This is a genomic window from Acinetobacter haemolyticus, assembly GCF_003323815.1.
Lineage (GTDB): Bacteria > Pseudomonadota > Gammaproteobacteria > Pseudomonadales > Moraxellaceae > Acinetobacter > Acinetobacter haemolyticus.
In genome coordinates this window covers 2,883,567-2,941,237 of sequence record NZ_CP030880.1, presented here as the reverse complement: position 1 = coordinate 2,941,237, position 57,671 = coordinate 2,883,567, and the positions used below count along the sequence as shown (strand labels likewise).

At 39.9% G+C, this 57,671-nt stretch carries 59 protein-coding genes (1 of these 59 only partly in view); 30 read left to right on the top strand and 29 right to left on the bottom strand.

Annotated elements, in window-relative coordinates:
* Together DS737_RS13565 and DS737_RS13560 are read right to left on the bottom strand one after the other, a co-directional pair.
* Nucleotides 1-1,185: a hypothetical protein gene (locus DS737_RS13565; RefSeq protein ID WP_017395803.1), complete on the bottom strand. Its 1,185-nt coding sequence runs from the start codon at nt 1,183-1,185 to the stop codon at nt 1-3.
* Nucleotides 1,186-1,565: 380 nt separating this feature from the next.
* The gene (locus DS737_RS13560) at nt 1,566-1,901 is read right to left on the bottom strand and encodes a TIGR01244 family sulfur transferase (protein ID WP_004637851.1); all 336 of its coding nucleotides are present in this window, start codon (nt 1,899-1,901) and stop codon (nt 1,566-1,568) included.
* 123 nt (nt 1,902-2,024) lie between these two features.
* Here DS737_RS13560 and DS737_RS13555 point away from each other — a divergent pair, with 123 nt between their 5' ends.
* The 4 genes from DS737_RS13555 to DS737_RS13540 are packed head-to-tail and all read left to right on the top strand — an operon-like array spanning nt 2,025 to nt 4,314.
* A complete protein-coding gene (locus tag DS737_RS13555) occupies nt 2,025-2,921 on the top strand; it encodes an alpha/beta hydrolase (protein ID WP_113997757.1) in 897 nt (298 codons plus the stop codon).
* Nucleotides 2,921-3,358 carry a thioredoxin TrxC gene (gene trxC, locus DS737_RS13550; RefSeq protein WP_004637854.1) on the top strand — a complete coding sequence of 146 codons (438 nt, stop codon included), beginning with the start codon at nt 2,921-2,923 and terminating at the stop codon, nt 3,356-3,358. The genes DS737_RS13555 and trxC overlap by 1 nt, the downstream gene beginning before the upstream one ends.
* Nucleotide 3,359: 1 nt before the next feature.
* A complete protein-coding gene (locus DS737_RS13545; RefSeq protein ID WP_113997756.1) occupies nt 3,360-3,791 on the top strand; it encodes an acyl-CoA thioesterase in 432 nt (143 codons plus the stop codon).
* Between the two features lie 43 nt (nt 3,792-3,834).
* The gene (locus DS737_RS13540) at nt 3,835-4,314 is read left to right on the top strand and encodes a GAF domain-containing protein (RefSeq protein ID WP_113997755.1); all 480 of its coding nucleotides are present in this window, start codon (nt 3,835-3,837) and stop codon (nt 4,312-4,314) included.
* 54 nt (nt 4,315-4,368) lie between these two features.
* On the opposite strand, the gene DS737_RS13535 is transcribed toward DS737_RS13540, so the two are convergent.
* The 3 genes from DS737_RS13535 to DS737_RS13525 all read right to left on the bottom strand — a co-directional run bounded on the left by DS737_RS13535 (nt 4,369) and on the right by DS737_RS13525 (nt 5,935).
* On the bottom strand, nt 4,369-4,863 hold the full coding sequence (locus DS737_RS13535) for a nuclear transport factor 2 family protein (RefSeq protein ID WP_005085489.1): 495 nt from the start codon (nt 4,861-4,863) through the stop codon (nt 4,369-4,371).
* A gap of 74 nt (nt 4,864-4,937) precedes the next feature.
* Entirely contained in the window at nt 4,938-5,432 is a 495-nt protein-coding gene (locus tag DS737_RS13530; RefSeq protein WP_005085486.1) for a DUF4442 domain-containing protein, read from the bottom strand.
* Between the two features lie 14 nt (nt 5,433-5,446).
* Nucleotides 5,447-5,935 carry a YajQ family cyclic di-GMP-binding protein gene (locus DS737_RS13525; RefSeq protein ID WP_004637859.1) on the bottom strand — a complete coding sequence of 163 codons (489 nt, stop codon included), beginning with the start codon at nt 5,933-5,935 and terminating at the stop codon, nt 5,447-5,449.
* A gap of 90 nt (nt 5,936-6,025) precedes the next feature.
* Here DS737_RS13525 and DS737_RS13520 point away from each other — a divergent pair, with 90 nt between their 5' ends.
* Nucleotides 6,026-6,340 (top strand): rhodanese-like domain-containing protein, encoded by a 315-nt coding sequence (locus tag DS737_RS13520; RefSeq protein ID WP_004637860.1) that lies wholly within the window; start codon nt 6,026-6,028, stop codon nt 6,338-6,340.
* Between the two features lie 87 nt (nt 6,341-6,427).
* Here DS737_RS13520 and mnmC read toward each other — a convergent pair whose 3' ends face one another.
* From mnmC to DS737_RS13500, 4 genes are read right to left on the bottom strand one after another with little or no spacing between them, the layout of a single operon-like run.
* Complete coding sequence (gene mnmC / locus DS737_RS13515) at nt 6,428-8,335, bottom strand: FAD-dependent 5-carboxymethylaminomethyl-2-thiouridine(34) oxidoreductase MnmC (protein WP_113997754.1); 1,908 nt, start codon at nt 8,333-8,335, stop codon at nt 6,428-6,430.
* A 17-nt stretch (nt 8,336-8,352) separates the two neighbouring features.
* The gene (locus DS737_RS13510; protein WP_113997753.1) at nt 8,353-8,766 is read right to left on the bottom strand and encodes a hypothetical protein; all 414 of its coding nucleotides are present in this window, start codon (nt 8,764-8,766) and stop codon (nt 8,353-8,355) included.
* Nucleotides 8,767-8,769: 3 nt separating this feature from the next.
* Nucleotides 8,770-9,072 carry a YciI family protein gene (locus tag DS737_RS13505; RefSeq protein ID WP_004637863.1) on the bottom strand — a complete coding sequence of 101 codons (303 nt, stop codon included), beginning with the start codon at nt 9,070-9,072 and terminating at the stop codon, nt 8,770-8,772.
* Nucleotides 9,073-9,094: 22 nt separating this feature from the next.
* Nucleotides 9,095-9,706 carry an inner membrane-spanning protein YciB gene (locus DS737_RS13500; protein ID WP_004637864.1) on the bottom strand — a complete coding sequence of 204 codons (612 nt, stop codon included), beginning with the start codon at nt 9,704-9,706 and terminating at the stop codon, nt 9,095-9,097.
* Nucleotides 9,707-9,751: 45 nt separating this feature from the next.
* Between DS737_RS13500 and DS737_RS13495 the strand changes: the two genes are divergently transcribed.
* The gene (locus DS737_RS13495; RefSeq protein ID WP_113997752.1) at nt 9,752-10,615 is read left to right on the top strand and encodes a PHP domain-containing protein; all 864 of its coding nucleotides are present in this window, start codon (nt 9,752-9,754) and stop codon (nt 10,613-10,615) included.
* 8 nt (nt 10,616-10,623) lie between these two features.
* Nucleotides 10,624-11,466, top strand: coding sequence for a hypothetical protein (locus DS737_RS13490; protein ID WP_228206830.1), 843 nt, complete (start codon nt 10,624-10,626; stop codon nt 11,464-11,466).
* 15 nt (nt 11,467-11,481) lie between these two features.
* Here the strand turns inward: DS737_RS13490 and DS737_RS13485 are convergent, their stop codons facing one another.
* Together DS737_RS13485 and radC are read right to left on the bottom strand one after the other, a co-directional pair.
* Entirely contained in the window at nt 11,482-12,393 is a 912-nt protein-coding gene (locus tag DS737_RS13485; RefSeq protein ID WP_004637866.1) for a bestrophin family protein, read from the bottom strand.
* Nucleotides 12,394-12,437: 44 nt separating this feature from the next.
* Entirely contained in the window at nt 12,438-13,172 is a 735-nt protein-coding gene (radC, locus tag DS737_RS13480; RefSeq protein WP_005092208.1) for a RadC family protein, read from the bottom strand.
* 114 nt (nt 13,173-13,286) lie between these two features.
* On the opposite strand from radC, the gene coaBC reads away from it, so the two are divergent.
* The 6 genes from coaBC to DS737_RS13450 all read left to right on the top strand — a co-directional run bounded on the left by coaBC (nt 13,287) and on the right by DS737_RS13450 (nt 17,655).
* The gene (gene coaBC / locus DS737_RS13475; protein ID WP_113997750.1) at nt 13,287-14,540 is read left to right on the top strand and encodes a bifunctional phosphopantothenoylcysteine decarboxylase/phosphopantothenate--cysteine ligase CoaBC; all 1,254 of its coding nucleotides are present in this window, start codon (nt 13,287-13,289) and stop codon (nt 14,538-14,540) included.
* A 156-nt stretch (nt 14,541-14,696) separates the two neighbouring features.
* A complete protein-coding gene (locus tag DS737_RS13470; protein WP_113997749.1) occupies nt 14,697-15,074 on the top strand; it encodes a cytochrome b562 in 378 nt (125 codons plus the stop codon).
* 166 nt (nt 15,075-15,240) lie between these two features.
* A complete protein-coding gene (locus DS737_RS13465; RefSeq protein ID WP_113998002.1) occupies nt 15,241-16,086 on the top strand; it encodes a bifunctional transcriptional activator/DNA repair enzyme AdaA in 846 nt (281 codons plus the stop codon).
* Entirely contained in the window at nt 16,073-16,810 is a 738-nt protein-coding gene (locus tag DS737_RS13460) for a 2OG-Fe(II) oxygenase (protein ID WP_113997748.1), read from the top strand. The genes DS737_RS13465 and DS737_RS13460 overlap by 14 nt, the downstream gene beginning before the upstream one ends.
* Before the next feature lie 4 nt (nt 16,811-16,814).
* Nucleotides 16,815-17,060 carry an Ada metal-binding domain-containing protein gene (locus DS737_RS13455; RefSeq protein ID WP_113997747.1) on the top strand — a complete coding sequence of 82 codons (246 nt, stop codon included), beginning with the start codon at nt 16,815-16,817 and terminating at the stop codon, nt 17,058-17,060.
* Nucleotides 17,047-17,655 (top strand): alpha-ketoglutarate-dependent dioxygenase AlkB family protein, encoded by a 609-nt coding sequence (locus tag DS737_RS13450; protein WP_113997746.1) that lies wholly within the window; start codon nt 17,047-17,049, stop codon nt 17,653-17,655. Before DS737_RS13455 ends, DS737_RS13450 begins: the two co-directional genes overlap by 14 nt.
* Before the next feature lie 55 nt (nt 17,656-17,710).
* Here DS737_RS13450 and secB read toward each other — a convergent pair whose 3' ends face one another.
* The 4 genes from secB to rsgA all read right to left on the bottom strand — a co-directional run bounded on the left by secB (nt 17,711) and on the right by rsgA (nt 20,039).
* Nucleotides 17,711-18,169 carry a protein-export chaperone SecB gene (gene secB / locus DS737_RS13445; protein ID WP_004637874.1) on the bottom strand — a complete coding sequence of 153 codons (459 nt, stop codon included), beginning with the start codon at nt 18,167-18,169 and terminating at the stop codon, nt 17,711-17,713.
* Nucleotides 18,170-18,196: 27 nt separating this feature from the next.
* A complete protein-coding gene (gene grxC, locus DS737_RS13440) occupies nt 18,197-18,457 on the bottom strand; it encodes a glutaredoxin 3 (RefSeq protein ID WP_004637875.1) in 261 nt (86 codons plus the stop codon).
* 10 nt (nt 18,458-18,467) lie between these two features.
* Nucleotides 18,468-18,884 carry a rhodanese-like domain-containing protein gene (locus tag DS737_RS13435; RefSeq protein ID WP_004637876.1) on the bottom strand — a complete coding sequence of 139 codons (417 nt, stop codon included), beginning with the start codon at nt 18,882-18,884 and terminating at the stop codon, nt 18,468-18,470.
* 96 nt (nt 18,885-18,980) lie between these two features.
* On the bottom strand, nt 18,981-20,039 hold the full coding sequence (gene rsgA / locus DS737_RS13430) for a ribosome small subunit-dependent GTPase A (protein WP_004637877.1): 1,059 nt from the start codon (nt 20,037-20,039) through the stop codon (nt 18,981-18,983).
* A 124-nt stretch (nt 20,040-20,163) separates the two neighbouring features.
* Between rsgA and orn the strand changes: the two genes are divergently transcribed.
* The 3 genes from orn (at nt 20,164) to DS737_RS13415 (ending at nt 22,615) form a co-directional block, all read left to right on the top strand.
* A complete protein-coding gene (orn, locus tag DS737_RS13425; protein WP_162784529.1) occupies nt 20,164-20,724 on the top strand; it encodes an oligoribonuclease in 561 nt (186 codons plus the stop codon).
* A gap of 159 nt (nt 20,725-20,883) precedes the next feature.
* Complete coding sequence (locus DS737_RS13420) at nt 20,884-21,612, top strand: Bax inhibitor-1/YccA family protein (RefSeq protein ID WP_004637879.1); 729 nt, start codon at nt 20,884-20,886, stop codon at nt 21,610-21,612.
* Between the two features lie 199 nt (nt 21,613-21,811).
* Nucleotides 21,812-22,615: an enoyl-ACP reductase FabI gene (locus DS737_RS13415; protein ID WP_035367398.1), complete on the top strand. Its 804-nt coding sequence runs from the start codon at nt 21,812-21,814 to the stop codon at nt 22,613-22,615.
* Between the two features lie 112 nt (nt 22,616-22,727).
* Here DS737_RS13415 and DS737_RS13410 read toward each other — a convergent pair whose 3' ends face one another.
* Nucleotides 22,728-23,369, bottom strand: coding sequence for a hypothetical protein (locus tag DS737_RS13410; RefSeq protein ID WP_197684826.1), 642 nt, complete (start codon nt 23,367-23,369; stop codon nt 22,728-22,730).
* Nucleotides 23,370-23,694: 325 nt separating this feature from the next.
* Between DS737_RS13410 and DS737_RS13405 the strand changes: the two genes are divergently transcribed.
* Nucleotides 23,695-24,120: a hypothetical protein gene (locus DS737_RS13405; RefSeq protein WP_075316214.1), complete on the top strand. Its 426-nt coding sequence runs from the start codon at nt 23,695-23,697 to the stop codon at nt 24,118-24,120.
* Nucleotides 24,121-24,130: 10 nt separating this feature from the next.
* Here the strand turns inward: DS737_RS13405 and DS737_RS13400 are convergent, their stop codons facing one another.
* The 7 genes from DS737_RS13400 to DS737_RS13370 all read right to left on the bottom strand — a co-directional run bounded on the left by DS737_RS13400 (nt 24,131) and on the right by DS737_RS13370 (nt 33,791).
* Entirely contained in the window at nt 24,131-25,519 is a 1,389-nt protein-coding gene (locus DS737_RS13400; RefSeq protein WP_113997744.1) for an efflux transporter outer membrane subunit, read from the bottom strand.
* An 11-nt stretch (nt 25,520-25,530) separates the two neighbouring features.
* Nucleotides 25,531-27,522, bottom strand: a complete 1,992-nt coding sequence (locus tag DS737_RS13395) for a MacB family efflux pump subunit (RefSeq protein WP_113997743.1) — start codon at nt 27,520-27,522, stop codon at nt 25,531-25,533.
* A gap of 1 nt (nt 27,523) precedes the next feature.
* On the bottom strand, nt 27,524-28,843 hold the full coding sequence (locus DS737_RS13390) for a MacA family efflux pump subunit (RefSeq protein ID WP_113997742.1): 1,320 nt from the start codon (nt 28,841-28,843) through the stop codon (nt 27,524-27,526).
* A gap of 107 nt (nt 28,844-28,950) precedes the next feature.
* The gene (gene holA, locus DS737_RS13385; protein WP_004637887.1) at nt 28,951-29,946 is read right to left on the bottom strand and encodes a DNA polymerase III subunit delta; all 996 of its coding nucleotides are present in this window, start codon (nt 29,944-29,946) and stop codon (nt 28,951-28,953) included.
* A gap of 9 nt (nt 29,947-29,955) precedes the next feature.
* Nucleotides 29,956-30,465: an LPS-assembly lipoprotein LptE gene (locus DS737_RS13380; RefSeq protein ID WP_005085445.1), complete on the bottom strand. Its 510-nt coding sequence runs from the start codon at nt 30,463-30,465 to the stop codon at nt 29,956-29,958.
* Between the two features lie 207 nt (nt 30,466-30,672).
* Entirely contained in the window at nt 30,673-33,297 is a 2,625-nt protein-coding gene (gene leuS / locus DS737_RS13375) for a leucine--tRNA ligase (protein WP_008942201.1), read from the bottom strand.
* Between the two features lie 143 nt (nt 33,298-33,440).
* Nucleotides 33,441-33,791, bottom strand: a complete 351-nt coding sequence (locus DS737_RS13370; protein ID WP_113997741.1) for a DUF4124 domain-containing protein — start codon at nt 33,789-33,791, stop codon at nt 33,441-33,443.
* Between the two features lie 507 nt (nt 33,792-34,298).
* Here DS737_RS13370 and DS737_RS13365 point away from each other — a divergent pair.
* From DS737_RS13365 to DS737_RS13350, 4 genes are all read left to right on the top strand, one after another.
* Nucleotides 34,299-36,023, top strand: a complete 1,725-nt coding sequence (locus DS737_RS13365; RefSeq protein ID WP_005085438.1) for an acetolactate synthase 3 large subunit — start codon at nt 34,299-34,301, stop codon at nt 36,021-36,023.
* Entirely contained in the window at nt 36,023-36,514 is a 492-nt protein-coding gene (gene ilvN / locus DS737_RS13360; protein WP_004637892.1) for an acetolactate synthase small subunit, read from the top strand. The genes DS737_RS13365 and ilvN overlap by 1 nt, the downstream gene beginning before the upstream one ends.
* A 105-nt stretch (nt 36,515-36,619) precedes the next feature.
* Nucleotides 36,620-37,636: a ketol-acid reductoisomerase gene (ilvC, locus tag DS737_RS13355; RefSeq protein ID WP_004637893.1), complete on the top strand. Its 1,017-nt coding sequence runs from the start codon at nt 36,620-36,622 to the stop codon at nt 37,634-37,636.
* A gap of 640 nt (nt 37,637-38,276) precedes the next feature.
* Complete coding sequence (locus DS737_RS13350) at nt 38,277-40,340, top strand: putative bifunctional diguanylate cyclase/phosphodiesterase (protein WP_005092238.1); 2,064 nt, start codon at nt 38,277-38,279, stop codon at nt 40,338-40,340.
* Between the two features lie 67 nt (nt 40,341-40,407).
* Here DS737_RS13350 and DS737_RS13345 read toward each other — a convergent pair whose 3' ends face one another.
* The 4 genes from DS737_RS13345 to DS737_RS13330 all read right to left on the bottom strand — a co-directional run bounded on the left by DS737_RS13345 (nt 40,408) and on the right by DS737_RS13330 (nt 44,851).
* Nucleotides 40,408-41,553, bottom strand: coding sequence for an alpha/beta fold hydrolase (locus DS737_RS13345; protein ID WP_113997740.1), 1,146 nt, complete (start codon nt 41,551-41,553; stop codon nt 40,408-40,410).
* 229 nt (nt 41,554-41,782) lie between these two features.
* Nucleotides 41,783-42,490: a hypothetical protein gene (locus DS737_RS13340; protein WP_113997739.1), complete on the bottom strand. Its 708-nt coding sequence runs from the start codon at nt 42,488-42,490 to the stop codon at nt 41,783-41,785.
* A gap of 294 nt (nt 42,491-42,784) precedes the next feature.
* A complete protein-coding gene (locus DS737_RS13335) occupies nt 42,785-44,296 on the bottom strand; it encodes a hypothetical protein (protein ID WP_004637897.1) in 1,512 nt (503 codons plus the stop codon).
* A 159-nt stretch (nt 44,297-44,455) separates the two neighbouring features.
* On the bottom strand, nt 44,456-44,851 hold the full coding sequence (locus DS737_RS13330; RefSeq protein WP_008942207.1) for a carboxymuconolactone decarboxylase family protein: 396 nt from the start codon (nt 44,849-44,851) through the stop codon (nt 44,456-44,458).
* A gap of 807 nt (nt 44,852-45,658) precedes the next feature.
* On the opposite strand from DS737_RS13330, the gene DS737_RS13325 reads away from it, so the two are divergent.
* Nucleotides 45,659-46,483: a hypothetical protein gene (locus DS737_RS13325; RefSeq protein WP_004637901.1), complete on the top strand. Its 825-nt coding sequence runs from the start codon at nt 45,659-45,661 to the stop codon at nt 46,481-46,483.
* Between the two features lie 4 nt (nt 46,484-46,487).
* Here the strand turns inward: DS737_RS13325 and DS737_RS13320 are convergent, their stop codons facing one another.
* Entirely contained in the window at nt 46,488-46,838 is a 351-nt protein-coding gene (locus tag DS737_RS13320; protein WP_008942208.1) for a COG3415 family protein, read from the bottom strand.
* A gap of 5 nt (nt 46,839-46,843) precedes the next feature.
* On the bottom strand, nt 46,844-46,972 hold the full coding sequence (locus DS737_RS16395) for a hypothetical protein (protein WP_160124045.1): 129 nt from the start codon (nt 46,970-46,972) through the stop codon (nt 46,844-46,846).
* Between the two features lie 305 nt (nt 46,973-47,277).
* Between DS737_RS16395 and DS737_RS13315 the strand changes: the two genes are divergently transcribed.
* The 8 genes from DS737_RS13315 to acnA all read left to right on the top strand — a co-directional run.
* Nucleotides 47,278-48,783, top strand: coding sequence for a YadA-like family protein (locus DS737_RS13315; RefSeq protein WP_004637903.1), 1,506 nt, complete (start codon nt 47,278-47,280; stop codon nt 48,781-48,783).
* Nucleotides 48,784-48,839: 56 nt separating this feature from the next.
* Entirely contained in the window at nt 48,840-50,444 is a 1,605-nt protein-coding gene (locus DS737_RS13310) for a YadA-like family protein (protein WP_113997738.1), read from the top strand.
* 288 nt (nt 50,445-50,732) lie between these two features.
* Nucleotides 50,733-51,605, top strand: coding sequence for a hypothetical protein (locus DS737_RS13305; protein ID WP_113997737.1), 873 nt, complete (start codon nt 50,733-50,735; stop codon nt 51,603-51,605).
* Nucleotides 51,606-51,881: 276 nt separating this feature from the next.
* Nucleotides 51,882-53,474 carry a peptide chain release factor 3 gene (locus DS737_RS13300; protein ID WP_004637906.1) on the top strand — a complete coding sequence of 531 codons (1,593 nt, stop codon included), beginning with the start codon at nt 51,882-51,884 and terminating at the stop codon, nt 53,472-53,474.
* 73 nt (nt 53,475-53,547) lie between these two features.
* Entirely contained in the window at nt 53,548-54,366 is an 819-nt protein-coding gene (locus DS737_RS13295; RefSeq protein ID WP_100833245.1) for a hypothetical protein, read from the top strand.
* A 106-nt stretch (nt 54,367-54,472) separates the two neighbouring features.
* On the top strand, nt 54,473-55,369 hold the full coding sequence (locus DS737_RS13290; RefSeq protein ID WP_113997736.1) for an RsiV family protein: 897 nt from the start codon (nt 54,473-54,475) through the stop codon (nt 55,367-55,369).
* Between the two features lie 61 nt (nt 55,370-55,430).
* Complete coding sequence (locus tag DS737_RS13285; RefSeq protein ID WP_100833247.1) at nt 55,431-56,246, top strand: TatD family hydrolase; 816 nt, start codon at nt 55,431-55,433, stop codon at nt 56,244-56,246.
* Nucleotides 56,247-56,371: 125 nt separating this feature from the next.
* A protein-coding gene (acnA, locus tag DS737_RS13280) for an aconitate hydratase AcnA (RefSeq protein ID WP_113997735.1) crosses the window boundary here: on the top strand, nt 56,372-57,671 show its 5' end (the start). It continues 1,457 nt past the right edge of the window; the window shows 1,300 of its 2,757 coding nt (coding positions 1-1,300); its start codon is at nt 56,372-56,374; its stop codon lies off the right edge, out of view.

Here is a 57,671-nt window from a genome sequence, read left to right as displayed (position 1 = left end):
TTAATATTGAAGGTTATTGGGTTTAGTTAATGTTGTAGTTACAGTACCATTATGGTTAATAGAGCTACCTTCAAAAGTAATATTATTAAAAATATGTTTAAATTTTAGCATGGTTCCATTTAATGATTTCTTAAATGTAAAGATATCAGGACCCTCTAAATATATACTACCTGTGAAACTTTGTGTGTCGTTTGAAGGTGTTTCATTCGTAATACGAGAGCCCGAAATCGCTGAAACACTTGGGATATTCAATATTTTATCGCCTGAAGGCTTAATACGATAAGTTGCAAGAGCAGTTGCATCTCCGGGTGTAGAGTTTACAACAAAAGATACAGGCTCTAGATCTGGTGTACTTGGATTATCATTAATAAGGACATCGAAACTGGAATTATTTTGTAAAACGAATAAATCTCCATCTAAACTTTTTGGATCTTTATAAATGCTTAATGCACCATAAGTTTTACTTTCTTCATCTGGATGGGTAACAGTGACATTATATTGACCTTCACCATTCATGGAGACAACACGTAATTGGTTAGATTGTGTCAAGCCCCAAGATTGCTGATAAGGGTAACCAAATACACCTGCGATCCATATGTCATTCCAAGCCTTATCTGCATTTTGATTATCAAAAATCAAAATGAATGTTTCACCTGTAAATTTTTTAATTTGCTCTGGTGTAATTTTAAGTGAATTGAGTTGTTCTTTCGTGATTTTAAAATCCCAATCATTATACTTGTTTGGTGTGATTATATTAAGTGCAGTTTTAATATTCTCTTCACCTTCTAGAGCATAGCAAGGTGTATTTTCATAAATTCGATTACCTTCACCGCCAAAACACGTTTCATAATAAGTGAAATGAGATTTATCTTGATCAAATAATTTCTTCACATCAACGGTGAGTTGTAATGGGCCTTGAGCAAAGGTATCTAATGCATGGTCTATATAGCCTTTTGATATGCTGCTATCGCTAGCATCGTAGTTACCAAATAAAAATTTTCCTTCTTTTTTTAAAGAAGCTAGTGTTGTAGCAGCAGCTTCTAACTCTGGAGAGGTAATGGGTGGTTGTTCAGTATTATTACCTCCACTATTACCTTGATTATAGTAGCCTTTACTTCCACCACCACCACAAGCGGTAATTACGCTGGTTAAAGCAATGGCAAGAGTCCCCTTGATAAACTTCATAGTCTTCCCCAAGTAAATTATGTGAAATGTAGAGTTATTAATATTTCATAATTATTTGCGACAGTAATAGATAACCGATATTTTAATTCTGTCTCAAACTAAGTCCATTTTGGTGTTCATAATCACTAAAATATTGAAGATATTTAAAGTTTAGATACCATTGTTTATCTAATTCTAGTGACTCGCAAATAATAACTTGAATTTAATCGCTCTAAATTAACCATGCTAGCATACATTAAAAATAGTGCTGATTAAATCACCTAGATGAAATCTCAGCACTATTTAAACCGCTTAAATTTATTACAATTTTTTGATTTAACTTAATTAATAGCCAAAACAAATCTAAAATGTGATGTGATTATTACTTTTATAAAAATTATTTAATCATCCAACAAATCCATTTGTTTGGCGAGTTGATATAAATTGTTAGAGCGATTGCCAGTGCGGCAGAACATTAAGATTGGTTTTGGGAGTTCATTATAATGATTTGCGAATGCACGAACATCAAGTTCAGTAATCTGACCAGCAACGACAGGTTGATAAACATAATCTAATCCTGCATTACGCGCTGATTCTTCGATCTGAGCACTAGTTGGTTGTTCAGGGCCACCTTCCATATCAGGACGGTTGTTAATAATAGATTTAAAGCCTTTTTCAACAACTTGTTCTACGTGTTCTGGGCCAATTTGACCTGCAAAACCTACATTCTCTGACATCTTGTCACTCCAAAAACAAACAAAACATTTTATGCTCTATCATAGCATTAAGCTTGATCTTGAGTTTAAATGTCTATAACAAATAAGTGATGTTCAGTAAAAAGATAATGAAATGGAGCGCGCATGCACACCTATACCGTTGAGCCGTTGTATGTTCCGAGTGGTGATGAAACAATCGCAGCAGATTTTTATCTTCCCAAATCTAACATTAAGCCAGCAGTTATTATCATGGCTCATGGGTTTGCTGGATTACGTCAATTTAAATTAGTTCAATATGCTCAGCGGTTTGCGAAAGCAGGATATGCGGTCATTTTATTTGATTATCGCTATTGGGGGGGGAGTACAGGAAAGCCCAGAGAGTTAGTTTCTTTAACGGCTCAGCTTGATGACTGGAAGACGATTGTTCAGTTTGTATCAAATTGTAAGTTGATTGATAACAGACGAATCATTCTTTGGGGAACTTCTTTAAGTGGTGGATATGTCCTGAGTTTGGCCACGGATCTAAAAAATATTCAAGCTGTCATGGTACAAGTGCCTTATGTTGATGGTGCTGAAACCGCTAAACTTTATCCACTCCAGCGTTATCCCGAAGCGTTAAAGCGTTCTAGCCAAGATTATATGGGATCAAAAATGGGGTTAGTACCAAAGACATTACCTGTTGTGGACCAATATAAATTATGTTTTCTACCAACCTCTGATAGTTATTATGGCTATCATTCCATTGTGAATCCTGATTATTATTGGAGTGGGGAAGTTCCTGCTCGTGTTTTTTTTAATTTAATGCGTTATCGTCCTATTCAGTATGTACGCAAGATAAATATTCCAGTTTTATTCATTGCAGCAAAACAAGATAGTTTGATTCCCATCGCATCTAGTCGTGAAGCCGCAACCAATATCGCCCCTTTTGTGAGCTATCATGAGTGGGAAATGAAGCATTTTGATATTTATCATGGTTCTTGGTTTGAAAAAGCGGTCACAACCCAATTAGAATTTTTACATCAACATATTGGAGTGATGTGATGATTATTGTCTGTGCATCCTGTGGTGCAAAAAATCGTGTTCCTGAAGAAAAGCTAGCTGTTCATCCAAATTGTGGCCAATGTCATCAAGCCTTATTACCTTTAACGCCGATCGAGTTAAACGAACAAAATTTTAGTCATTTTATAAGCAATAATGATCTCCCTGTTTTGATTGATCTATGGGCTGAATGGTGTGGTCCTTGTAAAATGATGGCACCGCATTTTACTCAAGTTGCTAAGCAAAATCCTTATGTCATTTTTGCAAAAATTGATACTGAGGCAAATCCTCGTTTGAGTGCTGCATTTAATGTTCGTAGTATTCCAACACTGGTTTTAATGAATAAAACGACAGAGTTGGCAAGAATTAGTGGTGCTTTACGGGCGCCAGAGTTACAACAATGGTTAGACCAACAATTACAACAACATCAAGGACATTAATATGACGGAGCGCCCAAACCAGCCTGAAGGAATTCTATCGTTACAGACAATTGCAATGCCAGCTGATACCAACTGGAGCGGGGATGTGTTTGGTGGTTGGATTGTTTCACAGATGGATTTAGCCGGTGCCATTCACGTTGAGCGGTTGAGTAAAGGGCGTTGTGCAACCATTGCAATTAATCAGATGAGTTTTCTTGTTCCCGTGAAGGTGGGGAATGTTATTAGTTGTTATACCAAAATTTTGAAAGTGGGAAACACCTCAGTACAAGTCCAAATTGAAGTGTGGAATAGCCATGATGACTCTCGTGAACCTGTTCGTATTACGGAAGGCGTATTTACTTTTGTGGCAGTTGACATAAATGGTAATAAGCGTGTGATCGCCGAGGAGATTAAACAGGCTTTTGCAGCAGTCGATAAAGCTAAGGTTTTGTGATTAGGAATGCGCTAAAAATATTATTTTATTTGGAATAAAGAGAATGGCTGAAGAATTAGTTTTACAGCAAGGTCATAAGGCCGAGCAATATCAAAGTATTATTCCGCAGATTCAGGCAATTGTTGAGGGTGAGTCTGATGTGATCGCCAATCTTGCGAATATTTGTGCAGCGTTAAAACAACAATTTGATTGGCTGTGGATTGGCTTTTATCTTGTTAAACAAAATGAATTAGTATTGGGACCATTTCAAGGGCCGATCGCATGTACTCGTATAGCTAAAGGCCGTGGCGTGTGTGGCACTGCGTGGGAACAGCAGCAAGTAATGATTGTGCCTGATGTAGATCAGTTTCCAGGACACATTGCATGTAGCTCTGCTTCAAGATCAGAAATCGTGTTACCGATAATGAAGAATGGTGAATGTATTGGTGTTCTGGATATTGATAGTGAAGAGCTGAATCAATTTGATGAGATGGATGCCGAATATTTGCAGCAGTTAATGCTTATGATTGAAAAAATTGTGTAAGCAATTAAAAATAAGGCCAAAACTAGTTTTGGTCTTATTTTATTAGCACAAGGTCTAGAACATGGTATTTGAGTTCTTACTCTTTTCTGGAATATTTTGTATCACATCCCAATGCTCTACAATTTTTCCATTTTCCACACGAAATATATCAATAATCGCTCTGCCTCGATCACTATCATTTTCAGTAGAATGCACGTGAAGAACGACTAAATCTCCTTCAGCAATTACTTTCTTGATGACATTTTTTGCCTGAGGATTATTGCTAAATTTTTGTGTAAAGAAGTTTACAAAAGGCATTTTACCATCAGGTACATTAGGATTATGTTGGATATATTGATCACCAATATAACGATCTGCGTATGCTTTAACTTGATGTTTTAGAAAAACACCTTCATAGAAATCAACCACGATTTTCTTATTTTGTTCTGAGAGATTAACAGTATTTGTTAGCTCGGATGAACGGATATGCGGGGTGTTTGAAAGAACTGAAGTACAGGCGCTAATAACTGTCACGGAAAGTATAAGTGGAAGAAAATAAATTTTTTTCATAATAAGAAGCCCAAGAAATACAAGTGTATTTATCTTGGGCTGAAAACTAATCTCAAAGAAGTTTAGATCAGTTACTATTTTTTACGTTTTGGTAGCCATGCCCAAAGCATTTGGCATTGGATAGGCTCATTGCCAGAATCATCAATAACGGTCACAGGAATCAATAACTCGCCTTTTTCATTATCGGCGATAAACTTTTGTTGATCGGCTGATAATGTTGCTGTTGCAGTCAAACCACCTTGTGCCACTTTCAAATAATCTACATGTAACGATTTAATCAATAAAATACGATTATCGGGTACATGTAAGCCTGTTAAGAAGCCCGTTGCTGTTTCAGCCAATAATGCCATTGCAGCTGCATGAACGCCTTTAATATGATTTTGCATATTACGTTGGTTTTCGATACGAACTGTGACATGGTCTTTATCCACTTCTAAATAGCGAATATTTGCAGTTCCAACCATTGGAACAACACGACCAAAGGCTTTACTCCATAGTGTGCTACGGATGCTTTTCGGAAATTTAGAAGTGGTTTTAACCAGCGTATAAAGGCGGTTATCTTTTGCCATAGCGAACCTATTGCTTAGTCTTTGAAATTATTAAATTGCAGTGGTAGACCAAATTGCTGTTCACGTAAAAAGTTCATCACCTGCTGTAAAGTATCGCGCTTTTTGTCCGTGACACGGATTTTGTCTCCTTGGATAGAAGATTGCGCTTTGATGCCACTTTCTTTAATGGCTTTATTAATTTTTTTTGCAGTATCTGAGTCAAGTCCATCCTTAAGCTTGATCACTTGAACAACATGTTTGCCCGAAGCTGTTGCTTTTTGAGGATCTAAAGCTTGTACATCCACTTTACGCTTGTAGAAGTGATTTTCGAGCATGGTATAAACTTGCTCGCATTGGAAGTCACTTTCAGTTGAGATTTTAATTTCTTTATTTTTCTCATTTAACTCAATCGAAACGTCTTGTCCGCGAAAGTCAAAACGAGTACCAATCTCTTTTTGTGTGTTTTGCACAGCATGATTGACTTCAAATAACTCTAATTCAGAAACAATATCAAAAGAAGGCATGGTTAGACCTTTACAAAGGGAAAGAATATCTGAGATGCTAAGGGGGTTTTCTTCATTTGCCAAGTGTTGTTTACATCAAAGGAGTGCACAATGATCCGTAAACAAGAAATTACAACATTTGAGTTCCCAGAAGGCGCTGTCATTTGGGATGTCCGAGATACCAAAGCGTATGCCGAGGCTCATGTTAAAGGGGCGATGAATCGTCCAATTGCTGAGTTAAATGCGGATAGTTTGACTCAAGTTGCAGCGGATCAGCCGATTTATATTCTATGTGGTGGTGGTAGTAAAGCACCACGTGCGGCAGAGTTGTTAGACGGGATTGATAGTTCTCGTGAATATGTGGTTCTCATGGGCGGAACACGTGCAGCACGTGATGCCGGCTTGCCTTTGGAGCAAGGTGCTTAAAAGAACCCTAAAATTTGCCAAGATACATTATGTATTTTGGCAAATTTAAAAAACAGATTTAAGTCATCGTTATATATGAATAATAATTTAACCTGAATAATACGGTTTTTTTACTTTAGCTTTCTTTTGAAAGCGTTGAGGATCGAGTTTACTCAATAGGCTTTGCGGTACAGGGCAAAGTTCACCTAATACCAATGCTACCAAGATTTCACTGCATAATGGCGCAAATAAGAAACCTTTAGAACCTAAACCCGCAAACGTATAAATAGGTGGATCGTTTTGTATTTTGCCTACCAACGGAAAGTAATCCAAAGTTTGTGCACGAACTGATGCTCGACCTTGCCAAGTATCTGTAGCGGAAAGTTGCTCTGCATATGTTGGAAAGATACTGTGGATAAGTTGGTAGTTATGCACATGATCTTCAAGCAAAACTTCAGTGTCATCACGATTCGGATAAAAGGATGCACCTAAGATCAATTGTGATGAATCCAATTGCATGCAATAGCCACCATAGCTATAGGCTTGTTCAAGAGATAATGCTTGATTGGTATTTTTAACCCAGCTCACTTGCCCACGAATCGGTTTTAAAACAGGATAATGGTCAAACAATGCTGCACTTTGTTTTGCGCAACAAACAATGACCTGATCGGCAGTGGCAAGATGGTGTTGATCTTGCCATAGCTCGGTTTGTGTTCCTATGCTATTTAAGCGTGAAACTTTGGCTTTTTTCACAGCAATGTTGGGATGTTGTAAGATTTCATCACGGAGCTGATGTGGTGCCACGGCCCCTGCTTGTTGTAACGTCAAACTCGGAAATTCTGTTTGAGGCCTAATTTCATCCGATGTATGAGTCGTTAATACTTGATCAGGATATTGTTCGGCTAGTTGCAACAGTTCATCTGGATTCTTTAAGGCCATTTGCTCAACTTGAATGGCTCGAAAAGCTTTGAAGCGTGCATAAAAATTCAATGCATGCTGCCAGCTTAAGGTCATCAAATGTTCATGTGCCTGCTCGATTGGACATAATTTTGGGTTGAGTAAGGCAAGAGGATTACCAGATGCGCCTGAAAGTGGCTCATTTTGCTCGTAAATCGTGATTTGATGACCACGCTGGGCAAATGCCCATGCTGTGCTTAAACCCGCAATTCCTGCGCCAATAATTGCGATTTTTTGTTGTTTGGTGAACTGGGGTATTTGCTCATTTTGAGCACGAATGACTGTTTTTATTGAATCGATCGAATGCGTTTCCGAGGATGCTTGATTGAGCCAAATCGCTTTGAGCATTTCTCTTTTATGACCAAAACCACGTGGGCGACTGATTTGAATACCATGTTGTTTCAGTCCTCGTTTGAGTACACCAGCCACACTAAAGGACGCAAAGGTCGTTCCAAAATCAGATAAACGTACAATATTATTCAGCACATTTTCTTGCCACATGTCTGGGTTACAAGAAGGCGCAAAACCATCTAGAAACCATGCATTAACAGCTTGTGTTTTAGGGATATTTGGGAAAATATCTTGTGCATCACCTAACCATAAATCGATGCTAAATCTTTCCTCTGGAAAGCTAAGACGATGACATCCGGCAATAGGTAGGGGATATTGTGCAATGAGCTTTTGTGCTAGAGGCGCTAACTCTGGCCAAGCATTCAGCGCTCGGATCAAATCAGTTCGGCGAAGCGGAAATTTTTCTACACTAATGACATGTAAATGGCTGTGGTTATTTGGACGAATCTGTTGCCAGAGCTGCCAAAGGGTTAAAATGTTTAAACCTGTGCCAAAACCCGTTTCACCCACACAGAAATATTGATAGTCGTTGAGTTGTGATAAACGCTCACTTAAATCATTGCCATTTAAAAATACATGGCGAGTTTCGAGTAAACCATTATCTTTGGAAAAGTAGACATCGCCAAACTGTTTCGAAATGGGAAGATCAATACCATCGACCATTTCCCAATCCAATTCAGCGGTTTGTATTTTTGATGAGTGAGACATAAATTACAGTATTGTATTTACCATTGACGGCGACGTTTGGTGTAAACATAGCTAGCTACAAAGAAGCCGAGAATGACACCTACCGCGATCGTCATAGCACCATACAGGAACATCTGAGCACTACGTTCGCTTTGTAGCACTTGGACTTGCACTGTTAAATTATCATTTTTTAACTGCAATTCCTGATTTTGTGCAAGGGCTTCAAGATTGGCGTGTTCAAGTTGCTTTAAGCGATTGGCTTGATCTTGAACCAGTGCTTTTACTTTTGCTTCTTGCTGTTGTTTCGCTTTGGCAATTTGTTCTGCTGTGAGTGGTTTCGCAGTACTTTGTGTGGTAGGAGAGGTTGTAACTGCTGGTGTAGTTTCTACAGCCCAAATTGTAGTATTAAAGAGTAAACCTAGAGCGAATAAGCTTGGTAGTGCAATACGCATGATTTACCCTTTTGGAAAAGCTTTATTAAAAGGTTTTACGTCAATACTTGCGTAAATTCCTTCTTTTAAAAATGGTTCTTCTTCAATCCACACATCCAATGCTTCACGGCTATCAAATTCAACAATAATCGTGCTGCCCAAAAAACCAGCCTGTGGATTATTTGGGTCGATTGGGTGAGCACCAGCAGCAATCAAACGTCCTTCATCATCTAGTTTTTGTAGGCGTTCTATATGTTGTGGGCGTGTTGCTAAACGTTTTTCTAAAGTACCTTCACGATCAGTACAGCTGAGTACGAAATAGGGCATAGCATTGGCTCAATAACGGAAATTAGGTGGTGGTTTTAAAATGCTTTCTCAAGCAAAATAGTATAACAGCAAGGTAACTGAGAGAAACGATAATATCGCCAAAAGCAGTGAATTCGCCCCAGTATTTTCCATCTAAAAATAAAAAGCCGAAAAAATAATGCAGACTCGCGAGTAAGAAGAATTGACCACACCATGCCCAGTTAAGATTCATCCAGCCTTTTTTACTGAGCTCCAATACTGAGCCAAGCATTTTCTGGATAATCGGCATACGTTCTTTGTTGAATAATGGGGTAATCAAAAAACCGAGACCAATTCCGACATTGATAATGACCGCTTTTAATTTGATATAGGTTACATCACTGAATGCTAAGGTAATACCACCAAAAATGACGGACATGACCACAATAAACCACTGCATTTTTTCCAATTTAAATTTTTGGAATAAAAATAAGCAGCCATACACCACCAATGTGGAAATAAGTAAGGCACAGGTTGCGACAAGAATGTGGTTTTGATCGGTATTGCCAGTACTGCCAACCAATTCCAACAATGGATGCTGACTATCTTTAGGGTCAGTGGTTTTATAAAAATAGAAGAAGATAATCAGAGGGAGATAGTCGAGCAACGCTTTCATGTTACAGTACAGTGATGAAATAGGTCAGATAGCATAATACAAACCATGTTCGGTGTCGATTTACATACACATACGCTCATTTCCGATGGAACCTACTCTCCTGAGCAATTGGTACAAGCCGCTGTGGATTTAAAAATTCATACTTTAGCGGTGACTGACCATGACACGATGGATGGTTTAACGCGGGCGCAGCGTTATCTTGATGAGCATGCTCAAGATCATGATATTCGGCTGATTTCAGGTGTAGAGGTATCAAGCCAATGGTCTAGACCAAATACCAAAAAGAGTTATGGGGTGCATATTGTCGCTTTGAATATGCAGGATGAAACCCCGATCAGGGAACTGCTGGAACAGCAGAAGAAAGTCCGTGCCGAACGTGCAAAAGTCATTTGTGATTTATTGGAAAAATGTATTGGTTTTGATATTTATCCTGAGGTGATCGCCAAAGTTGATGGACATGCGGATCGCGTGACACGAACACATATTGCCAAAACCTTGGTCGAAAAGAATATCGTGAGCCGCCCTCAACAAGCATTTGATCGCTTTCTCAAAGAAGGCAAAAAAGCATTTGTTAAGTTTGATGGCGTTGGATTAAAAGAAACCATCGATGTGATTCATGCCAGTCAGGGCTTTGCCGTGTTAGCACACCCAACACGTTATGATCTTTCTGCGACCAATATCCGCTATCTGATTGAGTTATTTGCTGCAAGCGGTGGTGATGCTGTTGAGTTGCCACCAAGTATAGAACCAGCTTCGACTCGACAAATGGTGGATCGAATGATTCAGCAATGTGATTTAGCAGTATCGATTGGCAGTGATTTTCATGGCGACAATATGCCTTGGATTAAATTAGGACAAACACCTCGAGTTAAAGAAGGGCAACGAGGTGTTTGGGAATGTTTTAGGTGAGGTGTAGCTTGACTGATATTAAAAGATTAATAAATAGAAAGGTTTCTTCTTATAAAAAAATTAATCACTCAGATCGAGATCAGATCATTATTGATAACCAAAATAGTATTCGTAAAGAAATTATAGAAACTCGAAGACCTCCTTTTTGGTGTTTGGAGTCGATTAGTTGCCAGTATGGGATGAAAGGTTTTTGTTTAATTGAAACAGGGGGGGCTAATCCTGAAGCACTAAGGTTTTTAAATTTATCATTTATGTACCAAGAGGTTGCACAAGAAATTGTATTCAATGAACATAAAAACTCTGTTTGCATTCAATTGGAGCATGTTCGACGATGCTTGTTTAAGATTGCACCCTTATTACTTTGGTCAATTTTAATTGGAAATAAAAACTTGGCTAAAAAAATAAAAAATCAGCTTTTATTTTTTTTAAATTTAAAAAATGTAACTAGAAAATTGCAGTTAGATTATGAACTTTTTTGTTTATGGCTTTATGAATCTTGGGTTGAAGAAAAGTCCGATATCATTCAACATATTTCAGGTGATTTTAAGCAAATAATAGACCATTGGTATGCGGATGTTGAAAAATTACAGGAAATAGTTATATCTATTTGTGATTTTCATTGCGAGGAAATGGTAGATAATCAAAAAAAGGCAGCTTTACCTAGATTTATGTCCCCACCTTGGGATTTAATTCCTTTAGAAATATATGTAATTAATAAATTAAGGCAATCTCATTCTTTGAGTAGATTGATTGTTGATCACCCTATTACGAATACCAACATAGCAATAGTTTCAGAGTTTAGTATTGTCGAAGACGATTTTTTAGAATATGTACAGATTAATATATTCTGAGATTTTAGAGTTTCACTAAAGCAAATTATGATCATGTGCCTGAATCGGCGGTGGGGTTGGGCGACCTAGAGTCCCTAGTAGCTCGATTTCAATGTTACGTACCATTGCATCTAATGGTAAGTCATTGCTTTGTGTACCGAAAGGTTCCTCGATTTCTGTACTTAATGCATCCAAACCGAGAAAAGTATAAGCCAAGATTCCCACTAAAAGAGGCGTGACTAAGCCTAATAATGAACCTAAACTAAACGGTAACATGACACAGAAAAAATACACCGTCCGATTCAGCAAAACAGAATACGCAAATGGAATCGGGGTGTTCGCAATACGATCACAGCCTGTCTGCATTTCACTTAATGCTGCTACATGTTGATTCATTTGAGTATAAATAATATCTGTGATTTCGCCTTCTTTGAGCGCTTGTAAAAGCTCCCATTGGATTAAGCTAAGTGTGTACTGTGGCGCATTTTGTTGCTGATAAAGTTGAGTAAGCGCTTGCGGACTTAAACCACTTGTTTCAGTCAGCTCTGTAGGATTGGCAGTTTGATGACGTAAACGGTCACGTAAAACGTTGGCAAACACAATCACATTTTGGATTACACGTTCACGACGCGCTTGGGTTAGAACACGACAATCACGATCGAAATGCCGAGCTGTGGCAATTAATACACCCCACAGTTTACGCGCTTCCCACCAACGTTCATAACAAGCACTGTTCTTGAAGCCAAGGAAAATCGAGAGTACAACGCCGATTAGAGTGAAGCCAACTAACGGAATTTCAGGAAAGCGGTATAAATTGACATACTCAATACCACCGATGATGGCTGAGACCAGCATAACAAAGCCGAGTGAGGGTAAAATTTTGGGTAAAATTGTCCCACGCCATGAGAACAAAACTCTAAAAATACTTGGCTGGTCACGAACAATCATGTTATTTGGATCATTAATTTTATCAGTTGATATTCTCGTTTGCTTTAACCTTTGTCAAGACCAGATTGCTTGATTTTAGTAGGGTTGAGTAGTTGTTGCTCAGAAAAAGAAAAATAGCTTTCCGGCGAAATAATAAAGTGATCGATCAGATGGATTTCAAGTAATTTACACGCTTGTTTGAGCTGTTGTGTAAGGTAAAGATCTTCAGTTGAAGGGTGAGCAATTCCATAGGGATGATTATGCGCAACCACGATTTGGCAGGCTTGTTGTTGTAATACATAACGTAGTGTTTGATTCAATGAAACACTACACGAATGATGTGAGCCAAAAAACAATTTCTTGAAATGTAACTTCCTTAACTCAGCATCTAAACACAGTACCGCAAAGACTTCTTGTTTTTCACCCATTAATTCATAGCGTAAATAGTCGAGTACTAGACTAGAGGTATCCAAACAAAGTCGTTGTTGTTGAAAATGATTGTTTAAATAGCGCCGTCCAAGTTCTTTTACCGCCATGAGCTGTGCATATTTAGTGGAGGCGATGCCATTGAATTGGGATAAATCTTCAAGTGAAGCATCAAAAATAGGATTAAGCCCACCAAAGTGTTGAATGAGGATGCGCGCTAGTTCAACTGCGGAATGTTGTTTAGAACCTGAGCGTAAAAAAATCGCAAGAAGTTCTGCATCGGATAAACTTTGAGCCCCTTGAAGTAATAAACGTTCTCTTGGTCGTTCTTGTTCAGGCCATGCTTTGATGGACTGCTTAATAGATTGATTCATTATTAAATTCACTTTGATTTTATTGTGTTTATGACTTTTTAAAAACCCATCACTTGGGTCTGATCGTATTTAATGCTATTGTGAGCGCCACTGCAACAGCAAGGTATCCTGTTTGTGAGCTTCGATCTTAGTGTTATTCCTCATAAAAACATTATATTGGCGGTTACGGGCGGCATTGCTGCCTATAAAAGTGCCATTTTGGTACGTCGTTTAAAAGACTTTGGTTTTGATGTCCGTGTGGTCATGACACATGGCGCACAAGCTTTTATTACGCCATTAACCTTTCAGGCACTTTCAGGTAATCCTGTACATACAGAGCTACTTGATCCAGAAGCTGAAGCAGGTATGGGGCATATCGAATTGGCGCGTTGGGCAGATTTAGTGTTGGTTGCACCTGCAAGTTGTGACACGATCGCAAAATTTGCAAATGGTTTAGCTGATGATTTGCTCAGCACATTATATTTAGCAACCAAAGCACCTGTTTGGGTAGCACCTGCAATGAACCAGCAGATGTGGGCGGCAAAAGCGACTCAGCGTAATTTGCAAACTTTGGTTGAAGATGGCGTGCATGTCATTATGCCTGATGCAGGTGAGCAAGCTTGCGGTGATGTGGGTTTGGGACGGATGCCTGAACCAGAGGACTTGGCAAGACAAGTCGCTGCTTACTTCCATAAAGCACAACGTGCGATTGCGGAAAAGTTTGGTTTACTGGCAGGAAAACGTGTCACCATTACTGCGGGGCCAACGCGTGAAGCGATTGATCCTGTACGTTATATTTCAAATCATAGTACGGGTAAAATGGGCTTTGCTTTGGCAGCCGCATGCTATGCTGCGGGCGCAAAAGTAACGTTGGTGGCGGGGCCAGTCAGTTTAGATACCCCCAATGGTGTAGAGCGAATTAATGTAAAATCCGCAATGCAAATGCTAGATGCCAGTATGACTCAGCTTGAAGAAGGCTGCGATATCTTTATTGCGACTGCGGCAGTTGCGGATTATCGTGTGGCTGAAGTAGCTGAGCATAAAATCAAAAAAGCGGGTGATGAGCTGGCAGTATCGTTGGTGAAAAATCCTGATATTGTTGCGACGATTGCACAGCAACAACAGCGCCCATTTATGGTGGGCTTTGCTGCGGAAACACGTAATGTTGAAGAATATGCAGCAGGGAAGTTGGTTGCTAAAAAGCTCGATATGATTGCATGTAACGATGTTTCTCGCCCTGATATTGGTTTTGCTTCTGATGAAAATGCGATGACCGTATTCTTTGCACAATCCTATCATCTAGAGAAACGTGAGTTAGAGAAAGCGTCTAAGCAAGAAATATCACAACAATTGGTTGAAGCCATCCATGATGCGTTACTGCAAAAATAGAGTAACTTGACTTTGCCGTTTTATCAAAATGCAACGAAATCGTTGCATTTTTTATGTATGCTAAAACAGCATAGACATTTGAGCTTGTTGAGCTTAGGTGGTCGATGGATCTGCGTAAAACCGAGAATAGCCACAGTTTTTATTAGGGATATCCTGATGATGAAAAGAACTTTAGCCACAATCATTTTAGTATCATCTTTTTCATTGAGCAGTGCTGTTATGGCTGCGAGTCTTGCAGATGATATGAAAACGCTTGGTAAAAATTATAAAGTGTTTAATCAAGCTAAAAATCCACAAGCTGCAACGACAGCATTAAATAATATGCGCGGTGCAGCTGTAAATTCAAAACAGTTTAAGCTGGCTGCACATACTTCTAACAAAGTGCCAAGCTCAACGGATTTATTTGAGCAAATTATTGTCGAAATTGATAAAGCAAAAGCGCTTGTTCAAGCTGGTAAGCTAGATGAAGCAAAGCAACAAGGCAAAAAAATTGCTGCGTTACGTGACCAAGGACATAAGTATTATTCGCATTAATCGATCAGTGGTAGGAATAATAGGATAAGGCTGTACTTAAAAAAGTGCAGCTTTTTTTATTGGAATTCAGCTGGTTAGTATTTAAAGCTAAGACTGAGCATGATTCAGATTTTCACTGAAAGAGAAAGTTGCTACAGTGAAAACATGAATGATGAGAGGTGATGAAATGTCCTCACAACAACGTAATTATGAGCGCATTGCTCAAGCGATTCAGTATATCCAGCAGAACTTTCAGAAACAGCCACAACTGGATGAGGTGGCCGCACATATTCACTTAAGCCCTGCTCATTTTCAGCGGTTATTTACGGATTGGGTCGGCACCAGTCCTAAGAAGTTTTTACAGTATATTAGTGTTGAATATGCCAAACAGATTTTGAAGCAGGAGCAGGGTAGTGTTTTTGATGCGACCTTTGCCACAGGATTGTCCAGTACCAGCCGCTTGCATGATTTATTTGTTCAGATAGAAGGCATGACTCCGGCCGAATATAAACATGGTGGTCAGAGTCTGACGATCCACTATCAATTCGCAGAGACTCTGTTTGGTGAAGTACTGATTGCATCGACGCATAAAGGGATTTGTGCATTAAGTTTTGTCGATGATCGTGCTGAGGCCTTAGCGCAGTTAAAGCTGCAATTTCCTCAAGCTGTCTTTATTGAGCAGATCGATGCTTTTCAACAGAGTGCTTTAGCTTTGTTTCAAAAAGACCAGCAGCAATTGGCTGAGATTAAACTGCATTTGAAAGGAACTGATTTTCAACTCAAGGTTTGGCAAAGTCTGCTTAAAATTCCGATGGGACAACTTGCGACTTATGGTGAGCTTGCAAAAGTGATTAATCATCCTAAAGCAGCCCGTGCGGTAGGATCGGCGATCGGCAGTAATCCTGTGGCATTTCTAATCCCATGCCATCGGGTAATTCAGTCAAGTGGTCTCTTTGGTGGTTATGAGTGGGGCAGTGTCCGAAAAACGGCGATTATCGGTTGGGAAGGTGTTCAAACACATGCAGCAATCTGAACTGACACAGATCCAAGCCGTGATCGATAAGATTCAAGCGCTGGATTGGGATGTTATCACTGAGCAAATACATCAACAGGGATTTGCCTTGATTAAGCAGATTTTATCGACTGAGCAATGTGAGCTGCTCAAACAGCTATATTCACAACCTGATCTGTATCGTAAATTAGTTGAGATGCAACGCTATCGCTTTGGTTTGGGGGAATATAAATATTTTACTTATCCTTTACCAAATCTGATTGAACGGATACGCCATGAAGTTTATCCCCATCTGGTGCCGATAGCCAATGCATGGTTTAGGGTATTGAAATTAGAGCGCTCATTTCCATCCTCACATGCAGAATTTTTACAGCAATGCCATCAACATGGGCAAATGCTGGCAACGCCGCTGATTTTGAAATATGGACAAGGTGGTTTTAATACACTTCATCAGGATTTATATGGTGAGGTTTATTTTCCTTTACAGCTGCTGATTGTATTGAGCCAGCCAAATGTAGATTTTACGGGAGGTGAATTGGTCTTCATTCAACAAATCCCTCGAGCTCAATCCAAGGTGATGGTGATGCAGCCAGAGCAAGGCGATATATTGATTTTTACGACACAGTTTAAACCTGAAAAAGGCAGTCAGGGCTATTATCGGGTCAATATCAAGCATGGCGTCAGTCCGATCCTGCAAGGTGAGCGTTATAGCCTCGGTATTATTTTCCATGATGCGATGAGTTAGTCTGATGTGGCGGCATAGTGAATTAGAGCAAACTGAGTTACATCTAAAATTAAAACAGCAGGAAATTCGGTTTGCAGGCAATGCTCAGCTTAAAATTTATGGCAGATTGACCTGTACTTCAGGGAAGCGCATGCTAAAAAGTAATCGAGTATTTTTTGCTGATGAGCATGAAGCAAGGGGACACGGTTATCGTCCTTGTGGACATTGTATGCAGCAAGCCTATAAGAAGTGGAAAGATGCAACTATTTGATATTGAAGCTGATCCAGAGCAGAATTATTTACCTTATGATGGTACGGTACAGTACTATGGCAAAGTGGTGCAAACAGCGGCGGCAGATCATTATTTTGAGGCATTGCTACATACAATTGCTTGGGAAAATGATCAAGCACTGATTTTTGGCAAACTATTCACCACCAAACGTAAAGTGGCTTGGTATGGTGATCGGCGCTTTGAATATACCTATTCCAACATGAATAAATATGCGTTGCCGTGGACAGTTGAACTCATCGAGCTCAAAGCACTGATTGAAACCTTAACAGGCGAAACATTCAACTCTTGTCTACTCAATCTTTACCATTCCGGTGAGGAGGGAATGGCATGGCATAGTGATGGTGAAACAGATCTGAAAAAAAATGGTGCGATTGCCTCATTAAGCTTTGGGGCAGAACGAAAATTCGCGTTTAAACATAAACAAAGTAAAGAAAAAGTAGAACTATATTTAGAGCATGGTAGTTTATTGGTCATGAAAGATGTGACACAAACACATTGGCTACATCGTTTACCTCCCACTAAAAAAGTCAGTACTGCGAGGATAAACCTAACCTTTAGAACTATTGTGGGGTGAATATAAAAAAGGGACTGAAAAAATCAGTCCCTTTTATAAGTAAGCTTAAGTTTGATTAAGCTTGACCTTCCGCATCAGCATTTGCTTGTAGGCGTTGCATGTTTGCTTCGAACTCAGCATCAAAGTTAATTGGAGTAAGAAGCAATTGTGGGAAGCTACCTTTTGTTACTAAATCATTTACTGCTTCACGTAAGAACGGGAACAGAATGTTTGGGCAATAAGCGCCAAGAATGTATGGAAGACGTTCTTCTTCTACACCATCAATCAAGAAAATACCTGATTGAGTTACATCAACGATGAACGCAGTTTCATTTTCGTTGTTCGCTTGAACCACAACTTTCAAAGACACTTCATAATGTGTTGGATCAATTTTCTCTGCTGCAGAAGATAAATTGATATTAAGTTCAGGCTGCCATTGTTTAGTAAATACTTGTGCACCTGGAACTTCAAATGAAATATCTTTTGTGTAGATACGTTCTAACGCGAGTTGTGGTTGAACTTGTTCTTCGCTCATTGTTTTTCCTTAAATTTTGGAGTGTAGTTAAGCCAATAATGAATCGAGTTTACCTTCACGCTCTAAAGCATAAAGTTGGTCGAAACCGCCAATAAACTGGTCTTTGATAAAAATTTGTGGCACGGTACGATGATTGGTACGTTGCATTAACTCAATACGAACTTCCGGCGCTTCATTGGAAAGATTAATTTCTTTATAAGCAACACCCTTACGTTCCAGCAATTGTTTCGCACGGACACAATATGGACAAGAAAGTGTTGAATAGATCGTGACGTTTGGAGTTGTCATCTGTCTCTCCTTAAGCTTTGGTTTTACTTTTCACTAATGGCAAGCCTTGTGCTTTCCAGTTACTAATTCCGCCGTCTAAGCGGTAACTGTCTGCATGACCCACTTTTTGCAAAGCGGTGCCTGCAACTTGCCCTAAGTTACAAATAAAGACCAATGGACGGTCACTGGCTTTTAATTCATCGATGTGACTGGTGATTTGGCTGTAAGAAATGTTACGGCTACCACTAATGTGACCTTCACGGAAATCTTTCGCATCACGAAGATCGATCAGCATGGCATTTTTTGCTTTAACCAAAATACCTAAAGATTGTGGTGAAATTTTACGACCATTGCGTTGTCCTTCTAAAACAAAGAACAATATGATTAACACCCCAAGTGTGCCAAACAAGAAGGGGTGATTCCCCATAAACTCAAACCAACGTTCCACAAGTCACCTAAAGTTAGAAATCAAAAATTGCCACTGAGTATAACTTATCTCAATGGTGATCAAAAACCTTAGTTCAAGGGCAAGTTTTAATTAATGTTAATTTTTTTGTTGAGCTTCTTGGATTTCATCGCTCAGTCGTAAATAACTGTCTAAACGACGAGGCAAAATCTCTCCAGCTTCAACCGCTTGTTTCAACGCGCAATTCTTCTCATGGGTATGGGTACAGTTGCGAAATTGGCAAAGCCCTAAGTGTGCTTCGATTTCTGGGAAGCCTGTACGTACTTTTTCCAAACTCAAATGCCAGAGTCCAAATTCACGAATACCCGGTGAATCGATCAATGCACCGTTTGTTCCAAATTTAATCAAACGGGTTGAGGTGGTGGTATGTTGACCCAATGCCGAGTTTTCTGAGATGACATTGGTTTTCTGTGCAGCGTCCGGAACAATAGTATTAATCAGTGAGCTTTTACCTACCCCTGATTGCCCTACAAAAGCAACCGTCTCATTGTCCAGCCGCGCAGCAAGCGCAGACAAATCACCTTGTGATTGGCAAATCAAACTTTCATAACCCAAAGCTTCATATTCGCTGAGCAAGGTTAGAATTGGATCATTTTCTGTGAGCAGATCAGATTTATTCAGCACCAATAAAGCTGGAATATTGGCATCTGCACACGCGACCAAATAGCGATCAATTAATGTTGGTGCAGGTTCAGGTAGGGGCGCAAATACAATCACGATCAGACTGATATTGGCAGCAACAGGTTTGACCTTATGATAACGATCTGGACGCGTGAGTAAGGATTGTCGAGGGTATATCGCCGTGATAATCCCAAGCCCTGTATTTGGATCTGCTTGCCATTTGACACGGTCACCCGTCACTAACAACTCTAAGTTGGTACGGGTATGGCAACGCCAAATGCTATCTAATTCAATCGGTTTCCAAAACGGTTCTGGCTCACCGTCTGCAACCAGCGGTTTTTCGGGATGTTGTGCAGGTACAGACAAAGCTTGTACTTCGAGTTGACGACCATAATGCTGAACCACCAGTCCATCTAAATCTTGCGATGTATCAATGTCATCTTGACGAGACTTATGTTGTTTCTCAATACGACGTTGCTGCTGTTCAGTTAATCGACGCTTACGAATTAAAGCCATTCATATCCCAAAAAATCCACACTTTCAAGACCGCAAAAATAGCACGAAGCCGCTATAGAATTACAGCCAAGATGTAATTAATTTGCTACTATTGATGTTTTTAAGCACATTAGAATCGCCATCCATGAGCAGCACCCCTGATACACGATTAATTTGGATCGACCTTGAAATGACAGGTCTTGATACCGATAACGACAAGATTATTGAAATTGCGACAATTATTACGGATGACAATCTTAATATCTTAGCTGAGGGTCCTGTTTTAGCCGTACACCAGTCTGATTTGATTTTAAATGCAATGGACGAGTGGAATACCAAACAGCATGGTCAATCTGGTCTAATTGAACGTGTGCGTCGCAGTAAATTGACTGCACAAGATGCGGAACAGCAAACATTGGAATTCCTAAAAAAGTGGGTCAATCCAAAATCATCGCCGATGTGTGGTAACTCGATTTGCCAAGACCGTCGTTTCTTGCATCGCTTAATGCCTGAATTAGAACAATTCTTCCATTATCGAAACTTGGATGTATCTTCAGTGAAAGAATTAGCCAAACGCTGGAGACCTGAAATTATGAGTGGCTTAAAGAAAAATGCGTCACATTTGGCGATGGATGACATCCGCGATTCAATTGCAGAGTTAAAATATTACCGTGAATATTTTTTTATTATGAATAATGATAAATAATCATGGTATTTGATCTTCTCTAAAGGAATCGATCATTATTAATGAGAAAAGGAGCTTAAATCGGCTCCTTTTTTATCGAATGTAAAAAAATATTGGGCTAAATTGCAAAATCGCTTACACTCACATTTTCATTTCGTTAACTATAAAAAGAGAGCAGACATGCAAAGCGATAACCCTATTTTAACCCGTGTTGAAACCTATAGTAATGTAGCCGAGCCCATGACCATTCAAGGGGCTATTCAGAAGTCTGTGTTATTAACCGTGATTGCAGCGGCATTAGGCATTGCATTATTTTTATATTGTGCGATGACTGCTAATTTTTCAATTGCTTATGCAGCGACGATTGTCGGTATTATTGGTAGTCTTGCACTGGGTTTAATCACCACGTTTAAACCAAATACAGCCCCAGCTTTGGCGATTCCTTTTGCTTTATTTGAGGGTGCATTTTTAGGTGGTGTTTCTTTCATTTTCCAAGTGAAATTTCCTGGTGTGCCATTACAAGCTTTACTTGCAACGTTTGTGACCACTTTGGTTTTGTTTGCTTTGTATAAGTTCCAAGTGATTCGTGCTACAGAGAAGTTTAAGGCTGTAGTCATTTCTGCTTCGATTGCGATTGCATTGGTATTCGTCGTACAGATTTTTTTAAGTTTTGCACTTGGTTCGACCATTCCTTATATCTTTGAAAGCAATTGGTTGGGAATTGGTTTTGCTGCTTTTGTTGCGGTAATTGCATCCTTAAATCTTATTTTAGATTTTGATTTGATTGAAAATGCTGCTGCTCAAAATGCACCTAAAAACTTTGAGTGGGTATGTAGTATCGCGTTATTGGCAACTTTGGTTTGGATGTATTATTCATTTATGCGCTTATTGAGCTTAATTCAGAAGTAAGCATAGATTCGAGTTGTTTTATCGACTTCAACTAAACACGCTGAATCGTTTTATGCATCTGACGTCATTTTTAAACTGAGGGAGATGCAAGCGATTTCAGCGTGTTTTTTTGTAGGATTGAGAAAAAAGATGCATTATGCAATTCCGAAAAACACGGAATATTGGCATCATGGGTGAAAATTTTTCGAGTGAGAATAAGATGTCACAAGGACTTTTAACTGGTAAACGTTTTTTAATTGCTGGGATTGCCAGCAAATTATCAATTGCTTACGGTATTGCAGCCGCTTTACATCGTGAAGGTGCGGAGTTAGCGTTTACTTATCCAAATGAAAAGTTAAAGAAACGTGTTGATGATTTTGCAGCACAATTTGGCTCAAACTTGGTTTTTCCTTGTGATGTGGCAGTAGATGAAGAAATTGATAATGCCTTTGTCGAACTTGCAAAACATTGGGATGGTTTAGATGGTGTGGTGCATTCAATCGGTTTCGCACCAGCACATACGCTTGATGGTGATTTTACAGACGTGACCGACCGTGACGGTTTCAAAATCGCACATGACATCAGTGCTTATAGCTTTGTTGCGATGGCTCGTGCAGCGAAGCCTTTATTACAAGCGCGCCAAGGTTGTTTATTGACTTTGACTTATCAAGGTTCTGAGCGTGTGATGCCAAACTACAACGTGATGGGTATGGCAAAAGCATCTTTGGAAGCAGGTGTTCGTTATTTAGCTTCTAGCTTGGGTGCAGATGGTATCCGTGTAAATGCGATTTCAGCAGGTCCAATCCGTACTTTGGCAGCATCTGGTATTAAATCTTTCCGTAAAATGTTAGATGCCAATGAAAAAATTGCGCCATTAAAACGTAATGTGACCATTGAAGAAGTGGGCAATGCCGCATTGTTCCTATGCTCACCGTGGGCTTCGGGTATTACTGGTGAAATCATGTATGTTGATGGCGGTTTCAATACTGTAGGTATGAGCCAATCAATGATGGATGATGAATAATTAGATTAGTCTAAATTATTTGATAAAGCCGCTTTTATAGCGGCTTTATTTTTAGGAGGAGAGTGGTCACTAAAAGCAGTAATAATTAAGCTAATAGGCGAGTAACTTCTAATCAGTAATTGTATAGTACTTCCCATGTTGTTACGCGATCACGTACTTTCATCAATGCATTTTCTACAGATGCTGTGATTTCTTTCTGATTTTTCTCTGCCTCTTCCCAGTATGCTAAAAAACTCCCTTTTTCAAAAGGATCTTTATACTGGTAACCAATTGATTCTTTGTGTGCAATATTTTCGATTGATAATATGGCTTGGTAAATATCATCAGGATAAAATGGTCGTTTTCTCTCCCTTATAAGATAAAGGTTTTTTCTGGAATCAAAGAATCGCTTTAGACGCTCTTGCTTTATTTCATCTTTTGTCATATTTGGATCATGGAAATCAAATACTGGCCGTAAGCTTGTGCTCGCATCTCTTAGTTCTACTAATACTGCCGTAAGCTCACTTAAAACCTCATACTCTTTTTCATAGCGAAATCCGTATGTAGTTAATTTGGCAGAAAGCTCGGCTTTGACTGACTCAAGTTGGCTTGCGTATTCATGTTTCACTGTTTCAATTTTGCTTGTTATCTCGGTAATATCTTCTTTAGTTGCAAGATTTTCCCCCTTTTTTGCAAAATACTTTGAAAAAAAACCTCCAAGAGTTAAGCCGATTACAAAAGTTATAAATTGCCAAGTTACGTTTTCTAAGCTCACAATGTCCTCCTTGTCTTAAACAATGTAGATGTATAAAGTATCTTCCATAGACTAAAACTAATAATATTATGATTAATTAGATTTTCTATCTTGTTTTGATTTATGTTGACCAGCACGTAAAACCACTATATTTAAGTCAACGCAAAAACTTTGGATAACACTATTTTTCAGTTCGCAATGAGTCATATATTGATAAGAATAATTAAATATTTGTCATCTCCTACTTTATATGATAATTAATGCTGGTTTTTTGTTTAATCGAAAATTTTAAATAGAGTGTCGATAAACATATTATTTTTAATGCTTCGGGGAAGGTCATCATAACGTGAAGAAAATTATCATTGTATTCGGTTTAGCAATGCTACTATCGCTACAAGGCTGTGCAGCGGTTATGGCAAGTAACCAACCGCATAAAAAGAACTTGACCGTTTTAGAAGTCGGAAAACATCGTAATAACGTGATTTCTGAATTGGGTGCTCCTGTGGTATCAGAAACCCTCAATGGTGAACGAAAAGAAATTTATACCTTCCAACAGGGCTATTCAAAGGCTGCAAGAATCAGCCGCACGCTATGGCACACAACTGCGGATATTGCCACAATTGGTCTATGGGAAATTATTGGCTCACCAACTGAGATCTACTTTAATGGTCAAAAACTCTCATATGAGGTTGTATTTGATGCCCAAGATAAAGTGAAATCTTCTCAGTTGATTCATACCAATACGGAAGACCAAGCAGAATTAAAACAATAGTCTAGATAGACTATTGTTTGATCGGGCTTCCACCCAATGCCTGCATTAAGGTCACATAGGCATTGTACTGATTCTGTTTGGTCTCAACCAAACTGAGTCGTGCGTTACGGGTGGTCGCTTGAGCATCCAGTAAATTCTTCAAAGCGATCGCACCATTACGATAACGAACCTCCGTTAATCGTTCTGTTTTATCCGCTAGCTCTAGATTTCGTTGTTGCAATTGCACCTGTTGATCCAGTTGAGTTCGATTGGATAAAGCATTCTCTACATCCGCAAAAGCCTGATATAGCGTCTGGCGATATTGAATAATCGCTTTTTCATATTCCAGATCGCTGATCGCAAGATCTTTCTTCATGTCGTTATATTGCAGAAAGGGAAGGCTTAAACTTGCACCCAAAGTTAAGGCCGGATTTTGCAAGAGTTGCGTTAACGAGGTGCTCGATGCACCCAAGTTACCAGTCAAATTAATCGAAGGATAATAACTGGCTTTGGTGGCATCTTTATTGGCAAGGGTTTTGCGTAAGCGCAGTTCGGATGCTTGCAGATCTGGACGACGAGATAAAATTTCGGCTGGCAATCCAACAGCAATATTAGGCAATGCACTTTGAGGTAATTGCGCTGGCTCTTGAATATTCAGTTGTTGCACAGGTTGATGCAGCAGTACCGCAATGGCAGTGCGTGCCTCAACACGTTGTTGTTCGATCTGGCTTAAACTGGCTTTTTGGCTTTGTACCGATTGTTCGGCTTGGGTAAGGTCTAAACCTGAAACTGCACCTGCTCGGTATTGAGATTGAACCAATTCATATATTTTTTGCGTAGAAGCCAAATTTTGTTGGATGGTGTTATAACGCTCGTTTAAATAACCTAGTTGCCAGTAGAGTTTGGCCGTGGTGGCCACCAAACTTTGCGCTGTTGCTTGGAGGTCTTGTTCGCTTGCAAGAGCTTCCCAACGACTTGCCTCAGTTTGATTGGCAAGTTTTCCAAATAAATCTAACTCATAACTCACGCCAACACTGGTTGATAAACCGCGATCACTACCATTTCCTGAGCGGAGATCATAGTTGTGACCTGTAGAAACACTAGAGCTGGTTCGAATACCTTGCTGATTTTCAGCCAAGCCTGCTTGTAAACGAGCTTGTTTCAAGGCGATACCTGCAACAGCAAGATCCGTATTTTTTGATAAAACCTGATCAACCAGTTGGTTGAGCTGGGCATCATTAAATAATGTCCACCATTGATCAGTCAGTTTTACATTTTGTTTTTTTTGTGCATCGTACTGAAACTGTTGTGGTACTTGGACTGTTGGTGCGTTATACGGTGTTTTGACCACAGCAGAACAGCCAGCTAAGGAACCTGTGAGTGCTAGGGCAAGTCCTAATTTATTAAATTGAAAAGACATACTCAAATTCCTTATTCTCTTGCTAAAGCAGCAACTGGATCGAGTTGTGCTGCGTTTCGTGCTGGTAAGAAACCAAAAACGATACCAATTAAACTTGAGCATACAAAGGCAGCAACAATTGAAGTGGTTGAGTAACTCATTTCAATTACGCCTTTGGCAAAATGCCCGATGATTTGACCAATGCCTAAAGAGAGCAGGACACCTAGAACACCGCCTAACAGACAGACCAAGATCGCTTCGATCAAAAACTGCTGCAAAATATCGCTTTGTCTTGCGCCGACTGCCATACGTACCCCAATTTCTTGGGTTCGTTCAGTCACTGAAACCAGCATAATATTCATCACGCCAATGCCACCCACGACCAGAGAAATGACGGCAATCGCTGAGATCAATAAAGTCATCGTGGCTGTGGTTTGCTGAATGGTTTCACGAATACTGTCTGAGTTTTGAGTAAAGACATCTTGTGCGCCGTGACGCTGTTCAAGCAAAGTCAGGATTGCATTTTCAGCTGCTGTACTTGGATATTCATCTTTGATACGCACAATGATGCTACGAACATTGGACTGTCCCAACATACGGCTCATCACAGTCGAGTAGGGGAGATAGACATTTAAACTGTCGGAATTTCCCATAAAGCCTTTTTCAGCTTCAATGACACCAATAATTCGGCTCGGAACACTTCCCAACAGAATCACTTGACCTACAGGATTGGTACCATCAGCAAAAAAAGTCTTTTCTGTATTGGCATCAATCACCACATCCTGTGCACGTTGGGTGACACCTGCTTTGTCAAAAGGCTGTCCCGATTTGAAGGTCATGCCTCGAACATAGAAAAAGTCTTCACTCACACCATTTACGGTTGCGGAAGCTTCGGTATCTTTAAAACGTAACGTTACACTGGTGTTTGCAGATGGACTTACCCCATCGACATAAGGCTGTTCAGCTAATGCATCAGCATCCGCAGGAACCAAGGTTTTGACTTGGGAGGCCCTTGATGTATCACCAAACCCCCGACCTTGATAGACCGTGATGGTATTGGTGCCGAGACTGCTGATATTTTCTAAAATTTGTTTTTGCGAACCATTTCCGAGCGCCACAACGGAGACGACAGATGCGATCCCGATGATAATCCCAAGCATGGTTAAAAAGGTTCGCATGCGATGGGCATTCATTGCAAGCAGCGCCATGCGAAAAGCTTCACCGAGACGATCAAAGAAAGAACGCCAAGCAGAAGTTTTCTTTTGCGGCTCCCGTTGCAACGGTTGATGTTCAAGGTCTGGATCAGTATTTTCAGGCGTATTGGCACGATCCGAAATAATATTACCATCACTGATTTCGATAATACGCGTTGCATTTTTGGCAACATTTAGATCATGGGTCACCAAGATAATGGTATGACCTTTGGCATTGAGTTCACGCAAAATTCGCATGACTTCAATACCACTATTTTTGTCCAATGCACCCGTCGGTTCATCTGCCAAAATAACATCACCACCATTCATCAAAGCACGTGCAATCGATACACGTTGCTGTTGACCTCCTGAAAGTTGGCTTGGGCGATGATGTAAACGTTCTCCTAATCCGAGTTCAGACAACAGCTCTGCGGAACGTTCTTGGCGTAAATGATTGTCTACACCTGCATAGATTGCAGGAACTTCGACATTGCCCGATGCACTCAGATCACCCAATAAATGATAACGCTGGAAAATAAATCCAAAATATTCACGGCGTAATTGCGCGAGTTCATCAGGTTCAAGTAGCCGTGTTTCACGACCATTGACCAAATAACTTCCCTCAGTCGGTTTATCTAAACAACCGAGGATATTCATTAGGGTTGATTTGCCCGATCCTGATTGACCGACGATCGCAACCAACTCACCTGCATAAATCTTTAAATTGATGCCTTTAAGAATTTGGACCGTAGTTTCCCCCGCTGGAAATTCACGGGTCAGGTTACTGACTTCGAGCAGTGGTTTGGTCGAATGAATTTGATATTGAGTCATATTACATTCTCATCGCACGCTGGCTACTGCGTTTGGCTGCGTCATTTGAGCTATCTGAACCATCAGCAATGATTACTTGATCACCTTGTTTAAGACCTTTGATGACTTCAACTGTGACACGGTTATTTAAGCCCACCAATACTGGTTGTGCTTTGGCAGAACCATCTGCTTGGATGACACGTACACTTGCGATACTGGCTTTTCCGTCAGCGACCAGTTGACGCTGTTCTGGACTTAGCTCAAGGCGGTTATTCGGACGTTGCTCGGTTTCATCATTTGATGCAGGCGCAGCATGATCTTTACGAGCAGGGCGTTTGCTACTTTGAACTGCTGCCGCAGGAATCGTTAGTACATTTTTAGCTTCAGCTAAAACAATGTAAACCTGCGCTGTCATGTCGATTCGTAATTTTCCATCCTCATTTGGTACATCAAATAATGCATTGTAGTAAACAGCCGAATTTGATGAGGATGAAGAGCTATTGCTTGAGGTTTCAGTATTGATTGAATTGGGTGCAGGTTCAACTTGACGCAACTTTGCATAGTGTTTCTTTTCACTGTTGCCCAGCGTTGTAAAATAAACAGTTTGGCCTTTCTCCACTTTCATCACGTCTGCTTCAGAAATTTGCGCCTTGACGGTCATGTTATCTAGCGTTGCGAGTTTGACAATGGTTGGTGCAGTTTGGTTCGCATTTACCGTTTGACCTTCTTCAGTCACAATCGCCACAATCGTCCCATCCATCGGTGCAACAATACTGGTATAGCCTAAATCTTCTTTAGCTGTTGCAAGGGTTAGACGTGATTGTTCGATTTGGGCATTGATTGCTGCGATTTGAGCTTGTGCTGTTTTATAACTTGCTAGTGCCGATTCTAGCTCAGCACGAGAGGTGGCATCTTGGCTGAACATGGTTTGTTGACGCTTATATTCGGCTTCAACCTTGGCGAGATTGGCTTGTTGTACGGCCAGTTGAGCTTGTTGATTTTTAATATTGGCTTCCGCTGTTTTTAGCTCATTCTCTTGGCGTACTGAGTCAATTTGAGCGATGAGTTGCCCTTGTTTGACTTGGTCGCCAAGTTGCACATACATTTTTTTGACCTGACCAGAAACCTGTGCACCCACGCTGACCATTTTCGTGGCCTCTAAAATTCCTGTTGCCAAAACTGAATTTTCGATATCACCACGTCCTACTTCAGCCGTGATGTATTGTGGGGTTTCTGTTTTAGGCTTTAACATGAGCCAGCTTAATAAAGCAATCACGATAATACAGACCACAATGATGATTGTTTTTACAGGTTTCATCTTTTTAGAAATCATTTTTGGCATGGGACGAGTGCAAAGTTAAAAATTTTATTTAGTATAAAAGTGAAATAAGGATAAAGCGTGAATATTTTTAACCTAAAATGAGAATTATTCTCTATTTTGTTTTTTGTTTAGATCGATGGGGTAAATAATGTGCGTCCACAGAGTTCACTGATGGCTTGCAGCATTAAATGCTCTGAGTTCTCTTGAGACATTCCTTTAATTGCAGCATCAATACGCAATAATAAATCAGACCACGTTAAAAACTGTCTTGGATTTAATCGACGCAATGCTTGTTGATACTGTGAGACTTTGGTTTTCCAAATTCCCAGTTGGATAGCATTATGCGGTTGTTCAAATAACTGCATTAGCAAACGCATTTCTTTACTTAGCGTCCAGAGAATAAGGCTGTCGGGTTCACCTGCGGCGATCAGATATTGATAGATTTTGACCGACTGAGCTAGATTACCTAGCAATAGAGCATCACTTAAATCATAAGTGGTGTAGCGCGATTGATCTTGTAAACAGGCATAAAGCTGTTCGATTTGAATCTGCTGAATGTCAGGAAAAGTATCTGCAACACGCATCAAACTATTTTTTGCGGCCAGCAAATTATGCTCGTGGTGCTGCATCAACCATTGCCATGCATCATTGTTGAGTTGAATGCCAAGCTTTTCTGCTTCAATGGTTAGAATGCGTTGACGGTCTTGAGGATAATTTGCAGTGAGTGGAACAACGACGCCATTTGCTTCGACCACTTGGAAAAAAGCAGATTTTAAACTGCTACTGTCCTGCTTTGGTAAAACAATCAACAACAAGTTATGTTCATTATGTTGGATATAACTTTTGAGCTGTTTGATGCCGTTGGCATCAGGTTTAACATTGCCATGAACTTCGATGGCAAGTTGCTGCGAAAATAAAGATAAACTATTTAGCGCATTAAAAACATTTTTCCAGTCATTGGCGCTGCTGATGTCGTAACGTTGACGTTCAACTTCCTGCTCTTGCCAGCTTTTGCGAAACGCATCCAGTAGATTCTGTTCAAGCAAAGGCTCTTGCCCATGCATAATCCATGCACCACGAGCTTCTGCAACACGTTTTAAAGCCTGAACATAATCGAGTTTCATAAATCAGAATTAAGATTGAGCTTTAGGAAGACGGTTCGCTGCAATTTGACGAGTCACTTGCTGTGCGACATCATCAATCACAATACGATTAAGATATGCTTCTTGCTGATTATCGGTGTTTACCGTTGCTACATCGTATTGGTAGGTACGTGAAGCCGTTAAAGTACGAGGTTCAGTAATTTTGTTACCCTCACGATCTTCAATCTGAAAAGTTACTGTTAAACGAAGAAGCACCTCAGTTAATTTACCGTTAAGAAGTTGGCGGCGAGGGGTATAATCCAGTACACGGAGCACATAAGCATCATTTGAGTTGCTGAGCTGTATACCTGTTGCCGTTAAATAAATACTTAAACGATTTTCAAGCTCATCGGTGTAGTCAGGCAAGACCAAAGTCAACTTGTTGTAAACCAGTGGTGTTGCCGCTGGATTGTTGCCTTTTAAATGGAAGCCACAGCCGACTAAGCCTGCACTTAGACCTAAAGTTAAAACAATCGCAGCGAAACGTTGAGCTATATGCATGCTTTGTCCTTATGATCTTCCATCAAATACGGAAGATGTAATCTTGATAAATTGACCATATTTTAGAATCAAAGCCCGTTGAATAACAGCGGGCTTTGATGCGGTTTTGTTTCGATAAAGTTCCTACTCTCTTTAGGAGAAGGTCGGATGAGGAAAATAACCTCTCCCTAATCCTCTCCTGAGAGGAGAGGGAACATAACTAAGAAATTAAACCACCAAATTCACAAGTTTATTTGGTACAACAATTTCTTTCTTGGTCGGACCCGTCAAGAATTGTTGAACTTCTGGTAGCGCTTTAGCCAAAGCCAATAAATCATCTTTTGAAATATCGACAGCGACATCTAATTTACCGCGGAGTTTACCATTCACCTGTACAACGATCGTTTGTGTATTACGTGTCAATGCAGATGCATCTACTTGAGGGAATTCAACCGTAGTTAAATCCATTCCAAACTGAGTCAATAATGTTTGACTCAAGTGTGGTGCAAATGGCGCAAGTAAAATCAATAACGTAGTGATTGCTTCGCGTGCTACAGCAGCATCATTATCATCTTTTGCTTCAAACTTGTTAGTTGCATTGAGTAACTCCATCAACGCTGCAATCGCTGTATTGAACGCATGACGACGTTCGATGTCATCACCCACTTTTTGGATGGTTTCATGCGTTTTACGACGTAAATCTTGTGCGTCTTTCGACAAGTTCGCAGTATCGATGACAGTTGTTTGATTGCCCGTTTCCAAGAATCCAGCAGCTAAACGCCATACGCGTTTTAAGAAACGGTTAGCACCTTCCACACCTGCATCAGACCATTCTAAAGATTGGTCTGGTGGCGCAGCAAACATCATGAAGACACGTGCCGTATCTGCACCGTATTGGTCAATAATTGCTTGTGGGTCGATCCCGTTGTTTTTCGACTTCGACATTTTTTCTTGTCCGCCGATCACAACTTCTTGACCATCACCTGAGTATTTCGCAGAAAGAATACGACCTTTCTCATCACGTTCTAATTCGATGTCAGCAGGATTAAACCAAGTCTTCTTACCATTTTCAGCTTCACGATAGAAGGTATCAGCTAACACCATGCCTTGAGTAAGCAAGTTGGTAAATGGTTCATTACCTTGTACTACACCTTCATCACGCATTAATTTGTGGAAGAAGCGTGCATAAAGTAAATGCAGAATTGCATGCTCAACACCACCGATGTATTGGTTTACAGGAAGCCAGTTTTGAGCAGCTTCTGGTTTTACCATACCGCCTGTAAAGTCAGGAGATGCATAGCGCGCATAGTACCAAGATGATTCTACGAAAGTATCCAACGTATCTGTTTCACGGCGTGCATCGCCGCCACAGTTTGGACATTTAGTTTCATAGAATTCAGGCATTTTATTTAATGGGTTACCAGAACCATCTGGAACTACATCAGTTGGTAATACCACTGGCAATTGATCTTCTGGCACTGGCACCTGACCACAGGTGTTACAGTTAATCATTGGAATTGGACAACCCCAGTAACGTTGACGAGATACACCCCAGTCACGTAAACGGAATTGAACCTTAGCATTTGCTAAACCTTGTGGTTCTAATTTTGCGAGGAAAGCATCATAAGCAGCTTGGAAATCTAAACCGTCAAATTCGCCAGAATTAACCAATTTACCTTCTTTAGAGCCGTACCATTCCTGCCATTCAGTCGCTGAGTATTCAGCATCATCAGCACCTTTGGCATCAATCACTTGTTTGATTGGTAAGTTGAATTTATTGGCAAATTCGAAGTCACGCTCGTCATGTGCTGGAACAGCCATCACCGCACCAGAACCATATGACATCAATACATAGTTTGCGATCCAAACAGGGAGATCTGCACCTGTCACTGGATGCTTAACAAATAAGCCGGTTGCCATGCCTTTCTTTTCGGCAGTGGCTAAATCAGCCTCAGCAACCGATCCCATGCGACATTCTTCAATGAATGCAGCCAATTCAGGATTATTTTCAGCAGCCTTCAACGCCATTGGATGTTCAGCCGCAACCGCAACATAGGTCGCACCCATTAAGGTATCACCGCGAGTGGTATAAACCGTTAATCCGTCGGCATAAATTTCGGTGTTGCTCGATGGGAAGGTAATTTCCATACCCGTAGAGCGACCAATCCAGTTACGTTGCATGGTTAACACTTGTTGCGGCCAACCATCTTTCAATGTATCTAAATCGTCTAATAATTCTTGTGCATAGTCGGTGATGCGGAAGTAGTACATTGGAATATCACGTTTTTCCACCAATGCACCAGAACGCCAACCACGACCATTTTCAACTTGTTCATTGGCTAAAACGGTTTGGTCTACAGGATCCCAGTTTACAGTTGAAAGCTTACGATAGATCAAGCCTTTCTTATAAAGCTGAACAAATAACCATTGTTCCCAGTGATAGTATTCTGGTGTACAGGTCGCAAACTCGCGATCCCAATCGACAGATAAACCCAATTTTTTTAATTGGTCACGCATATATGCGATATTTTCAAATGTCCATTTTGCTGGTGCAACTTGATGAGCGATCGCGGCATTTTCAGCTGGTAAACCAAATGCATCCCAGCCCATTGGTTGTAATACCGTTTCACCTTTTAAACGATAAAAACGGCTGATCACGTCACCAATGGTGTAGTTACGCACATGCCCCATATGCAGTTTGCCACTTGGATAAGGGAACATCGACAGGATATAGCGATGTTTGCCCTCTACAGTGTCTGCAACTTTAAAAACTTTGCGATTGTCCCAGTCTTGTTGAACTTGAGGCTCAATGGCACTTGCTTGATATTCGGAGTCAATGTGAGAAGTCGTCATAGGGATATGCGATACAACAAAAAAGTAAAGTTAAGATTGCTGCACAGCATAGCGCAAAATCAGGTGAAATGTCAGTTTTTAGCAGTGTTTTTATTGGATATAAGAGAGGAGAATGTCTTGGACACTCTCCATAAACTTTTGAATTATCGATCTGCCAGCGCTTCTGCTATTTGTATATTTTGAGGTTGGTATGTTTCATCTCTAGGCGTACTTTCTTCTTGATGATGATTTGTTGTCGATGTGGTGGTGTGTTGAGGTGATTTTTGCTGATTTTGTGAAGATGCATTGGGACTGCTTTGATTGTTATTTGAACCATAGGTTGAAATTTTATCTAAGCGTTTTGCTCCTTTAGGTGGTGGAGTAGTGGTGTAATGGGTCGAACCATTCGCATCGATCCATTTATAATATTGTTGAGCATATATTTGGCCAGAACAGAACATGAATAAACTGGTTAAGGTTATGGATATGATTGTTTTTAAACGAGATGATTGCATTGTCATTTTCCCCAAGATCATTTGATCTGATCAGTTGTTTAATATTCAAAATAAATACTTTAACTGGAATTTATAAATACCAAAAGTACAATAATTGAAATAAAACTCATTTGAATATGCTGTTATTTTTATAATTGCACTGTTTAAAAAAACAGCAGCCAAAAAATATTATATAAAATCTGTTCCTTTAATCTTGACTTTGTGCAGGAAAGCAACAAAAATGCTTGCTTTAGTTTTATATGTGTTTATTTGATCACCCTTCGAATAAATAACATGGCTTGCAATGGACATTCTTTCTAGCCGAGAGGATGATTTTTTGAAATATGTTTATCCCAACATGTTTTGATTCGAGATGTAATAACAGCTTATACGGCTGATGAGTCAGAAAATTTTTCCTATTGCAGCAAAAACGAGTAGAATATGCACACTTATAAAAAGTGCATAAATTAATGAATGAAACACAGTTTATGTCTTCCATAAATTGTGCAAACACTAGGGTGAATCACGTTGGAACTTTTATCTGGTGGTGAAATGCTCGTTCGCGCCCTTGCGGACGAAGGCGTAGAGCATGTTTTTGGTTATCCAGGCGGCGCAGTTTTACATATCTATGACGCGCTATTTCAACAAGACAAAATCAATCATTACCTCGTACGTCATGAACAAGCAGCAGGTCACATGGCTGATGCTTACTCGCGCGTAACAGGCAAGACGGGTGTTGTACTAGTGACTTCTGGTCCAGGTGCAACCAATACAGTCACACCAATTGCAACTGCTTATATGGACTCAATCCCAATGGTGATTTTGTCTGGTCAGGTTGCGAGTCATTTAATTGGTGAGGATGCATTCCAAGAAACTGATATGGTGGGTATTTCTCGCCCAATCGTAAAACACAGTTTCCAAGTACGTCACGCTAGCGAAATTCCTGCAATTATTAAGAAAGCATTTTATATTGCGTCTTCTGGCCGCCCAGGTCCAGTTGTAGTTGATATTCCAAAAGATGCGACTAATCCAGCAGAAAAATTTGCTTATGAATACCCAGAAAAAGTGAAAATGCGCTCTTATCAGCCACCTTCACGCGGTCATTCAGGTCAAATTCGTAAAGCAATCGATGAATTGATTTCAGCGAAGCGCCCAATCATTTATACGGGTGGTGGTGTTGTTCAAGGCAATGCTTCAGGTCTATTGACTGAGCTTGCACACCTATTGGGTTACCCTGTAACCAATACCTTGATGGGATTAGGTGCATTCCCGGGTAATGATCCACAGTTCGTGGGTATGTTAGGGATGCATGGTACATATGAAGCCAACATGGCGATGCACAATGCGGATGTGATTTTAGCGATCGGTGCGCGTTTTGATGACCGTGTAACCAATAATCCTGCAAAATTCTGTACCAATGCAAAAGTCATTCATATCGATGTTGATCCTGCAACGATTTCGAAGACGATTATGGCACACATCCCAATCGTGGGTGCTGTAGAGCCAGTTCTTCAAGAAATGCTGGTGCAATTGAAACAAATGAACGTATCTAAGCCAAACCCTGAAGCGATTGCGGCATGGTGGTCTCAAATTAATGAGTGGCGTAAAGTTCATGGTTTGCGTTATGAAGAAGGTCAAAATGGTGTAATGAAACCTCAGCAAGTGGTTGAGGCATTAGATCGTGTGACCAATGGTGAAGCAATCATCACTTCTGACGTAGGTCAACACCAAATGTTTGGTGCCAACTACTATAAATATAAGCGTCCACGACAATGGATCAACTCTGGTGGTCTTGGAACGATGGGTGTGGGTTTACCTTATGCCATGGCGGCAAAGCTTGCATTCCCTGACCAACAAGTGGTTTGTATCACTGGTGAAGCATCAATTCAGATGTGTATCCAAGAATTATCAACATGTAAGCAATATGGCTTAAATGTGAAAATTCTATGCTTAAACAACCAAGCTTTGGGTATGGTTAAGCAGTGGCAAGATATGAACTATGAAGGACGTCATTCAAGTTCTTATGTGGATTCATTACCTGACTTTGCCAAGCTCATGGAAGCTTATGGTCATGTGGGTATCCAGATTAACCATGCAGATGAGTTGGAATCTAAGCTTGCTGAAGCGATGGCGATCAATGACAAATGTGTATTCATTAATGTCATGGTTGATCGTACAGAGCATGTTTACCCAATGTTAGTTGCGGGTCAATCGATGAAGGATATGTGGTTAGGTAAAGGGGAGCGTACATAATGAGACATATTATTTCTGTACTCGTTGAAAACGAGGCTGGTGCGCTTTCTCGTCTTGTTGGTTTGTTTAGTCAACGTGGCTATAACATTGAAACGTTAAACGTTGCACCAACAGAAGATGAAACCTTATCTCGTCTGACGTTAACCACATATGGTGATGATCATAAAATTGAGCAAATCACCAAACAACTCAACAAATTAGTTGAAGTTGTAAAAGTGGTTGATTTGTCAGAAGGTGCGCACATCGAGCGTGAATTGATGTTAATCAAAGTGAAAGCTTTGGGTGCGGCACGTGCTGAAATTAAGCGTACTGCTGATATCTTCCGTGCTCAAATCGTGGATGTAACACCGACCACTTACACAATTCAAATCGCGGGTACAACGGACAAGATTGATGGTTTTATTGACGCATTGGCTGAAAATACCATCCTAGAGGTTGTACGTTCAGGTGTTTCAGGCATCGCGCGTGGCGAAAAAGTTCTAACAATTTAGTATATATTTCTCCCAATTTTGGTTGAAGCAATGCCAAAATTGGGGGCGACCAAATCTGTCCTTGTATAACAAGGGAAATGACAAAAATTTTAGCGGAGAAAACAGATGCAAATTTTTTACGATAAAGACTGTGACTTATCAATCATCCAAGGCAAAAAAGTTGCGATTATTGGTTATGGTTCACAAGGTCACGCTCATGCGCTTAACTTGAAAGACTCTGGTGTGGACGTAACTGTAGGTTTACGTGCTGGTTCAGCATCTTGGAAAAAAGCTGAAAACTCAGGTCTTAAAGTATCTGAAGTGCCTGCAGCTGTTGCTCAAGCTGATTTAGTCATGATTTTGACTCCAGATGAGTTCCAATCTCAACTTTATCGTGATGTGATTGAGCCAAATATCAAAGAAGGTGCAACTTTAGCATTTGCACACGGTTTCTCTGTTCTTTATAACCAAGTTGTTCCACGTAAAGATTTAGACGTGATTATGGTTGCTCCAAAAGCACCTGGCCATACTGTACGTTCAGAATTCCAACGTGGTTCAGGTGTTCCTGATCTTATCGCGATTCACCAAGATGCTTCTGGTAATGCACGTAATGTTGCACTTTCTTACGCTTCTGGCGTAGGTGGTGGCCGTACAGGTATCATCGAAACTTCTTTCCGTGAAGAAACTGAAACTGACTTATTCGGTGAGCAAGCAGTTCTTTGTGGCGGTGCGGTTGAGTTGGTTAAAATGGGCTTCGAAACTTTGGTTGAAGCTGGTTATTCACCAGAAATGGCTTACTTCGAATGCTTGCATGAGCTTAAACTTATCGTTGACTTGATGTTCGAAGGCGGTATCGCTGACATGAACTATTCAGTATCAAACAATGCTGAATACGGTGAATACGTAACTGGCGTTGAAGTAATCAATGAACAGTCTCGTGAAGCAATGCGTAATGCATTAAAACGTATTCAGTCTGGTGAATATGCGAAGATGTTCATCCAAGAGGGTGCATTGAACTATCCATCTATGACTGCTCGTCGTCGTCAAAATGCAGCACACGGTATCGAAGTGACTGGCGCTAAATTACGTGCGATGATGCCTTGGATTCAAGCAAATAAAATCGTTGATAAAGAGAAAAACTAATTTCTCGAATCAATTGATTTGAATGCGAAGACCCACTCTATTTGAGTGGGTTTTTTATGTTTATTGTTACGTGCCTCAAAAAGATGAAAGCAGTGCTTTCATCTTTTTTCGTACTTTGGATTCAAGCAAACAAGATTGTTGATAAAGAGAAAAAACTAATTCTTAGTCTCTGAATTAGTTAAAAAATCCTTGTTGAAATAACAAGGTTTTTTTGTTTGGATAACAGAGTTATAACAATCTAAACAGAAAAATAGGCTTAATATTGATTATGTTTTGAACATACTTGTGTTTTTAAAATATCAGAATAAATAAAATTTTGCATAATATGGGGGAGTTGTGCAGTTTAAATGTATATTGATAGCGAGATAGAACGATTATAAAAATCTAGCGAAGACGGAATTTATAGATAAAAATAGAATGAATGAAACAGTTGATTTCATTGGGGTGAAATAATTCTATGTTTATATTCTATTGATTTATAAAGTGAAAAAGACTTGACCTTATGCTAGATGATGTTATTGTTAAGAAAAGTTTATGAATTGTATTTCGTCGCTTTCTTGAGTGTGAAGGATCGTTCTGGTTTTTTGGGCATATTGCTCCGTAAATAAAAAAAAGTACTGAATAATCATGGAAGTCCTTTATGGTACACGTTGATTACGATAGCACATTGGTCATCGTTTCCATTCTGGTTGCAGTGGTAACATGTTACGCTGCAGTTTCGATGGAAGAACTCGTTTTTAAAGCTGCTTATAAAAAGTTTGAAAAGAGCATTTTAATTGCGAGTGGTCTAATCCTTGGGTTAGCGATATGGTCAATGCATTTTGTGGGGATGCTGGCAAGTCATTTGCCAGAGGGATATCATTTTGATATCGGATTGACAGTATTGTCATATCTGATAGGTGCTGTTGCATCAATTTTTGCGGTATGGCTAACCACTCGACCTACTTTGCCGACTGCTCGTCTAATTTTAGGTGCGGTCTTTATGGGCTTAGGCATATCAGGTATGCACTATACCGGTATGATGGCACTGACGGTTGATTACCATCAAATGTATTATGATCCGTTGTTGGTGATTTGCTCGATTTTGATTGCAATCAGTGGCTCTGGTTTAAGCTTTTTCTTTGTTTTTAAATACAAGGTGGCAGTTCATCACCGTGTTGCTCTAAAAGCAGTTGTTGCTCTACTCATGGCACTCAGTATCGTCGGTATGCATTACACAGGTATGGCGGCGACATATTTTAATGAAAGCCTATTTGACATCGCTACACCTGCACAAACTGAACAAAGTATTTTATTATTTACGATTATTTTTATTGCCAGTTTGGTTTTTGTTGCAGGCTTTGCTGTGGCGGTATTAGAAGCTCGTTTGGAGCAACGTAATCAGCAGCTCATGCTGATTAATAAAGAGCTTGCGACACAGTCACTGCATGACTCATTAACTAAACTGCCTAACCGTTTATTTTTAACTGACTACGCCGAAGTCATTTTCCCTCTTCATCATTTACACAATCAAAAAGTCGCATTTTTCTATATTGATTTAGACCGCTTTAAATCAGTGAACGATGCATTTGGACACCACATTGGTGATCAGCTCTTGATTCAAATGGCACATCGTTTGAAATCGAAGTTAAATGCAAATCAGCGGCTTTTCCGTATCGGAGGAGATGAGTTTGTTCTTATCTCAGAAAATACCGAAAGTGCTGAGGCAATGAGATTTGCAGATGAGATATTGCATCATATTCAAGAAACTTATTTGATTGCAGGAAAGGATATTAATATTTCAGCCAGTTTGGGGATCGCGATCTATCCTGAGCATGGTCGTAATATACAAGATCTTCTGATTAATGCAGATATCGCCATGCTGACCTCTAAAGATCAGGGACGTAATACCTATACAATGTTTCATGCAATGTCTGATCAACAGGACGTGCGTAGTCAATCAAAATTGATCAATGACTTATACAAAGCAGTAGATGAGCAGCAGTTTGTTCTGTTTTATCAGCCCAAATTTACAGCGAATTACGAAGTCTGTGGTGTTGAGGCATTGATCCGATGGAAACATCCAAGCTTGGGATTATTAACGCCACAGATGTTTATTGACGGCGCTGAAAAAACAGGTTTGATCATTCCAATGGGCTATTGGGCATTAGAGCAAGCGTGTCAGCAAATTCAAAAATGGGAACAGAGTAACAGTCCGTTTTATCCGATCGCTGTAAATTTATCCGCACTACAATTTGAAAATAAAAAATTATTTAGTGTACTGGAACAACTGATCGCACAATATCAGATCAAACCACATAATCTAATTCTCGAAATTACAGAATCAACAGCTATGCATCACATTGATGCCAGTGTTCGCACTTTGGAACGCTTACGACAACTCGGTATTCGTATTGCGATTGATGATTTTGGAACAGGGTATTCGAGTTTTTTATATTTAAAAGATTTGCCTGTCGATGAACTTAAAATTGATCGTGGGTTTATTATTGATTTGCAGCCAAACTCAAAAGAAGAAGCAATTTTAGAAAGTATCATCCACCTTGCCACAAAGTTGGGTTTAACCGTGACAGCAGAAGGTGTAGAGACTCAACAGCAAGCAGATATATTAACTAAATTAGGTTGTCATCAATTACAAGGTTACCTGTTAGGAATCCCTGTCAATGTTGAAGGTTTGGTATTGCATCGGCAACAACATTTTGCTTAAGTATCAATGAGATTAGGCTGTTGCTTGGATATAAATCAACAACCTAAATTTCAATGGTATAGATGTTTTAATCAGACCGTTCCGCTAACCATTGGTTGACCACTGGCCAAACGGCTTGAGGTGCTTGATTGCCAGATACCAATCCCATATGCCCACCAGCTACGATTTTGAATTGTTTATCTTCACTGCTAATCAAATCCATGAGTGGGCGAACAGCTTCAGCTGTGACGATGATGTCTGTATCTCCACCAATTGCCAGTACTGAGCAATCAATATCTTTTAGGTCTGCAACTTGATCTCCAAATTGAACTCGACCTGTTGATAACTCATTGTCTATCCAGAAGCGTATGATGATATCGCGCATGACACCACCAGGATAAGCCAGCATGTTATCGACAAAAGAACTTGAAGTTGCATGGTTGATCACAAACTGACGATCATTCAAATTCTTTAAAAGTTCCCAGTAGTTTTTGACGTTTCCGATAGGATCGGTAAGTTTGAAACCTAGCGTGTTTTGCCAGCCATGAATGTGAAAGACGCGACTTGGAATCTGACGAATACGAAAGTTGGTATTATTGCGAATCCATTTTGCAGGGATGGTCAGGCGCTGATAAAACTTGCCCATATAACCTGATTTATGCGTGTTAATTGGGGATGCTAAAATCAGTAGATTTTGGATGTTTTTGTCTTTGAAAAGTGCGGTGTAGCATAGCGAAAGTGCACCACCTAAACTCCAACCATAAAGTGAAAGCTGTTGCTGACCGCTATGCTCACGAACCTTTTCAATAAAATCAGGCATAAACGTTTTTACATAAGTACCAAGATTATATTTGGCTTGGCGTAGACTCGGGCTCCCCCAGTCAATGAGATAGACATCAAATCCTTGAGCCAGAAAATAACGAACTAGACTACGATGGGGAAATAGATCATAAATCAACATGTTCGCAGCCAAAGGAGGAACAATCACAAGAGGAATACGATGTTTAGGGGATTGATCCGAATGCGCAGTATAGTGACGTAAACTAATGATTTCACGCTGATAAATGACATCAAAAGGTGTTTTTCCTGATAAGACCAGTTGATGTCCTCTTAAAATACGATCAGCTGCGTTCGTAAATACATGTTGTGTGCGTTGAGCTGTACGACTGCTGAAGATTTTCTGTGCAGCTTGAGAACCAAGCAAATTACGTTTAACTTTTGGCAATTGAGTCATTGGAACCTAAAACTCTAAGGTTGCGATGGAATAGCCGCATATTAGAAGAAAAAAGAAATTAGCTCAGTGACTCATCTGCTTAACTTATATTCCAAAATGATCAATTTGAGATGTTTTACTATAAAAAGAGTTCCACTGATCGTGGAATGAAATTTTTAGAGGCAGATTACTTTTACTTGTCATTTCATGGTAATAGGCGAAAGATTTGCCCCTAAGGCGATTTTATAAATTATGGAAGCAAGGCTGAACTATATAAAACAAGCCCAAGTGAGAAGAAATCACTTTGCTTGCTTCTTTGTAATTGTTTTCCATAGCTTGTATCAAGTTGAATACGATCCTTGCGCAACATATAACGAAAACCTGTTTGTACGAATGATTCTTTGCGGTCATTGCCATATAACTCAGTCGTGAGTGCGAGGCGCGGAGCAACCTGCGTTTCACTGCCCACACCCCAAGTGAAAAAGTTCCGATGATCTTGTTTTTCATGTGACCAGCCAAGATTAGCATGCACTATAAAAGCATCATCCATAATGGATAGGCTGACTGGAACAGAGGTGTACCAAATCTGATCAGTGGAATCATTTACATTGAACTGACTACCGGTGACCAAGCCTATTCCCCAACTATTTGTTTCTAATGCTTTTAGTAATGTCTTGGCTTGTAGAACTGCATAATTTTGCGGGTCTGCTTGATCTGTATCCGTGCGTCCCATACCCAAGGCGAGTTCGAAGTTAGAGCCAAAATTACAAGCTGGAATACTCCAGTACTCTCGATCATCGGCATGTTTTTGCATCCATATTTCGAGTTGGCAGCTTTTTGCATCGACGACTGATGCATCATCTACATGCATTGGTCGCCCTGCAAAGAGCTGCATACTGATCGACAGTGCAGTGACACTGAGAACGAGTTTTAGTAATTGACTTTTTAATTTGAACATACACTTCACTCCTATTGTTGGAGGGCGAATGTGAGTGCTTGTTATCTCATTAAATCTTGGATAGATAAAACAGAGGTCTGAAAGATACAGATGACCTTACCTTGTATCCACAAGGAAAGGTCTTAAAAGAAGAGCTTTTTGTGGATACTAGACGAAAATAGATCGACTACAACTGTCGCTAGAACAAGTACTCACAATGAAGCCCCTTAAAATGAATTGCGCGGATTTTAGCAATCGATGACGCAAATTTACAAGTGAATTTTTCATGACGATCAATGTACATGTTTATCGATCTTAAAACTTTTCTCTAACCCAACCATATGCCGCAGCAAAGGGCAGAGCTGTTCTCGCCAAATAAGGGACATGCCATAATCCGCCATGATTGGCATTTTCCATGATCAGTTCAAGTGGATGATCCAATACCTTTTCTGGGTTGGTCGCACTTTCTGGATTATTTAAATCATGTACCCAAAGTGCAGCCATAATTGCATTGGTGGTTTCGGGGCTAAATGTTTCAACTTTAAATAAATCTGCACCTGAAAAAGCTGCTTTTAAAATTGGGTTTTTCACAACAGAATGAGTGGTTGTTGATGGGGCAATATTGATTACGGTTTTTTGACCACGCGCACGTGCAGAAATCGCAAACCACTGTTGCAAACGTTTTGCGAGTGCATAGTTTGGACCTTGCTCAATCACCATGCAGTCGGAAATGCCATATTGTTGACCATTATCTGATTGAATTAACTGTTTCAAATTGGGTTTGAAAAAGTTGCTAAGAGAAATATTGTGAATGGATTTAGTGAGCAGTTTTTCTACGATTGGTCGCTGTTTAATTTTATCCTGTATAGAATGTACGACTGCTTTTGGAATGGCATAGATATCGGTCGGCGTCAGCATAAACATGATACTGCTATCAGGTTTGTGTTGACTCACTTGTTCCATGATACTGATCATCGCAATCGAAACACGGACATGTTTTTCCCCATCTAGATATGCGATACCTGCCAAATCTAAAGTCTCTGAAAAGGTGTTTAACCAATTGGCAATCTCAGGTGTTTGAGTCAGTAAATTGGCACCAAGCTGCTGTCCATCTTTTGTTGTAGAGATTTGAGGTGCAATTAAAGTCGCATTTCCTGTTTCAATCACTTTGGTAATTTTTTCCCAAATCGCAGGGTTTGGTAAATCAATTGCAACAATATTGGCACGCCATTTTGCCAGCCAACTTAAAGGACCTGCTTCTGAGCCTGCACCGAATAACACCATAGTGCGTTTTGATAAATCAAACCATTCAGGATGTTGATTGAGTAAGCGGAGTGCCTTGGCATGACTAGGTTCGATGACCTGTTGTTGTTCCCAAAGATCAATTTGCTGTAATAGCGCTTCGCCTTGTAATTTTTTGCCATGATAAGGAATAAACCACGGTTCAATGGTTGAACTGCCTGTTCCTTTTAAAATAAAACGTTCAAATGGTTGATCTTTAATATTTGCCATGGCATGACTTAAAGCATCATTTTGTTCTGCACGATTAAAATTAAATGAGGCTTTGGCCGCTTCCAGTCCACTCTGTGCAATTCGTATAGGATGATCGACAGATTCGATACCTGCTTTAACCAATTCTTGAAAATAAACAGGGTAATTTTTTCTCCAGTTTTTTTCGGCAATGAGTTTAGAGGCATAAGGTGAATCAACACTTTGTAGTGCTGATTTAAGGATTTGTTTTGCGGTTTGAGTTGTACTGGGTACTTTTCTTCCTGATGGTATCGGAAATTGTATGCCATCACGATTGGATTGTATTTTTTTACTCAACTGAATACTCCATTATCTTCAAACTTAATTCAAAAGATCTCATTCATCATCTATGCCATCTTAGTCACTCAATCAAGTAAAGAAGATGGCAAAATGTGTATTAATGAATTGAAGTTTTTATTTGATTGATATTGGAAGAGATTTAGTTCGCATTTAAAACTATTTATGCGTAGATTCTGGCTGATATTCATTGATCACTTCAAGTGCAGCTCGAAAAGCTTCTTGAGTAGCTGGCGCACCGCAATACGGTAGGCTATGCAATAAAACTTCCTGAATTTCTTCAACACTGGCGCCGTTATTCAATGCACCACGAATATGACCTTTAAGTTCCGTTGGGCTTTTTAGTGCAGTTAAAAAAGCAATCGTTACCAAAGAGCGGTATTTACGTGGTAAAACCCCTTCACGTTGCCAAGTTGACCCCCAAGCATGTTCATTAATCCAGCTCTGTAAAGGTTCAGTGAAAGGTACGGTATTGTCTTGTGCACGTTTTACGAATGATTCACCCATCACTTCAGTACGTACTTTAAGTCCATTTTCATAATCTTGTTGTGACATATTTTTTACTCTTGCTCAGATGAGATCGTTATTGAATTTAAGTATCGATATTTACTTAATAGTAGCTAAATCATGAAAGAAGCTAAAGTTACGATTTTGACTGAATGTTCTTCGAGTAAAGAATAATACCTAGTCTAATCTAGTGTATTGGGCGTTATTGAAAAGACGGTGGTTTGGTAAATAGATATCGTTATTTATCTTAATAAATCACTCAATAATAATTAATAAGATCGTGAAGAAGGATAAGAACGATATGAAAGAAACACCCAAAATAAGCTCTTTTTTCATGATTACACCTATTCGATTTCTATGTGTGTGTGAAGCGTGATATGTTTTTTGTTAAAAATGTCTATTTTGCACATTTTAATAAGTGGTGATGAAAGTGTCAAGCTATAATTGAGACGTAAAATTTGATGTAAATCTCATATTAAAAAACTAAATACTCTGAGGGATTTAATTATTGAATACTAATATATGGAAAAACTATCTTTGCAATGATTATGCTAACAAGAGTTAAAATGAAACTCCGATATAAGATGGATTTTGAAAATACTTGCAAAGCATGATTAGACATCGAATGGATATTTAGATTTACAAATAGTGGTTGTTTGAGTAAAGATAAAATTAGATTAATTTCATAAAATATTGAATTTTAATATATTTTTATGTTTTTAATTTACTTTTGGGTCAACTTCATCGGCTTTTTTGAAAAAAAAGACTACAATCATAATCCTTATAAGGGTTGAATTCAGTTAGAATAGCGATGATTCTATTTGCTATTGATACCAGACCGAATGTGGAGTTGGAATGAGTAAAGACACGTCAACTTTGGTCGTTTCTGAGGACACAATGTTGTCTCATGATACTGAAACGACTTTAGAGCATGTTGTCAGTATTATGCCTCAACTAATACATTGGCTCATCAAATCGGGTATTGGCTATAATGAGTTTTCAACTGCATTGAAAGCATTGTTTTATAACGAAGCAATAAAAGAATTAGATGCCATTAAACAGAAGAAAACAGATTCTGCGATTAGTTTGTTATCGGGACTAAACCGCCGTGATGTTAGAAGCTTTTGTCAATCCTATGGTGAGTATCAACTGGTAAATCAATTTGACTTACAGCTACCGATTAGTGTTCCTGCACGTGTAATTGGGATGTGGATTAATCAAAAACTACCGCAACAGATTCCTTTTCAGGGTGATCAGTATAGTTTTGAAAACTTAGTTAAACAGGTTTCTTCAGAAAAACATCCTAAATCTATTTTATTAGAATTAAAGCGATTAGGGATTGTGATTGAGGAAGAAGATAATATCGTTTTGCAAAACTCAAGCTTTACACCAGATCCTCAAGCAGATGAAAGTAAACAGTTATTTACGCAAAATATTTCTGATCATTTATCAGCTGGAATAAGCAACTTGACTAAAAATAGCAATTTTTTAGAGCAAGCGATATTTGCAGATGAGTTGAGTCAAGAATCTGTTGAAAAGCTTAATCAGTTAAGTGTTGACCTCTGGAATTTAATGTCTAAAGCAATCATTTCTGCAGCTATAGATTATTGCAAGCTTGATGAAAATGATCCAGAAGCAAAAAAACGATTTAGGCTTGGTGTATATCAATATGATGAATAAGTGATTATTTTCTCTGTTTCTTGACTTTCCCAATTTTTTCTAAGCCCCTCCATAATATTGAATACGATATTCGATAACCAAATTTTTCTTCAAATGGCTCAAGCAAGTCGCTAATTTGTGTAAAAGGTGTTGTTTCAACAAACGCCTTAAAGCTTTCTAAGTTTTTGATGGTAAATGCTCGTCCATTCCTAACAGCGGGGATGGGAATTAAATTTTGTGTTGTTTTCTCCAGTAAAATCCAATTGTCTAAAGTAGATCTTGCAATATTAAATTGTTTGCAAACATTCGATTTATGGTTTGTCTGGCGATATGCTGCCATGACTTTTTTTCGCAGATCCAACGAATACGCTCGCATAGAAGTTACTTATAATTCCTGTGGTAGTACAGATAAGTTGAACCAGTCAACATTCGATTTAAGCTTCGATGAAATGACGATCTGTCCTGCTTTTGCCAACTGGTTTGCTCCAAATTTTTAGCAAAATGTAGCATCAAATATAAATAATGTACATATTGAACATATTTTTTTAAATTTTATTTCATATCGTACAAATCTATTATGTTTGTTATTTAATTAATTTATTTTAAATCAATATTTTATTTTTAATTTTAAATATTTTGTGTAATGGATCTCACTATTGCACCAGAGAAAACTATATGTTAGTTTTTTAAATATGTGCAAAATACACATTAAATATTGATTTTAATGACTCATGCCACAGACTGTATAACCTCGAGTTTAGATTAATAAAATCGATATTTATCAATAATTAATTAGTTTTACAAAGGACTACGTGATGAAAAAAACTTTTCAATTGTCGGTGATGGCAACCGCTTTATTGACTGTGAATGCTTATGCGGCTGTAACAAATATCGGTACAGATAATACAGCGACAGGACCAGACACGACTGTTGTTGGTACGAATAATGCTGCTGCGAATACTACGGTAGTTGGTACAGACAACACCGTAACTGGTGGGGAAGGCTTTGTGGGAGGGGCTGGTAATACTGTAGATGGCTTTGGTTCTGCGGTTATCGGGAATAATAATACGACCCATGATCAGTATGCCGTTGCTGTGGGGAGTAATAATGAGGTCACAGGTGCTGGCGGTACGGCTGTAGGTAATAATATTACGATTCATGATAGTCAATCTACAGCGGTGGGTGGAAATAGTGATGTGAAAGGTCAATATGCCAGTGCATTTGGTGACTCCGTTACGGTTGATGGTACAGGTGCAACAGCGATTGGTTCTACATCAGAAGCAACGGGCGAGTATGCAACAAGCCTTGGCTTTGGTGCAAAAGCAACAGCAGATAATGCCATTGCAACAGGCAGTAACGCAGTTGCAAGTGGGGAAAATTCGATTGCTATTGGTAGTGGTGCAGAAGCAAGTTCTGAGGGTGGGGTTGCAATTGGTGCTGGTGCCAAAGTAACAGGTGCGAACTCAGTTGCAATTGGGGCAAATACCGTTGCGGATGAAGATAACACTGTCGCTATGGGTGATCGTCGTGTGGTTTATGTTGCAGATGGTATTAACAATCATGATGCGGTAAATCTAGGACAGTTAAATGCGGCACTTGCTGATATTGATACAGCACCAAGCCAAGCTGATTTAGATGCAATTAACGATAAAATTGCTCAGGAAAAAGCGGAACGCATCGCAGGAGATGCTGACTTACAAGCCAAAATTGATAATGAAGCGCAAATCCGTGCAGATGCAGATGCCGCGGAAACAGCAGCACGAACAGCAGCTATTAATAATGAAGCTCAAATCCGTGCAGATGCAGATGCTGCTGAAACAGCTGCACGTATCGCAGGTGATGCTGCTGAAACAGCCGCACGTATTGCAGGTGATGAAGCTGAAAAGGCTGCACGTATTGCCGCAATTAATACCGAGAAAGCCGCACGTATTGCAGGCGATGAAGCAGAAGCAGCTGCACGAACTGTAGAGGTTAATCGTTTAGATGGTCGTATTGATGCAGAAACTGCAACACGCAAATCAGAAGTAAAGCGCCTAGATGGTCGTGTTGACCAATTGAATCGTCGTTTGGATCAAGTTGAAACGACTGCAAATCGAGGTATTGCCATTTCTTTAGCAGCTCAACAAGCGATTCCAAGCATTCAACCAGGACAAGTCGCAGTCTTTGGCGGCATGGGCTATTACGAAGGTGAAGCCGCAGGTGCATTTGGTGTGGTGACATCCTTCAGTGATCGTTTCTCTGGAAGTGGTGCGGTCGGTGTTGCTGAGGGCGGCAAGTTTGGTGGTCGTGCGGGCGTCGCTTATGTCATCGGAGGGAACTAAGTCGTACTTGGTTATTAACACTGGGTTTGATTTAGTCATAATAAAAGGATGATGTAATGAAAAAAACTTTTCAATTTTCAATCATTACTATGGCCATAATGGCAAGTAGTGTATATGCAGCACCAGTTTGGGAAGGTCCAACTGGAACAGGCACCGGTTTTAGTAATGCGATGGGAGGAGCAACAAATTTGGCTAATGTTGATCCTTCTGCAACGGGTATTATTGTTGGTCAAGCAATTGATGTCAGTCAAACTAGTATTGGCATCGGTTATAACAGCAATGCAATGGGAAATGATAGTTTTTCTGCTGGTTCAGCAAATAATGCCAATGGTGATTCCTCTGTTGCTATAGGACGCGTCGCGAATGCCAACGGGGATAACAGTATTGCACTTGGTGCCACAGTTGCAGCAGGAGGTACAGATAGTATAGCTGTAGGGAATAGCCAAACAGTTAACGGTGATAATGCAACGGCAGTTGGCCGTGGTAGTCTCGTTAATGGCAGCCAAGCTAGCTCTTTGGGACACGTGGCTTGGACGGGTGGCGATGGTGCAACTGCGATTGGTAGCGAAACATGGGCAAATGCCGAAAATGCAACGGTTTTAGGTTTTAATGCAGAAACAGGCGGTAAAAATGCATTAAACATCGGTCATGATGCACATGGCGGTGGGTTGAATGCGATTCATATTGGTCACAAAACAACAGGTAGTGCAGAAAATACGATTGTAATCGGTTCAAATGATCCAACGAAGCCGGGACAGCCATGGGCAGATGATAAGAACTCTGTGGCGATTGGTTATAATGCTGATACTCACAATGGTGGTGGTGGCAGTACTGAGAACACGGTGAGTTTTGGTGGTTTTTTCACTGGAGCCGTTCGTACGATCAGTCAGGTGGCTGATGGTATAAATGACCACGATGCAATCAATGTTTCACAATTGAATAATGCAATAGCGAGTTTAACTTCTGGAGCTGAGCTAATTGCACATGCAGATGATCAACTTGCCGTAGAAAAAAATCAGCGTATTGCGGCTGATACTGATTTGCAAGCTGCGCTTGATAACGAAGCTCAAATCCGTGCAGATGCAGATGCGGCTCAGACAGCAGCACGTATTGCCGCAGTTGATAATGAAGCTCAAATCCGCGCTGCTGCAGATGCAGCGGAAAAGGCAGCACGTATTGCAGGAGATGAGGCTTTAGCTGAAGCTCGTATTGCGGGTGATGCAGCAGAAGCTGCGGCGCGTACAGCAGCGATTAATGCTGAGGCACAAGCTCGTATCGCAGGTGATGCGGAACAAAGAGCAGAGCGCATTAAACAGGTAAATCGTTTGGATGGTCGTATTAATGCCGAAGCAGCAGAGCGTACGGCAGAAGTTGCCCGTCTAGACGGTCGTATTGATCATGCGAGTCGCCGTTTGGATGATATCGAGAAAACTGCCTACCGTGGTGTCGCTATTGCACTGGCAGCCCAACAAGCGGTTCCAAACATTCGTTCTGGTCAAGTAGCATTGTTTGCTGGTGTAGGTCATTTCGAGGGTGAAACTGCTGGCTCTGTGGGGGTTGTAACTTCATTTATTTCGAATCGAGTATCTTTGAGTGGTGCTGTTGGTTTCGCTGGTGGCAATGAAGTTGGTGGGCGTGTTGGTCTGAGTTATTCATTTTAGATCAGTCATGATCTAAATGAAGATTAAAAATATGAGAATTTGAGTGGTGTAGATTGGCTATATATTTGCTCAAATTCTCTTTTATTGAAGCTCCTTTTGGGTTGCTCTTCTTCAGCATGGGAGCACCCTTTTTTTACTGGTGAAGCACGGTTATTGCCAAGAAAAATGGTATATCTTAATCACAGGATTAATTCGATTATCTGTTAAAATGTGAAGGGATAAACAAAAAAACAGTTGATAGGATGTCATCTGTAAAACATCTATAAAATGCTTATCGGGGCAATATGCATGAAATCTACGCAATATAAACTTTCTTTAGTTTTATTGGGGGCATTCTTTTTTACAGGTTGTAAAGATGAAAATGGCAATTTTAATGTTGGTGTCAGTTTAGGGGGGACAGGGACAGGAGGGTTGTCTGTAGGAACTGAAAGCCCAGTGCCTAAGCCTCAACCTGATGTTAAGCCAGATCGTATGGAAGAAGATGGTCTGTTGTATGCGGTTGCCTATCCAAATCCGATTACTCAAAACTGTAATGGAATAGAACGTAAAATACAGTTTGTTCGCCATTATTTCCCTCATACTCCAATGATAATGGGAGATCGGGTAGATCTATATGGTATGAAGGATTCAAGCCCGACAAGATTTAAGCTTCAAGTAATAGTCAAAAATACAACTTCATCTCCAATTTATGAATATATCAATAGCTGTAAAGCCGCTTTCCAGCTTACAGGTACTAAAACTGAAAAAATAACGCAAACAGATTATTGTCTAAATGATGAAACCGTAAATGTGTATCAGCCAGATGAATCGCGAACATATTTCTACACATTTAATTTGCCGAATATTTTACAAAATTGGACGGCAAACTATCAGGCACAATATTCAAAAAAATTCTACGCAGAGACGCAAGGTAGTATGTATGATAATGAAAGTATAAAGGAAAGGACTCAATGTGACCCTTTAAGCACCATTTTATTATTAGATGAATATCCTTCTACAAAAGATGGCGCGCCTCCTTCATCAAATACTGGTAATGGTAATAACTCTGGTTCTAACAATAATCCACCTACGAATACCGACAATCCACCCCCAATTTTTGGTGGTTTTGATTTAGATGAGGACGATGCTGAGCCACCTATCTTCGGTGGCTTTGGTTTGTGAGATAACATTAAGACGGTTTAGTATTGAACGGTCATCACCGAGATGGCTTTTCAACCGTTGTTTACTGATGCGTTGATATATGTGTATTGATGATTAAATTCAATCATCAATACTAAATCTAAAAAATTGAGACGCAATATCTAAGGTAAAGAAAGCCTAGATCAATAAACATTGAAATCTGCTACAATTGCGCCAATTTCGAATTCTCACTTTTTCAGTTAGTTCATATTAGAAAATGATATGTACTGAACTGCGTATATATTGAAGATTTTTCTCATGAGTTTTAAAGACGAATTGGCAGCACAGGTTGCCCAACGACGTACATTTGCGATCATTTCCCACCCCGATGCGGGTAAGACAACGATGACAGAAAAACTGTTGTTATGGGGGAAAGCAATTCAGGTTGCGGGTATGGTAAAAAGCCGTAAATCTGATCGTGCAGCAACCTCAGACTGGATGGAAATGGAAAAAGAACGTGGAATCTCTATTACCACGTCGGTCATGCAATTCCCTTATAAAAAGCACACCATCAACTTATTGGATACACCGGGACATGAAGACTTCTCGGAAGATACCTACCGTACCTTGACAGCAGTAGACTCTGCTTTAATGGTGATCGATGGTGCAAAAGGTGTCGAAGAACGAACCATTAAATTGATGGAAGTGTGTCGTATGCGTGACACACCGATTATCTCATTTGTGAACAAGATGGACCGTGAAATTCGCGAGCCATTGGAATTACTTGATGAAATCGAGAATGTTCTCAATATTCGTTGTGTGCCGATCACATGGCCTTTAGGTATGGGGCGTGATTTTGCAGGTGTGTACAACCTGATTGACAACAAATTTTATGTATATAAAGCTGGTTTTGGTTCAACCATTACGGATATTGAAGTTCGTGATGGTTATGATCATGCGGATATTCGTGAGAAAGTTGGAGAGTTGGCTTGGGCATCTTTTGAAGAGTCACTTGAGTTAGTTCAAATGGCGAATGAGCCACTTGATCGCGAGTTATTCTTACAAGGTAAACAAACACCAGTTCTATTTGGTACAGCACTAGGTAACTTTGCAGTTGATCATGTATTGGATGCCTTTATCAATTGGGCACCAGAACCTAAAGCACATCCGACTCAAGAACGTACAGTCGATGCGAACGAAGAAGGATTCTCAGGCTTTGTCTTTAAGATTCAAGCAAACATGGATCCGAAACACCGTGACCGTATCGCCTTTATGCGTATTTGCTCTGGTAAATATGAGAAAGGCTTGAAAATGAATCATGTGCGTCTTGGTAAAGATGTACGTATTAGTGATGCATTAACTTTCCTCGCAGGTGAGCGTGAGCATCTAGAAGAAGCTTGGCCGGGCGATATTATTGGTTTACATAACCACGGTACCATCCAGATTGGCGATACTTTTACCAGTGGTGAAAAATTACATTTCACAGGGATTCCACACTTTGCACCTGAAATGTTCCGCCGTGTCCGTCTAAAAGATCCTTTGAAATCTAAGCAATTGCAAAAAGGTTTAAAAGAGTTATCTGAAGAAGGTGCAACTCAGGTGTTTATGCCGCAAATCAATAATGATCTGATAGTAGGCGCTGTCGGTGTGTTACAGTTTGATGTGGTCGCCTATCGCTTAAAAGAAGAATATAAAGTGGACTGTATTTATGAGCCTGTGAATGTTCATACGGTGCGTTGGATTCATTGTGACGATGAAAAGATCCTTAATGAATTTAAGAAAAAAGCACATGATCAATTGTCAGTTGATGGTGGTGGTCATTTAACTTATCTTGCGCCGAGTCGTGTTAATTTACAGTTAATGCAAGAGCGTTGGCCTGATATCGAGTTCCGTAATACACGAGAACATTAAAAATATAAAAACAGCTTCTATGATTAGAAGCTGTTTTTAATTGAAGATGCTAAAAATAAAGGGATGAGTAATCATGAATATTTTAAAACCACTTGCTACGATCAGTTTAATGATGGGAATAATGGCTTTAACCGCATGTGATCGTCCTGATAAAAGCGAGGCAGATTCCACAATACAGCAGACATCTAAAATAGAAAAAGCCGAGGTATTGCCTTATTTAAATATCCAAGAAGCAAAAGCGAAGTATGCTTTACCTTTTTGTGAGAAGAAAAACTGTATCGATATTGCGATTCAAACGGTCAATACTCAAGATCATTGGCTTAATTCATGGATTGAGCAGCAACAGTCAAATGTGATTCAGCATCAAATCGAATTAAAGCAAAATATGAGCTTGCAACAAGCGATCAATGCATATGTGAAAAAGTCTGATGAGTGGCAGGATAAATATTCACAAAATAAAGCCTATGAGTTACAGATGAGCACTCGTATTGCCTCACAACGCAACCAATATGTATTGTTGCAGATTGGGGTAGATAGTAAACAAGAAGATGTTTCGGTCAAGGATCGTTACTATTTTTTTGTTGCTGATCGGAAGCTGCTAAAATCTTTAACGGTATTGGATGTGATTCAAAAGAATCAACAAACGGTGATGCATAGTCTAATTCAGGCACATTATCAAACATGGCGTGAACAACAGTCTGCTGAGGTCAATAAACAGCTTCCGAAAACTTTATATTGGGGGCAAGCAGATTGGTTTTTTGATGGTGAAGGGATTGGTATTCATTATCGTGCCAATGAGATTAGTAAAGATGCACCACAACTGGATATTTACTTTACGACTGAACAAACGAAACAAATGCTACAACCTGAAATCTACCAAAAAATGTTTTAAATTTTGGGCGGCTACGTATAGAAATTGCATGTATGCCTAGTAGTTTCAAATGAAGTTCGATAGCATTTAAAAAATCTTGTGTGATAACAATGCTTATAGGTTCCAGATGAAAACATTTTATAAATATAGCGTTCTTGCCTGTGCAATTTTACTTGCTGCTTGCCAACCAAAATCAGAACCGAAAGAATCACAGGAACAAACCAAAGATCCTGTTGTAGAGCAGCGAACAGAAACAACTCTACGTGGTGAAACAGTGAAAGTTGAGCTAACTTTGCCAGAATGTAAGGGGAATGCTTGTCCTGAATTTGTGGTAGAGCGCTTGCAGAGTAATTTTCCATTTATTGATCAATTCTTAGATCAGCAAATTTTAGATCAATTAAGCAAAATGCTGGATGTTGTTGACACTGATACAGCGGTTTCTACTGTGCAAGCAGCCGAACAAGAACAAAAAATAGAACCTCAAGTTCAGCAGTATGCCAATGCGTTTATTAAAGTAGACGAAGAGTTAAAAGCCTTGAGCGTTAGTCATCAGATTAGTTTGATGGTAAAGCCTAAAATCTTACAAACAGAAGGTAGCTTGGCAACGATTGTTTTAAATAGTAGTAGTTATATGGGGGGGGCGCATGGCTCCACTGCACAACAATATTTTAATTTTGATTTAGTCCAGCAAAAGCAGGTTCAGTTAAAAGATTTATTGTTACCTAAACAGCAAGCTGTGTTGAAAAAGCTGACCCATGATGCATTTAAAACATGGATTGTGGATACTAAACTTGCCAATAATCCTGAAGAATATGAGCAAGCATGGCCATTTCAAATGACGGAGAATTTCTTGTTTGGAGAACAAGGATTAATTTTACAATATGGTGAATACGAAATAGGTCCCTATGCAGTCGGTTTGCCGCGTCTGGTTATTCCTTATGATCAGATGCAAGGTGTAATAAAACCTGAGTACTTACCGAAAGTGGATGCGCCAGCTGCTTCGACACCTGTGACATCTTCCTAACTTCCTATGAAACTTGAAGGTCGGTAGATTGCAAAATAATAGAAGGGATAGGTAACTCAATATGCAGCTATTTGATACCCATACCCATTTCGATGTTGCCGATTTTGATCAAGATCGGCAACAGTTGGCGGTGCAGGCAAAACAGGTCGGTGTCGAAGCGCTGATTTTAATTGGTTTTATTGAGTCCCGCTTTGATACATTGATTCAAACCCATCAACAATTACAAGGTTGGGACAATGTTCCCAAATCGTATCTTGCACCCGGTTTACATCCTTTTTATATTGAGCAACATCATGAGGCTCATCTACAACAGCTTGAGCGGATATTACAGCAACATGATTGTGTTGCGGTGGGAGAGATTGGTCTAGATACTTTTTTAAAACAGCACAAGCAGCCTGAATTATTTGCCAAACAACAATATTATTTTAACGCCCAGCTTGAACTGGCCAACCAATATAATAAGCCTGTGTTATTGCATATTCGCAAAGCACATGCTGAAAGTATCGCGATATTAAAAGCACAGAAATTTAAATTGGGTGGGATTGCACATGCCTTTAGTGGTGGGATTGAAGAAGCGAAGGCATTGGTAAAACTCGGATTTAAAATTGGGATCACAGGACAAATCACCAATCCAAACGCCAAGAAATTACATCAAGTGGTGCAAGCGATAGGTACAGAACATTTAGTGATAGAAACGGATTGTCCTGATATGACACCATTATGCTGCCAAACATCGACTGAACACCGCACGCGTAATACCCCTGTTAATTTGCCGTATGTACTTGAGTATTTGGCTGCAATGCTTGAACAATCACAAGAAGTACTTGCCCAACAAATATGGCAAAACTCTTTGAGCACTTTGAATATAAAATTTTAGAATAATAAGAACATAATCTCAGCTTGAATAAGATACTAAAAGGGAACACATTGTTTCCCAAACAAGGGTACATTAAATAAAGCACTTCATAATAAACAAAGCGCCAATACTGGGAGGGTAACCTTATGGCCAGATATAGCAAAATTAATAGTTTCAATGCATTACAAACACTAACTGTTGGTTCCAAATCCTATCAAATCTATAGCTTAACGCGAGCAGCTGAGCAACTCGGTAATATTGATAAGTTACCCAAGTCTTTAAAAGTTTTATTGGAAAATTTATTGCGCTTTGAAGATCAAAAAAGTGTAAAAGTTGAGGATATTCAAGCCTTAGTTGATTGGCAAAAAGACAAACGCTCTGATCAAGAAATTCAATATCGCCCGGCACGTGTCCTGATGCAAGATTTTACAGGGGTACCGGCTGTTGTTGATTTGGCGGCAATGCGTGCCGCGATGGCAAAGGCAGGTGGAGATCCAAACAGAATCAATCCATTGTCACCTGTAGATTTGGTGATTGACCACTCGGTGATGGTCGATCACTTTGCCAATCAAAATGCATTTGATGTGAACGTGAGAATTGAGATGGAGCGCAATGGAGAGCGTTATCAATTTTTGCGTTGGGGGCAATCTGCTTTTGATAATTTTAGTGTTGTGCCACCCGGTACAGGCATTTGTCACCAAGTCAATTTGGAGTATCTTGCTCAAGCCGTGTGGTTAGGTGAGGATGAAGGGCAAACATTTGCATTTCCAGATACCTTAGTGGGTACAGATTCACACACCACCATGATCAATGGCTTAGGTGTTTTGGGTTGGGGGGTAGGTGGGATTGAGGCGGAAGCTGCAATGTTAGGGCAGCCTGTATCGATGCTGATCCCTGAAGTCGTCGGTTTCAAATTAACGGGCAGATTAAATGAGGGAATTACTGCGACAGATCTGGTCTTAACGATTACACAGATGCTTCGCCAAAAGGGTGTGGTCGGTAAGTTCGTTGAGTTCTATGGTGATGGTTTAGCTGATTTGCCGTTGGCTGATCGCGCGACGATTGCCAATATGGCACCTGAGTATGGTGCAACCTGTGGTTTTTTTCCTATCGATGAAGTCACATTGTCCTATTTGGCATTGACGGGCCGTCAACAACAACGAATTGATTTGGTTGAGGCCTATAGTAAAGCCCAAGGTTTATGGCGAAATACAGGAGATGAACCCGTATTTACCGATACATTAAGTTTGGATATGAGTACGGTTCAAGCCAGTTTAGCTGGTCCAAAACGTCCACAAGATCGTGTGCTACTAGCGGATGTAGCAAAGACTTTCAATACATTGATGGAACTAACACTAAAGCCTGTCGATGAAATGAAAGAACAATTGGAAAATGAAGGCGGAGGTGGCACAGCGGTTGCGGCTAAGCAGGCTAATTTGCCTCACG

Excerpts from the sequence above, each read along its gene's own strand:
- DS737_RS13310 (WP_113997738.1), top strand. The coding sequence starts at position 48,840 with ATGAAAAAAACTTTTCAATTTTCAATCATTACTATGGCCATAATGGCA.
- DS737_RS13565 (WP_017395803.1), bottom strand. The coding sequence starts at position 1,185 with ATGAAGTTTATCAAGGGGACTCTTGCCATTGCTTTAACCAGCGTAATT.
- DS737_RS13505 (WP_004637863.1), bottom strand. The coding sequence starts at position 9,072 with ATGCCCTATTTCGTACTCAGCTGTACTGATCGTGAAGGTACTTTAGAA.
- radC (WP_005092208.1), bottom strand. The coding sequence starts at position 13,172 with ATGAATCAATCTATTAAGCAGTCCATCAAAGCATGGCCTGAACAAGAA.
- DS737_RS13390 (WP_113997742.1), bottom strand. The coding sequence starts at position 28,843 with ATGCCAAAAATGATTTCTAAAAAGATGAAACCTGTAAAAACAATCATC.
- ilvN (WP_004637892.1), top strand. The coding sequence starts at position 36,023 with ATGAGACATATTATTTCTGTACTCGTTGAAAACGAGGCTGGTGCGCTT.
- DS737_RS13400 (WP_113997744.1), bottom strand. The coding sequence starts at position 25,519 with ATGTCTTTTCAATTTAATAAATTAGGACTTGCCCTAGCACTCACAGGT.
- DS737_RS13540 (WP_113997755.1), top strand. The coding sequence starts at position 3,835 with ATGGCTGAAGAATTAGTTTTACAGCAAGGTCATAAGGCCGAGCAATAT.
- orn (WP_162784529.1), top strand. The coding sequence starts at position 20,164 with ATGAGCAGCACCCCTGATACACGATTAATTTGGATCGACCTTGAAATG.
- DS737_RS13465 (WP_113998002.1), top strand. The coding sequence starts at position 15,241 with ATGTCCTCACAACAACGTAATTATGAGCGCATTGCTCAAGCGATTCAG.
- DS737_RS13330 (WP_008942207.1), bottom strand. The coding sequence starts at position 44,851 with ATGTCACAACAAGATTATGAAAATGGACTTAAAGTACGTACTGAAGTG.
- DS737_RS13350 (WP_005092238.1), top strand. The coding sequence starts at position 38,277 with ATGGTACACGTTGATTACGATAGCACATTGGTCATCGTTTCCATTCTG.
- DS737_RS13450 (WP_113997746.1), top strand. The coding sequence starts at position 17,047 with ATGCAACTATTTGATATTGAAGCTGATCCAGAGCAGAATTATTTACCT.
- DS737_RS13370 (WP_113997741.1), bottom strand. The coding sequence starts at position 33,791 with ATGCAATCATCTCGTTTAAAAACAATCATATCCATAACCTTAACCAGT.
- DS737_RS13495 (WP_113997752.1), top strand. The coding sequence starts at position 9,752 with ATGTTCGGTGTCGATTTACATACACATACGCTCATTTCCGATGGAACC.
- DS737_RS13300 (WP_004637906.1), top strand. The coding sequence starts at position 51,882 with ATGAGTTTTAAAGACGAATTGGCAGCACAGGTTGCCCAACGACGTACA.
- trxC (WP_004637854.1), top strand. The coding sequence starts at position 2,921 with ATGATTATTGTCTGTGCATCCTGTGGTGCAAAAAATCGTGTTCCTGAA.
- DS737_RS13325 (WP_004637901.1), top strand. The coding sequence starts at position 45,659 with ATGAGTAAAGACACGTCAACTTTGGTCGTTTCTGAGGACACAATGTTG.
- DS737_RS13420 (WP_004637879.1), top strand. The coding sequence starts at position 20,884 with ATGCAAAGCGATAACCCTATTTTAACCCGTGTTGAAACCTATAGTAAT.
- DS737_RS13290 (WP_113997736.1), top strand. The coding sequence starts at position 54,473 with ATGAAAACATTTTATAAATATAGCGTTCTTGCCTGTGCAATTTTACTT.
- secB (WP_004637874.1), bottom strand. The coding sequence starts at position 18,169 with ATGAGCGAAGAACAAGTTCAACCACAACTCGCGTTAGAACGTATCTAC.
- DS737_RS13305 (WP_113997737.1), top strand. The coding sequence starts at position 50,733 with ATGAAATCTACGCAATATAAACTTTCTTTAGTTTTATTGGGGGCATTC.
- DS737_RS13460 (WP_113997748.1), top strand. The coding sequence starts at position 16,073 with ATGCAGCAATCTGAACTGACACAGATCCAAGCCGTGATCGATAAGATT.
- DS737_RS13555 (WP_113997757.1), top strand. The coding sequence starts at position 2,025 with ATGCACACCTATACCGTTGAGCCGTTGTATGTTCCGAGTGGTGATGAA.
- DS737_RS13340 (WP_113997739.1), bottom strand. The coding sequence starts at position 42,490 with ATGTTCAAATTAAAAAGTCAATTACTAAAACTCGTTCTCAGTGTCACT.
- DS737_RS13485 (WP_004637866.1), bottom strand. The coding sequence starts at position 12,393 with ATGATTGTTCGTGACCAGCCAAGTATTTTTAGAGTTTTGTTCTCATGG.
- ilvC (WP_004637893.1), top strand. The coding sequence starts at position 36,620 with ATGCAAATTTTTTACGATAAAGACTGTGACTTATCAATCATCCAAGGC.
- leuS (WP_008942201.1), bottom strand. The coding sequence starts at position 33,297 with ATGACGACTTCTCACATTGACTCCGAATATCAAGCAAGTGCCATTGAG.
- DS737_RS13415 (WP_035367398.1), top strand. The coding sequence starts at position 21,812 with ATGTCACAAGGACTTTTAACTGGTAAACGTTTTTTAATTGCTGGGATT.
- mnmC (WP_113997754.1), bottom strand. The coding sequence starts at position 8,335 with ATGTCTCACTCATCAAAAATACAAACCGCTGAATTGGATTGGGAAATG.
- DS737_RS13510 (WP_113997753.1), bottom strand. The coding sequence starts at position 8,766 with ATGCGTATTGCACTACCAAGCTTATTCGCTCTAGGTTTACTCTTTAAT.
- DS737_RS13545 (WP_113997756.1), top strand. The coding sequence starts at position 3,360 with ATGACGGAGCGCCCAAACCAGCCTGAAGGAATTCTATCGTTACAGACA.
- DS737_RS13285 (WP_100833247.1), top strand. The coding sequence starts at position 55,431 with ATGCAGCTATTTGATACCCATACCCATTTCGATGTTGCCGATTTTGAT.
- DS737_RS13520 (WP_004637860.1), top strand. The coding sequence starts at position 6,026 with ATGATCCGTAAACAAGAAATTACAACATTTGAGTTCCCAGAAGGCGCT.
- DS737_RS13320 (WP_008942208.1), bottom strand. The coding sequence starts at position 46,838 with ATGCGAGCGTATTCGTTGGATCTGCGAAAAAAAGTCATGGCAGCATAT.
- DS737_RS13315 (WP_004637903.1), top strand. The coding sequence starts at position 47,278 with ATGAAAAAAACTTTTCAATTGTCGGTGATGGCAACCGCTTTATTGACT.
- rsgA (WP_004637877.1), bottom strand. The coding sequence starts at position 20,039 with ATGGCTTTAATTCGTAAGCGTCGATTAACTGAACAGCAGCAACGTCGT.
- DS737_RS13470 (WP_113997749.1), top strand. The coding sequence starts at position 14,697 with ATGATGAAAAGAACTTTAGCCACAATCATTTTAGTATCATCTTTTTCA.
- DS737_RS13395 (WP_113997743.1), bottom strand. The coding sequence starts at position 27,522 with ATGACTCAATATCAAATTCATTCGACCAAACCACTGCTCGAAGTCAGT.
- DS737_RS13345 (WP_113997740.1), bottom strand. The coding sequence starts at position 41,553 with ATGACTCAATTGCCAAAAGTTAAACGTAATTTGCTTGGTTCTCAAGCT.
- holA (WP_004637887.1), bottom strand. The coding sequence starts at position 29,946 with ATGAAACTCGATTATGTTCAGGCTTTAAAACGTGTTGCAGAAGCTCGT.
- DS737_RS13380 (WP_005085445.1), bottom strand. The coding sequence starts at position 30,465 with ATGCATATAGCTCAACGTTTCGCTGCGATTGTTTTAACTTTAGGTCTA.
- DS737_RS13535 (WP_005085489.1), bottom strand. The coding sequence starts at position 4,863 with ATGAAAAAAATTTATTTTCTTCCACTTATACTTTCCGTGACAGTTATT.
- DS737_RS13560 (WP_004637851.1), bottom strand. The coding sequence starts at position 1,901 with ATGTCAGAGAATGTAGGTTTTGCAGGTCAAATTGGCCCAGAACACGTA.
- DS737_RS13525 (WP_004637859.1), bottom strand. The coding sequence starts at position 5,935 with ATGCCTTCTTTTGATATTGTTTCTGAATTAGAGTTATTTGAAGTCAAT.
- DS737_RS13530 (WP_005085486.1), bottom strand. The coding sequence starts at position 5,432 with ATGGCAAAAGATAACCGCCTTTATACGCTGGTTAAAACCACTTCTAAA.
- DS737_RS13500 (WP_004637864.1), bottom strand. The coding sequence starts at position 9,706 with ATGAAAGCGTTGCTCGACTATCTCCCTCTGATTATCTTCTTCTATTTT.
- grxC (WP_004637875.1), bottom strand. The coding sequence starts at position 18,457 with ATGACAACTCCAAACGTCACGATCTATTCAACACTTTCTTGTCCATAT.
- DS737_RS13455 (WP_113997747.1), top strand. The coding sequence starts at position 16,815 with ATGTGGCGGCATAGTGAATTAGAGCAAACTGAGTTACATCTAAAATTA.
- DS737_RS16395 (WP_160124045.1), bottom strand. The coding sequence starts at position 46,972 with ATGCTACATTTTGCTAAAAATTTGGAGCAAACCAGTTGGCAAAAGCAG.
- DS737_RS13295 (WP_100833245.1), top strand. The coding sequence starts at position 53,548 with ATGAATATTTTAAAACCACTTGCTACGATCAGTTTAATGATGGGAATA.